This window comes from Asaia astilbis JCM 15831 (assembly GCF_000613845.1).
Classification (GTDB): Bacteria; Pseudomonadota; Alphaproteobacteria; order Acetobacterales; family Acetobacteraceae; genus Asaia; species Asaia astilbis.
In genome coordinates this window covers 1-57,009 of record NZ_BAJT01000016.1, presented here as the reverse complement: position 1 = coordinate 57,009, position 57,009 = coordinate 1, and the positions used below count along the sequence as shown (strand labels likewise).

Below are 57,009 nucleotides of genomic sequence, written 5' to 3'. Positions count from 1 at the left end.
CGATCCGACACGCGAAACGTGTGGAGGCCACAACGCGCCTCATCCGAAGTGTCTTGAGAGAATATCGCCTATGCCCTGCGGTGTCGTCGGCGCCGCCTTCGCTCTCCCGAGATGTTCGGCGAGATGAGCAATCGCGTTTTGATAACGATCAGAACTCCGGACAGCACCCCGGCGTGATCAGCTATCGCCACGCAGGCGCCTGATCAAAGGTCTCAGGTAGACGGCTGATACATGTCTCGCCACGATTTTCGTCTATAGAAAAATCGATATTCCATGTTTTCTGTAGCGGCATGGCTCGCAAGATGAAGATCAGGTGACGGTCATTTTTCGGCAAGCGCGAGGTCTACCTTCGGGCAAGCAAGATACCCAGCCCGGACATCAGTCTTGTCCAGATGTCACAGCGGCAAATCAGAATACAATACGGCCAGAAACGATGTTTCTGGCCGTAAAAGAGTCACAAGACGGAAGAGTAAAACCCAATTACTATTTAGTAGTCATTCGACTTGCTCAGCGTGAACTGCGCCACGCGTTCCCTCAGCACCGAAGCTGCCTTGTCGAGAGAGGCAATCGCCGCCGTATTTTCTTCAACCATAGCCGCGTTTTGCTGTGTCGATTTCGTCATCTCGCCGACCGCAAGATTGATCTCCTGCATCGCTGAGAACTGGCCGGTTGCAGACTGCGCAATCTCGGCAACAAGCTTATCGATTTCAGAAACCTGACCGAGGATCACGCCCAAAGCACCGCCAGCTTCGCGCACCTGGCGCACGCCGTCGGACACATAATCGCTGGAGCTTGAAACCATCTCCTTCACCCGACGCGCACCTTCGGTCGAACGCTGTGCAAGAGTGCGGACTTCAGTGGCAACCACAGCAAAGCCCCTACCAGCATCACCGGCACGAGCGGCCTCAATTCCGGCATTGAGGGCCAGAAGGTTGGTTTGAAAAGCAATCTCGTCAATGAGACCGATAACCTGGCTGATCTGCGTGAAGCTACTCTCGATCTGGCTCATGGCATTGACGGCGTTATGAACCATCGAGCCGGATTTTTCCGCACCGACACGAGTCTCGTCCGTGACCGTTGCCGCCTTTTTCGCGCTGTCGGCCGCATCGCTCAACATGCTCACCACACGCTCGATGCTGCGGATGATTGCTCGATGCTAGCTGCCTGCTGTTCGGTACGGCGGGCCATATCGTTGGAGGCGACAGAGATCTCGCCGGTCCCTGATCCGATCGCCATGACGCTCTGCTGGATGACACCAAAAGTCTGATTGAGACGCTCAAAGGAGTCGTTGAAGTCGGTCTTCATCACCTGAAGGCGCTGAGGAAGCGTTGCCTCAATGCGGTAGACCAGGTTGCCCTCAGAAGCAGCCGCGAGGCCCTTACGAATGGACTCAACCGCGCGCGATTCTTCTTCAAGCTCACGAGCGACCCGTTCGGCGTTCTCTGCACGTTCCTTGGCGATAATCTCGCGCTCGGCTGCCTGTTCTGCTGCGAGCGTCTTCGCCTGCTGCAATCCGCTCTGCATGGTTCGGAGCGCTTTCGCCATATCTCCGACTTCATCGCCCCGGTCCAGGCATGGCACAGGGCCGTCGAGCGAACCCTGAGCAATACCGAGCATGCGGTCACGCACCCAGAGGAGCGGGGTTACGATTGTTCTCTGGCTCATGATCAACGTGGCAACCAGGATCAGCAGCTGGATCACGACCAGGCCGATAACGCAGTTTCTCACTGATGCCGCCGCACTTGCAGCCAAGGTCTGTGAGTCAGCTTCAACCTGGGTGATACGACGCCCGGTCAGCGCGCCAAGATCGATCGCAATATGCACGCCGTCCTGATCGGATGCCTGCATGATGGTCCGCATACGAGCGACGTCACCCTTGTTTAGGGCTGCTACGAGGCTATTGAGTTGCTGCTCGAAGTCATCATAGCGGGCCATCAACGGAGCAAGCGTAGGGACAACTCTTGGGTCAACCTTCGTGACCTCATTGAAGAGATCCCGGGTTCCTCTCATGTCCTTCTGAAAGCGAGTCACCACCTCCCCAACGAAAGGGCTCTGAGCCTGATCGGTCAGAAGATGGGACGCGTAAAGGAGCGCATTAAGTTTATCTGAAATACGAGCAAGAATAATCGTGCCACGGTCATCCGAGCTGATAAAAGCCCGGTAACGGGTGTCCGTCATTCTCTGGTTCTGCACTAAAAATGCAGCCCCAATAAAAGTCACTAATGTCAAAATGATCGCCACAGCGGCAATTTTGGTTTTGAAACGAAGGGCGCTGAACATGGGAGGGAGAACCTTATCTCGGCGTGTTTCCAGATGTTCAACGACAAACATTAAAAAATCCTCTCCAAGAGTTAAGATGGGAGGGTCTCTCTGGACTCGCAAAAGACTTCAATATGGAAATTATGATTATTTAGACCGGCAGATTTCCAGCAATGAGATAATTATTTCAGATACCGAACAAATCGGTGTGAAATAACTCTTTCATCGCGAGATACTGCTATATTTTAGAGACCACACAGTTATGCATGCCCCAACAAAAGAACATAGCTTATTTAGAGTATCGTTTTTTAAGGAATTTTGTGAAATCGCGAGAATATTGTTTTTCTCAATGCCAGAATAAAGGCAATCATGAGCGATGAAATAACGCAAAATGCCGAAAACTCAGCAACCATTTCAAAAATAGCGACAAGTAGACCGAAGTCTTTGAAAACTATTCCCTGCTCAGCGAGCCAGTCACCCAACACGGTTAGACCATGAGCACATAGAGTCCCGATAAGACCAAAGACCGCCAAGACGAGCATAATTTTCGCCAGCATGACACTTACAAATCCCGTAATATAGAAACGAGACCCGATATTAGGAGCGAAACGTTAAGAGAAAATTCTTCGAACCTCTCCTGTCCAATGAAAACTCCCCTGTCCTGAACGCTTATTCAGGTCTTCGACGCCAGCATGGCGCTCCGAGTCATTCTGCCATCGCAAATCACCTCTGATTTTAGAGGATAGAAACAACTACAGAACGGACTGCTCGCGGAACGTGATTGACGCGTCGAGGCGCTGGGCAAGCGGTCATCGACGATATTAGACCCTGTTGGCTAATTTGCAGAGACTGCGTTGACCTCAGGCGACCATTAGAACGGTAGGACACTATCCATAATTTGCTGTCCGTAGCGTGCGGACTGTACTGTAGAGAGCTGTCCACGTCCGCCATAGGAGATACGTGCTTCGGCAATGCGATCATGCGTCACGATATTATCCTCGGTGATGTCCTGAGGGCGCACAACACCGCTTACCATCAACTGACGCAGCTCGCCATTCACACGCACTTCCTGCCTTGCAACGACGACAAAGTTACCGTTCGGCAGAACCTGCGTAATCGTCCCCGCAAGAGAAAGGGTGACTGTCTCGTTTCTTCGAATAACACCAACGCCGGTATTCGCACTCGCACTACTTGTATCGAGTGCACTTGCACTGGAGAGCACTTTACCCTGCGCTCCGAAGAAACTCGGAATACCGAACGTCTGGGATCCGCTCCCCGAGACGGTCGTGTTGTCGTTGACCGCAGCATTATCGGCGATATTGACGTTAATCGTGATCAAATCTCCGACCTGAGATGCGCGCTGATCTCTGAAGAACGCGCGGCTCCCTGGACGCCAAAGGCTCCCGACTTCTGTCGGCGGGGGCTGTAACGGCGGCATCGGCATCGTTACGGGGCGATAATCGGGGGCTTGAGTAGGATCCGAGGTGTGAGTCATCCGAGGCGGATGACCAAGTTCGGACAGGTTGGCTAACGAGGTACAGGCGCTCAACGACGTCAATGCGATCAAACCAACCATCGAGAAAGAGCGCTTCATAAGCATGACGTTCGATGTAATCCTGAAAAAGGTCATGGCAATGTATTCCGTGCCGACATCGCCAGTCGTCGAACCGTGTTAGGGTCGGAAGGTATCGGGTGGCTGCTAAGCTCGACTGATATATTGCCGCTGTCCGTTACCTGACCGCTTACGATCATGCCGCTCGATACATTGAGCGCTCTCACCTGCTGTTTCAGCCCGGCATCTTCCATCGCTCGACCGGCAATCGACAGGCGCAGGCCTTGAGCGAGATAGGAAATCAAAACGGGATCGCCTTTATGCATCACGACTGTGCGCTGCAAATCCTGCGCGACCACAGGAGCGCCAGCCACGACGCCACGGCTCACGCTCAATCCCTCAACTTCGGTCTCATTGGACACAGCTCTCAACGGAAGATGCCCAGAATAGGACTCATCCAACTTCACGTCTGCTGCCGTGATAGCACTCCCAGCAGGAAGTGACCTTGTATAGACAAGGACACGTTGCGTGGCGTGAATGACACCCGTCAGCATAAATGAGTCTGAAACAAGATCACCCGACGGGTGGGCACGGTAGACTGTAGACGAAAACCAGCCGCTTCGTTGATCCCATTTGACATCAGAGAGAATAACGGGATCTGCCTCGTCCGTAGACACTGTCATCGGATGAAAATCGTGGAAAGTAATCGATATCGGCCCGTTACCAAGATCAGGCAGGTTTTTGCGAACCAAGGCGTTAAAATAAGATTCGTCGAGGACCCGGCCCGACCGCATGATTGTCATGGACGCGTTTGCGGACTGATCTTCCCAGTCAATGCCGTACTGATCGGCAATGGCGATCAGCTGTTGGCCGCTCACCTCAATCGTTTTCCCCGGTGTCGGGCCTGGGCCGAGGACACGATCCTGCCCTTGCTCAAGCCCGGCAAAAATATCCGAGAGACGGACATTACCGGACGCTATCGTCGAAGCATGACGCAGGGTCGCACATTGACCCTCAGGAACTGATGCCGATAGGGCGAAGGCACCCAGCAACCCTAGAGAGAGCCAGCGCATCGCAGCTTTACCGTAGATTGGTAAGGGTCTGGAGCATTTCGTTAGAGGCTGTGATGACCTTACTATTCATCTCATAAGCGCGCTGCGCGGTAATGAGCGACGTAATTTCGGTAACAACGTTCACAGAAGATTCCTCAACAAAACCCTGACGCACCGAACCATAACCCTCGCTCTGGGGCGTGCTCAGATTAGCTGTGCCAGATGAGGTCGTCTCGGTAAACAGGTTTTGCCCCATCGCGGCAAGGCCGTTTTCGTTCTGAAATGTCGCGAGCTGGATCTGACCCGCTACTGCCGCTGTAGTCTGACCGGAGAGCGTATACTGAACCTGACCGGACTGATCGATCGTAATGTTTTCGGCATTATTCGGCACGGCGATATTCGGCGACAAGGGATAGCCGTCTGCCGACACAATCGTTCCGTCCTGCGAGAGCGAAAAGGTACCGTCTCGCGTGTAAGCGTACTCGCCTGAAGGCAGCGTCACACGGAAATAGCCACGCCCTTCAATAGCGAGATCGAGCGAATTTCCGGTCTGCTCAAGGGTGCCCTGCTCATTGATGCGATAAATACCTGCCGTTCGCACACCGAGACCAACCTGAGCACCTGCAGGAACCAGATCGCCCGTATCCGAACTCATCGTGCCGGCGCGACGTAGATCCTGATAAATCAAATCCTGGAATTCAGCGCGACGACGCTTGTAACCCGTCGTCGTCATATTCGCGATGTTGTTGGAGATCGTCTCAACATTCGTCGTTTGGGCCTGCATGCCCGTGTTCGCAATATCCAGCGATCGCATCATTGTCTGACGAGCTCCCGACGCCTCTCAATACGAGCGCCATTTCAAATTGATGTGACACGGTACAAATTACAAACGGCGACGCCGCCGTGTCTCACGTAAAATAGAATTAGTGAAAATTCCTTAGGGAATCGTAAATTGCTTGGCAGGCTAAAATGCCTCTGCAAGCAATCACGCAACACGAGCTCTTTACAACGTTCACTCACTCAATGCGAGCATTGAAGAGCAGCTTCTCGCTTTTTTCACGAAATCCGAGCTGTTGAGGCCAGATGCTCTGATGAGAAGCCTCGCAGCGCTCCCCCGATTCCTGTTAGCGGACCATTCCAATCCAACGGAGTGTTCTGCTGAAAAATCCGTAACGAGTCGTACCAGGGAGAGTCGGTTCGGCCGGAGAGCCACCGCCAGCATTGATCATATCGCGATAGCAACCATGTCGGCTTCCCAAGACCGGCCGCCACATGACAGGTCGAGGTATCAACGGCTATGACCAGGTCGAGCACGCTAACCAGAGCTGCGGTATCGCTGAAATCGCGCAGTTCTTTTGTATGATCGATGATGCGCATCAAGGGAGGAGGCGCGCTGGCCTGAGCGGATCTTTCTCCAACCTGAAGGCTGTAAAAGACAACCTCAGGAACGGTGGCCAAAGGCGCGAAAGTCGCCAAATCGGTTGAACGACGGTGATCGGCCAGAAAAGCGGCTTGAACCTCGGGATGGGGAGCGCCTGCCCAGACGAGGCCAATGCGCAACGCCCGCCCCTTCCCTTCGCCTGTTTCCTGTTCAACCTGTTTCTGCCAGTACCGTGCCTTGACAGGGTCAACCCGCAGATACCCCCCCGCACCCGGTATGGTGTCGAGGGTGATTTCCAATGCTCGCGGAAGGCTAAGGACCGGACATTCCAGGTCATGAAATGGAACCGGATCATCTTCGCTCAGGACGATCTCTTCCGGGAAGCTGTCTCGCATCAGAGACACCAGCTCACGTCTGACCCGGAGTAAGACTTTTCCTACCCGATCGGCGGCGAGCGGTAAGAAGCGGGAGAACTGGATAACGTCGCCGAAGCCGCCTTCGGTCGATATGAGCAGGACCTTATCCGGCGCTACTTCTCCTGCCCAGCGAGGCTTCTTGAGATCAAAGCTCTGACTGTCGTGCGCGCTCCACCGGAACTCGTACTCGCGGAAACCTTCCAGATACTGACCGTCCTGCAACAGAGAGACTGCATTATTGGTCCGGGTGTAGGCATTTTCGGGATCCAGCGCGATCGCAGCACGATGGAATTGCTGGGCCAGCGTGTGCGCGCCGCGGTGATCGAGAGCAACGCCCATATTGCTGAGAGCGAGCGCATGTCCTGGATCCAGCTGCAGGCTGTTACGGTAGCAGGCGATCGCGTTTTCGTACTGGCTCAAAAACAGGAAGCTGTTACCCAGATTAGACCAGGCGTCAGCCAGAGAAGAGTCAAGCGCAACTGCGCGGCCGAGCAGAGCTAACGCCTCGTCAAACCTGTTCAGGAGATTCATCAATCCCCCGTAATTACTCAGGCTCTTCGCGTCGTCGGGTGTCCTCTCCAGTCGGAGCTTGTAAGCATCCTCAGCCTCTGCGAGACGGCCAGCCAGCTGCAGTTGCTCGGCACTCCCTTCTGGGTGACTCACCTTACAGATAATCCGCCAGTGACATTTTCTGCATCTGCGAGATGAGCGTGTACGAGACGGTCAGACTTTCCTGAACACGGTTCGCGACAGTGGCCACTGTCGCCATGTCAGCGTCACGAGCATTCCCCAGCTGGGTCAGCAACATCGTGTTCACGCCCTTCAAAAGCGTCGATTGCGCCGTAAGGCTGTTTTGCGTTCCGCCAACTGCGCCCTGCTGCTCCGTCAACTGACTGATCGTCGTGCTGAGCGATGTGTAGATTTTCTTGGCCAGATCGGAATATCCAGGCGTCTCAGAGGACATGCCTTTCATTGCGGAGGCAGCCATTAGATCACGCATAAGATCGCGAATAGGAGAACCGGTCGAGGTCGTCGATGCCGAAGACGTCACCGAGCTCTGCGTCGCTACGATTCCGAGGCTGGTCGTGGAATCCGAGCCGCTTATCACTGAGCGTTGCTGAGACGCAGCCTGGGATGCCGACACCGAGAGCGCAGGCGAAAAGACAGACACCGATGAGTCATTCGATGCCGCGAGTGACGTTATCTGAGCAAAAACGTCGTCTGCGCTGCTGCTGGAAAGAGACTGGACGCTTGAGGCAATCTGCTGAGCGAGCGTGCTTGTTGAGAGCGACGTTTCGCCTTTGACCGGCGACGTCGTGACGTCCGTCCCGGCAAAAACATAATTGGTGCCATCGCTTGTATTAAGGACCGTCTTCATGCTTTCGAGCGTGCTCTGCGCAGCCGATGAAACAGCAGCAACCTGGCTCGTTGTCGCGGTTCCCGCGACCCCCAGCAGGCTCGCCGAGAGGGCTGTAGCTTGAGAAACCAGCTGGTTCAGCGCCGTGGCTGTCACGGACAATGTGGTTTGAGCGTTAGAAATATTCGACTGCCAGGACTGCACCTGACTGATTTTCGGAGTCAGATCGAGCACGGTGGCGCGAGATGATCCGAGGTCAGCGTAGGAAGATCCGATAATTCCGGTGCTGCTTTGATAAGTCGTCACCTGCTGCTGTGCAGTCAACTTAGCAACGCTGGCCGCCATCATGAGCGAAAGGGCCGAATTGCCGTACTGAGTAATAGAACTGCTCATCTTCCGCTCCGTCCCTTTTTATTGAATCGCATTGATCAATGCGCTGAACATTGTCTGCGCGATCGAAATAATCTTGGCGTTGGCCGAGTAGGCTGCTTGCAGCGTGACCGTCTTGGCGAGCTCATCATTCGGGACAACACCCGACGTCGACGCGATCTTGGTCTGGAGCGTCGTCAACACAGCTGTGCTCGATGTCAGGCCAGAACTGGCTGATGCAATGGTGGCGCCTTGATTGGAAGTCAATGCGCTGGAAAGAGCCAAAAGCCCCTGGCTGCCGCTATACCCCGTCGAAAGTGCGCCATTCGGGCCCAGTCCGCTCGTCGGTGCCAACAGGCTGCCGCTCACGTCGCTCGGGTCCGAGCCGAAAGAAACGGAGAGGACCTTGCTGATGACACTCGTGTCGTTCGAATTCGTCGTGCCATCACTATTGGTCGTGGTCACAAGCAAGGAGGGTGTCGCAGCATAAGTCGCATTGACACTCAAGGTCGACGAGAGACCGACAATCCCTTGCGGCGAGGGAAGGTTCAAATTGGTCGACTGCACTGTGCTCGACCCACCAGAACTCGTCGTGAACAAGGAGAGCCCAGCGCTATTAACGCGATTCATCATCGTGTACGAGAACGAATCAAGCTGTGCCTGCATCTGCGGATAGACTGAGTCACGCAGTGATACATTCGCCCCAAGCTCACCGCCCGTCAGGCTCGAGGTAATATCCTGCCCCTTGAGCATAATTCCTGCGGGAACCGAGTTCGGATCCTGAGCACTATAGTAATTACTGCTATCAATCGTGGCACTTGACGTCGTCAGGGGCCAGGTTGAGCTGGGCAGGGTCTGCGTATTGTTATCCTGGCCGATTTGGTCTGGACGCGTCGGCAACTGAACTCCGTTTTCGGTGCGAACAATCATGTCGCCGTTGCTAGTCGTCGAGAAAGTCACACTGAGGCTGGAAGAAAGATCGGACATCACGCCGAGACGCTGATTCTCCAGATCGGCTGTATCCTGCCCCTTGGCCTGAAACTTGATGATCTGCTGAGAAAGGGCGCCGATCTGAGTAAGATCGGAATTAACCGACGAGACGATCGAGACAACATTATCTGCCGCCGCCTGCCGCTGGGTCGTGTACGTCGATGCAAGCGTATGGATTGTATTCGTGAGCGCCGTTGCATTGTTGATGACGGCAGACTGCGCTGCGCTCTGGGAAGGGGTGGACGTCAACGATATTAGCGAGCTTTGCAGATTGCCAAGCTGGTCGCTAAGGGACGTCGTGCTTCCTGAGTCGGCGGAGGTCGAACCCTGTACGGCCGAGAGCGCGCTGAGCGAGCTGTTCAGAGTATCATAGGAAGAGGCCGTTGCATTCTGACGATAAAATGTCGACTGCAGCGCCTGATTGACCGCGAGCTGGGTATTGGCGAGACGTGAACCGACGCCAATTCCTCCAGCGACCTGAGCAACGGTCGCCACTGTCTCTCGCACGTAGCCCGTAGTGCTTGCATTGGACACATTATTCGACAGAAGAGCATACTGCGCTTCAATCGACTTCATGGTGCCTGTTGCCATCGAGATTGAAGACAGTAAGTTCATCTTTTTTCCATTCCTCATGAAAATCACGAATACTCACGGTCAACACGACCGATCGAAGCGCTTATTCAGACGGGAGAAGCAGTTCTGAACCTAGCATCTAGTGGCTAATAGTTTCTGAAAGGTTTCGGCTAAGGATCGGTCATACCTCAGATGCGCCAATAAATCGCTCCGAGGAATAGCGAGAAATGAGTCAATCTCTCACAACGGAGGGAGAGCCATCCCTAAAGTAAACCCGCCAACCAACCCCTTCAGCTTCCCCGATTCTTTTTCGAGCGTGGTCGCCGCAGCCGTTGCCTCCTCAACCATCGCCGCGTTCTGCTGCGTAACACGGTCGAGTTGACCTACGGCCTGATTGACCTGATCGAGCCCGGCAGCCTGCTCTTCCGAGCCCCTGGCGATCTCTGATAGAACGGTATCGACTTCCGCTATTTGTCGTACGATACCCCCCAAAGCGCTCCCCGCATTCACAATCAACTCGGCACCGCGGTCGACATGAACACCGCCTTTCTCAATCAGTTCGTGGATTTCCTTGGAGGCTCTCGAAGATCGCTCGGCTAGAGCTCGCACCTCTGTCGCCACCACAGAGAAACCAAGCCCCGCCTCACCGGCCCGAGCCGCCTCAACCGCAGCGTTCAAAGCGAGGAGATTAGTCTGAAACGCAATCTGCTCGATCATACCGGTGATCTGAGAAATGGATTTGGACGACTCCTTCATTCGGTCCATCACAACAACCGCTTCGTTGACAACCTGATTGGCCTTGAGCGCATCGATCCGCACCTGAGATGTCGAGAGAGCAGCACTCTTCGCGTTTTCTGCACCTCTGCCAACACGCGCCGTGATGTCGTCCAATGTCAGCGCGGCACGCTCAAGGCTTCCAGCCTGTGTCTCGGTGCGTTTTGCAAGGTCACTCGACGCAACAGCAATCTCATTTGCCCCAATCGCGACGGCGCCCACGGCAGACCAGACACCGCCAAGAGTGTTGTCGAGTTTTGAAATTGCGCTGTTGAAATCTTCACGAAGCTGAGCATAAGTCGGATCGATCACGCCATCCATACGAAAGCTCAGGATATTATCGGCAAGCTTCGCCAGTCCTTTGCCGATGTCGTTGATCGCCTGAACACGCCCCGTGATCAGGGTCGCGTATTTGACGACTTTTACGACACGACCGTTAATATCTAGTATCGGACTATAATACGCCTGTAACCAAACGGGACGACCATGCCTGTCTACGCGTCGGCATTCGAGCGGAATGTAATCACCACTGCGTAACTTTTGCCAGAACTCAGCATATTCTGCACTATTAGCGATCGCCGCCTCAACGAAGATGCGATGTTTTTTTCCGACAATTTCACCCAATTCGTAGGACATTGCCGTCAAAAAATTATCATTAGCTGTCAGGATCGTGCCGTCAGGAGTGAATTCGATGACCGCTTGCGCTCTGGAAATGGCGTCCAGCTTTCCCTGCGCGTCAGCCCGGAGCATTGCAGCCTCCGTCACGACAGAAGCAACCTTGACGACTTTGTAAATTCGACCCGCAACATCGAAAACCGGATTATAACTTGCCTGAAGCAATACTTCGTTACGATTTTTGGTAAAGCGAACACACTCCTGCGAATAGGAAGTCCCAGAAGCTAATTTACGCCAGAAATCTGCATACTCAGATGTCTTTGCATATGACGCATCGACAAAAAGAGAATGATGCCGACCAACGATCTCATCCAGCCTATAGCCCATCGCTGCGCAAAAATTAGCGTTTGCGCTGATGATTTTTCCAGTGAGCTCAAACTCGATGAAAGCGAGTGAGCGCTCGAGGGCCGCAAGCTTGGCCTTGGAGTCAGCCCAACCACCCGGCCATGACTTCAACATTCGATCTTATCTCCGACTTACAAAGATCGAAACAGCGATCTGTCTGGCGCAAAACGCGATACAATTAAAACGCTCAACCAAAGGATCTGGTTTCTGGTAAAAGACATGTCGGACTCGCAACGATCATGGTATCTCTTCGAATAATCAATCGATATAGCAGCGGCCTTCAATCTCGATTCAAAATTACTCAGCTGCGCTACGGGCCTGGAGCTTGGTTACAGAAATAGTTGACATCGAGGTGCCAATGCAGGCTCCGGAATTCAGAGGTTTGGCGATCCCACCGCACCTGTCCTCACTGAAGGAGAAGCATGGAAATGGTTAACAAAAAGTTTGCAATTCCACTGATTTGCAGCCTAGCCGTTAAAGGCCTCAGCGAAAACCTGGCAGCAGTGACTCCTGCCCCTGCCTTTTGCGGACAAAGATAGCGTAACAACGCTTGCTTTTCACGGCGCGCATGCTACCCATATGGCGAACTTGAGCGTCATGTCGCTAGGGAAATATTCTGCTCACGAGAGCTTGGTCGTTCCCAGATCCGATTTCCGCGCGTGCAGGCTAAATTTCCAAGTCATAAACTAATTTACCTTATACAGATTTCTAATTTCATCTCCTTCGGGCAGGCGGAGCAATCCGCGGCGCACCAGTCGAGGACAGGCAATGTCAGTATTTAACGCCCTCACCACTGCAGTCAGTGGCATTAACGCGCAATCAACAGCGTTTACGAATCTCAGTAATAACATCGCCAATAGCCAAACGGTTGGCTACAAGGCTAACACGACGTCTTTTCAAAATTTCGTGGCAGGCTCACTGATCGGGAGCACGGCATCGGCGGATATTTCAGACTCGGTTTCAGCTGTTACGGTGCAGCATGTTGACCAGCAGGGGACGCCGACAAGCAGCAGCAGCAGCCTCTCTGCAGCGATTTCAGGCAACGGCATGTTCGTCGTGTCCAAAGCCACTGGCGTTGGAAATACGGGAACCACTCAATTCCAGGACCGTGATTACTTCACTCGAAACGGCGAATTTTCTCAGAATAACCTTGGATATCTCGTCAATACCAGCGGATATTACCTCAACGGGTATATGGTCGACCCTTCGACCGGGCAGCTTGGCACTACACTGAGCGCAATCAATGTGAGCAATGTTACGTACCGCCAGCCCCAGACGAGCACGATCTCCCTGACAGCTACAGTCGGCACGATGCCGGCCGATACTTCAAAATACACCGCAGCAGACGCGCAGACCTACACAACAGCACCAACAACCGTTTACGATGCCAACGCAACAGCCCATCATGTCGCCCTTACCTGGAACCAGAGCACCACGAACCCCCTGGTCTGGACGGTGAGTGCTTACGACGCAGACGGCACAGGTGCGATCGATCAGGCCGCCAACACTTATAACGTGACGTTCAACAGCAACGGGACGCTCGCGAGTGTCACTGACTCGACTGGTGCGTCGGTGGGCTCGACGACCAGCGGCTCTGCCGTGAAACTGCCGATCACCGCGACGTATGGGTCCAACTCGACCCAGACGATGGATCTGTCTCTTGGGACCATCGGGGGCACGAGCGGCACGATCATGGCCTCCTCCACGGGAACTGCCAGCAAAAGCGCCGTGGGCAGCCTCACCCTCGACGCGACCACGTCGACGTTGACCCAAGGCAGCGCGCAGATCGGCACCAGCACAGGCTCCAATCAGAGCTACATGACATCACCTGTCACGGTTTCGGGCGTTCCGGTATCGATGCTCTGGTCGCAGACGTCAGCATCACCGCCGACCTGGAACGTTTCTGCTATCGACTCCTCGACCGGCGCTGCGCTGAGCGCGACCTCTTCGATCACGTTCAATGCAGACGGCACTGCCAACGCACCGCCGACATCGATTGCAGCGACGATCAACGGAACAGCGTACACGGTCAATCTGCCGACGATGACCAATGCTGCCAGCCCACTTCTCACTCCGTCGAGCACTCTTGGCACCGACACGACGGCCCTGACTTCTGATGCAGTCAGCGCAGGAAGTTATGAAGCGTTCAGCTTCTCAGCGACGGCTCGGTTACGGCGCAATTTAGCAACGGCGCTACGCAGCTTGTCGGCAAGGTCGCCCTCGCCAACTTTGCCAATGTCAACGGACTGAATGCCGTCGACGGACAGGCTTACACGGCCACGGCACAGTCTGGAAATCCGGTCATCGGGACGGTCGGAGCGAATGGAACAGGGACGCTTTCCGTCGGGTACACGGAATCGTCGACGACCAATCTGACGAGTGATCTTTCCGCGCTTATCGTCGCACAAGAGGCTTACTCTGCAAATACGAAGATCGTCACAACGGCCGATCAGCTTCTGCAGACCACAATTGCGATGAAGCAGTAAAACTACTTTCTGGCGAGGTTGGCGCTCTCGCCAGAAAACCTACATAAGTTTTGTTGTGCAGGGTCGACCCGCCCGTTTAGATGATGTTAGGTCGTTCTTCCCAGAGTGGGATGGCAGTCTAGGTCTGAACTTTCTGGGCAAAAATTTTAAATACCTCCGCATTCCCCGCCTCGTTAAACTAGGCGTTCACTGAGATGAGCAGGATAAGCCTCCTGCCCATCTCTTCTTGATTTTGAGCTTTAAACCCATGAGCGAATCACGTTTCGGCGACGATCTCGACGTCAACCCCGTTGACGATGATCGACTTGGTTTGGCGGCGCTCCCAAGAAAAAAAAAACGCCTCCTTCTCATCGTAGGCATCCTCGTTCTAGCTCTGCTGGGAGGGGGCGCGTATTTCGCGATCGAGAAAGGGTGGATTTTCGGTCACAAAAAGGCCCAGACGGCCAGTCAGACAGGCGACGCTCCGCCGGGAGAGACGTCCTTCTTGACAATCCCGGCGATTATATCGAGCCTGGATAACGGTGATGGTCGTCCGGTTTATGTCAAGATGACAACCAAGATTGAAGTCGCCGGGAAAGTTTCGGAACCTGAGCTACGGGGATATATCCCGGCAATTCAGGACATCTTCCAGACCTACCTGCACGAGACGCGGCCCCAGGAGATCCGGGGGAACGGCATCTATCGTCTGAGGGAGACCCTGCTCCGGCGCCTTCGTATCCAGATTGCCCCCCTCAAGGTTACAAACTTCTACATCACGGAATTTCTGATCCAGTAACTCGCAGTCGTTTGACAGATCGGAGCATTTTCAGTTTGATCGACAGGCAGAATGACAGACAATAACGATCAATCCCCCAATTCGAACGACCGCCATTTCAACGAAGAATTCCTTCGTTCTGAAGAGGCTGAAGCGGGCAATGATGAAAATGACCCCTTTCAGGGTGACACGCTGAACGACATGCTCGACCAATCGGAGATCGATAATCTCCTCGGCGGCTCATTCAGCGGCCTGCCGGAACGCACGGAAAGCGGGATGGAACGGATCATCCGGGCTGGCTTTGTCGCTTACGAGCGCATGCCGATGCTCGAAATTGTCCTGGATCGTCTCGTGCGCCTCCTGACGACCGGCCTGAGAAACTTCACGAATGACAACGTCGAAATCACCATGGAATACACTCGGTCGATGTGTTTCGGTGATTACGTCAACAGCGTTCCCTCATCCTCTCTCTTTGCCGTGTTCAAAGCTGTTCAGTGGGAGAATTACGGACTTGTCGTAATCGACTCGGCGCTCGCCTACTCGATCATCGATACTCTGATGGGCGGACCGCGAGGGAAAGGTCATTCAGGCATCGAGGGAAGACCGCACACTGCCATCGAGCGCGCATTACTTGAAAAGCTCATTGCTCTTGCGCTTCGTGAACTCTCGATTGCATTCAGCCCCGTGTGCGAGGTCGAGCTGCTCTTTGAGAGATTGGAAGTCAGCTCCCGTTTCGCCGCCATTGCCCGCGCGTCCAATGCGGTCGTCACGTCGAAAATGCATATCGACATGGAAGATCGCAACGGCAACATGGATCTCGTCATCCCCTATGCGACGCTAGAGCCGTGCGCGATTTGCTCTCCCAGCAGTTTATGGGAGAAAGATTCGGACGTGATTCCGTCTGGGAGAATCATCTGATTTCCGAGATCATGGAAACCGATGCTGAACTACAGGCGGTTCTGGAAGAACAGACGATCCCGCTGTCACAGCTTCTGAACATGAAACCGGGGATGCAGATCCTGTTCCCGCAGAAGACACAGGGCTCTTTGCCTGTGACACTACAGTCGAGCCAGACCCCACTTTTTGAAGGTCATCTGGGTCAATCTGGTGGAAAGGCTGCCGTGAAGATCGATCAGCGCCTGGTACCCGATGACAGCCCCCACACTCACAGTCCGAGCGAACCTCACGCCTATGATTAGGCCGCAGAAGAGTGCAACATACGCCCCTTTTCGGGTCCGATCATAAGAGGGACGATCTAGCATGCTAGCTCAAGTACAAATATTCATAGAGATCGCTCTATCTGTCCTTCTTCTTTTGGGGATTGCCTATAACTTCTACATAAGCAAGACCCTATCGGCTCTGAAGGCCGACCGGGCCAATCTTATCAAGCTTATCGAGAAACTCGAGACAAGCATCAAGAATGCTCATGATGGCGTCGAAAGGCTGCGCGTGGCGGGACAGGTCAGCGGACGCCCGCTCAGTCGTACAATCGAGCAGGCCAAGATTGTCGGTACGGAGCTAGACACCCTTGTCGATCGAGCCGACTCAAAAGCAGAGAAGCTTACCGAACTCACCTCCAAGGCAGCGACGCGTGAGCAGGCTCTCGGTAAACTTCTGGACGACGCCTCTGACCTCAAACTCGACATGCTGAGGAAGATCGAGACACCTCTCGTTCCCGATTCCGATGAGACCGAGCAAGAAGCGATCCAGAGCAAGCCTGCTGAACCGACGAAAAGCGCTCCCTCTTCCAAGACGGCACCGGAGCCAAAGCGCACTCCGCCGCCCGCCCCGAAGAATACGCCGACTAAAACGGTCAAACAGCGCTTTGAAAACACATTCCTGGGCGGCCCAAAAACCTGACACCACCTGGGTGCAGAACTAACCCAAGGGCTTTTACCAGGAGGCACCGCTCACATAGCGTGGCTGGGTGGCGCCTGGATCTGCAGTGCTCGCCCAGGCACTCCAGTCCCAGATGGCCCTGTCTCTCCGGTTTTCGGCAGCCATCTCTGAGATCGGAGGCACACCGCTGACAGGCGTGTGCCTACCCTTCACCACAGGTGTCGAGTTCACGAGATACGAATACGCCACCTCTGATCCCATATACACGCAGCCACAGCCGATCGGATCTGCATAGAGATAGATGAGACCGGACGGAGAGGCTCGATATGTCATCATGCCTGGCGGCAGGGTATTCATCATTGCATAACGGGCAGTCGTGTCGGCAGGTGGGCAATAAAGCCCGCCTCGGCAACGCGACGCCCCATAGCGAGGTAAGGCCTGGCCGGTGACTGACAGGCACTTAACACGCTTGCGACCACCATAAAGGAGCCCATAAGATGCGCGTTTCTAAGCACAACACCGGATATGGATCTCTGGAAAGGCCGGTCTCCGGCACCCGACATGGACATCAGACGTCGCTCCGGAGCGTGAGCGCCTCGCTGGACGGAGAAGAAGCTGCATAGCCGCCACTCGCGCTATACCCTCTCACGCCGTCTTCCTCCGGTTCGCTGAAGAGCAGTTTGAGGAAGAACATCTGCGCCTCGACGGAATGCTCGATCAAGGATTGGTTCTCACCGGCCTTCGCAACGAATTTCTCGAGCGGTTCACGCAGGGCCTTCTTATCCCCGCCCGCCTCGACAAAGGCGCGTAACGCCCGCTCGAGACCTTCGATCTGCTGTGCCTTATCTTCGAGAAGATCCGCCACAGCTTCGGCGCGCCCTTCCGTGAGCAGCGCATTTTCTTTTTTCAACGTGGCTGTGAGCTTGTCGATCGCTCTGAGAACATCGCGCTCGTATCGGGAGATGTCAGCACTCATGACGACGCCTTCTCCTGCATGACGAGGATCTGGCGATAGACGCTATCGGCGATACCGATACCGCCTCCTTTCGCGATTTCCTTACCCATTTCGAGCACTTGCAAAGAACGAAACTGCTTTTCCGCAGCCCCTCCGCCAAACGCGTTATCTGACGTGTCCACCGTGTCAAACATAGGCTGCAGCATTTCGCCGAGTGTCACGCCCTCAAAAGAGACCGCCGTTTCCCGTGCCTTGTCAGCCTTGGCTTGATTCGTCGTTTGCTGAGTGGCGCTTTGAGCTGCCACGCGCGCTGCAGTAAGAGCGCCAACTGGAAGTGAAGAATAGCTCATGGTCTTATCGAACCTCCAGATCGGCCTGCAAAGCGCCATCGGCCTTGATGGCCTGTAGAATACTGATCATATCGCGCGGTCCCATGCCAAGCGCATTAAGCCCTGACACAAGACTAGCGAGCGTCGGCCCCTCGCGGAGGATTCCTAACCGATGAGAGTCATCCGTTGACGCATTGATTTGCGTTCTCGGTACGATCGCCGTCGTCCCGTTCGAAAAAGGGGCAGGCTGCGCGACAAGCGGCGTTTCCGTTACCTGGATCGTCAGATTACCCTGTGCAATCGCGACCGTGCTGATCCGGACGTTATCACCCATGACAATCGTGCCGCTCGCCTCATCGACAATGACCTTGGCCATCGTGTCGGGCTCAACCATGAGATCACCAATCCGATACAGCAATGACGGCGCATCGCGCCCTGCCATCCTGACAGCAATCGTGCTGGGATCGTCTACGCGCGCAATTCCCCTGCCGAGCGCACGGTTGATGACTGCCACGATCCTGTTGGCTGTCGTGAAGTTCGGGTTTCGCAGGGAGAGATGGATCACACCGCCGGCACCGAGCACAACGGGCACTTCGCGTTCAACCACAGCACCATTCGCGATATGGCCTGTCGTCGGAATATTTCGGGAAGCAGCAGCCGCAGCGCCGCCCGCAGCGAAGGCGTTCGTGACAAGAGAGCCCTGAGCAACCGCATAGATCTCGCCATCTGCTGCTTGCAGAGGCGTAACGAGCAAGGTTCCACCCGCCAGATCCTGTGAGTCGCCGACGGCAGAGACCGTCACGTCAATTCGACCGCCACCATGGGAAAACGGTGGCAATGTCGCAGTCACCATCACGGCGGCGACGTCATGCGTCTGCAACTGCACCTGACGATCACGAATATTGACACCAAGACGATTGAGCATGCTGATCAACGTCTCACGCGTGAAAATCGTATTGGTCAGACGATCACCAGTCCCTCTGAGACCGACGACAAGGCCATATCCAACGAGTTGGTTGTCTCGCACGCCTTCGTAATCGACAATATCCTTGACCCTGACAGAGGTCGCATGTGCAGAAGGCGCAGAGCCAAGCAGCGGGGCTGCGATAGCAAGAAACAGCGCAAATCCGAGCCAGCGCTTTGCCAAATCGACCCCCATAGACTGTGTCTTTATTAAAATGGTCACCATATGAATAAGCGCCCCGGCGCCAACAGCGCCTTATGCCAATAAAATCTATACAATTTGATAATTTGAAATGCCGTCAGTTCACGATCTCTTTGAGGGCTGTTCGGGTATCAACCTACGTCACAGCTGATCAATTTACAACTCTTTCGGCTCATAACATCGCACAGCTCAAGAGGCTTTTTCTCGGAAGCACCGCGTCACGTACGATTATGATTGTAAAAATGGATCAGGATCCGCTAGCGATACGGAAAATCCCGATTTAAATCCTGAAATTCAGGCACGAAAACTTTTTCTTAAGAATATCTCTATACAGCTAATCAGAGCCGTGCGCTCATGCCAGATCGTCATCGGAATCATGAAATCCTTTTTTTTCACCAGCTCACTGAGCATGGCATTTCTGTCATCGGCCCTGTCCGCCCCGGCTATTGCACAAACGGCAGAGGCAGAACTATGCCACAGCGCGACAAGCCAGGCGGAACGCGCCCTGCACATCCCCGATGGCTTTCTTTATGCGATCAGTCGGGTCGAGAGCGGAAAAACAGACAGCAGCGGACATCTCTCTGCCTGGCCCTGGACAATCATGGCGAGTGGAGTGGGTCACTATTATCAGTCGAAAAGCGAAGCAGTCGCAGCCGCTGCCGAGTTTCGCGCGCAAGGCGTCACGTCGATCGATGTCGGTTGCATGCAGGTCAACCTTCAACAACACCCTGATGCTTTTTCGTCACTGGATCAGGCTTTCGACCCAACGGTGAACGCCCTCTATGCCGGGCGATTCCTCATCCAGATGCATGATAAAATGGGCAGCTGGCCGCGCGCTGCCGCGGCTTACCACTCTCAGACACCGGGAATTGGTGCGCCTTATCAATGGAAGGTACTGGAAACCTGGGCGATCCCTGAGGACGAGCGGGTTGCTCCCCCAAGCTCCACCAAACACCGTACTCTCGCGCAAATGCCTGCGACTGCCGCCACCCGTAACGTCATGATGGCCGAAGACGGTCCGACCTCCCCCCCACCGGTCGTCAAGAATTTTCATCCTTTTACCGGGTTTTCTCATTTCACACAGCCGCTCGCCCATCGGTCGGGAATGACAGGCATGAAAGGACGCAGCCTGGCGTCCTATCGTAGTATGCCCGTGCAGATCGCCCGGCCGACTGGCTGATCGATCTCACTGCGGTTGCCACATATCCACCCAAAGACGAAGCGCCTTACCCACTTCCTGCAACACCGAGGCAAATGACCGCTCACCTGAGCGGAAAACGCGCATTGTCGGATACCAGGGGCTACCCTGTCCCTCATCCCCCCAGCGCCAGCACGCGTCCCATCGGCTGATGAGCCACACAGCGTCCGAGTGCCCCCGCCAGATGAACGGGTGAGGTATCGACAGAGATGATAAGATCGAGCCCCTGCATGAGTGCAGCCGTGTCGGCCATGTCCTGGACAGCACCCATAGGGTCGCAAATTTCCTGACCCTGCCACTCCGCCAGAGACTTACGTTCAACACCGAATTGCAAATTGACCAAACTTGCCTCGACCGGAAGCAGAGCCTTGGTCATGTCCTCGAAGCTCACTGACCGACGCATATCTGCCAGAGCGAATTCCGAGCGCGAGCGCCGCTCGCCCGCCCAGACCAAGCCGATTCTCGGCTTTTTCTGCGGAAGCGATGCCTCAAAACGGGCTGTGTCCTCGGTCTTGGCAACCAGATAAGGCACCTTTGCCGGCACATCACCGATCGAGTGCACGTTTGTCAGATAGGGAAGATCCGGAATCGGTGCTACATAGTCGTAAAGATCCCCTTCCGAGATTGGATCAGGCTCCAAAACAGTTATCGCCGGGAAGGACATGCGCATGAGACGGACCAAACTCTTCGGCACATGCAAACTTATGTCTGCTCCACGAGCGAGCAGGACCGGCACATGGCGAATAAATTGTAGTGTGTCGCCCAGCCCTTGCTCCTGAAAAAGAAGGACACGCTTGCCACTCAGCTCGGTATCCGGGCGCAGGCGTGGCATCCCGCGAAGCCAATTTTGTATCTTGCTCAATTGTAGGGCGCGCTCGAAATAGACCGGCCAGCCTTTTTCGAATTGTCCGGCCTTGATCAAGGTGCAGGCATAACCAAAGACGATTTCAGGGCGCTCCGGGCTGAGTTGAAGCGCTTTTTCATACCAAGGCAGCGCCTCGGTAGAACGATTGAGGCGTTCCAAAGCGCATCCCAGATTATTCAAAAGAGATGCACTGACATTGCCCGCCCCTAACAGGTATTTGAGAATCTCCAGCGCCTCGCTTGGATATCCGACCTCAAGCAATGACATGGTGATGTATTCACCAATTTCGATCTTTTTCCCTGGATAGCGAGCGATCATTTCCGCAAAACGCGCACATCCCCCAGCGATATCGCCCCGAGCGATACTGAGATGAGCCGACGACGACTGCGCCTGAACATTGTCCGGCTGCAGTCTCAAGACGTTGCGTAACAAGACATCGACGATATCGTAACGTGTCGTATAACGCATTACGAGAGATGCCCCTGCAAGCGACAGCTGCCAATCGTTTCCGTGCACTGATAGCGTTTCCAGCACACGCTGCAGGGCTAATACGCCCTCGCCAGATTCGAAAAGGCTCTCGCAAGACTGAGCAAACCGGGTGGCTTCAGGAGGAGAAGCAGGATCTATCCACCACTTCTCCTCGTTAGCGGAAACCACACCAACTGCGATCGTCTGCTCTTCTTTCGGCCCACTCGGGCCGCCTGCGTCCTGACTCATCTTGTGATCCATATGCGTTGGAAAACCTCTGTCGCTCTGAGCACAGCAAGACATGCAGCTTGCGCTTAATATCTTGCTTCGCCCGAGAAGTCGGGATACCTCTCTGTTGAAATCCGCGCTTTGTCCAACGCGTAAACGGGCTCATCATTCATCAAATAATTTAGCCGACCGCGATCACGCCTAAATGTGACTCTGTGTCAGCGCGAAAAAATAAGGGAAATGGAAATCTTGGATACTGCGAAAGGCTCTCCCGGACCCGGCGCTCCCAAGCCATATCCCGGCAAAGCAGTCACGACCAAGCTTTTTTCCTCCCTCTCGAGCAATCTGACGCGTGCTACGGATTCCTACCGGTGCGGCAGTTACAAGACGTCCTGGCGCAAAGCCATTCCGGGCACTGACGTGGGTCTCGCCATCGGCGTACTCATGCTCCTGTCGATTCTCATCATTCCGCTCCCGACGTTCATTCTCGATCTCGGCCTGTCGCTCTCGATCACCTCGTCCGTGCTCGTCCTGATGGTCTCGCTGTTTCTTGAGCGCCCGATCGAGTTCACGTCGTTTCCGACACTTCTGCTGCTGACAACCTTGCTGCGCCTGTCACTCGAGATCGCAACCACGAGGCTCATCCTCAGCCATGGCAATGAGGGTGCTACCGCAGCGGGCCATGTGGTCGCAGCGTTTGGCGGCTTCCTCATGGGAGGCGATGTCGTCATCGGCGGCATCGTGTTCAGCATTCTGCTTGTGGTGAACTTCATGGTCATCACGAAAGGGTCTGGGCGTATCGCCGAAGTGGCAGCGCGCTTCTTTCTCGATGCGATGCCGGGAAAACAGATGGCGATCGATGCGGAACTGTCATCCGGTGCCATCAATGACCGTGTCGCCAGACAAAAGCGCAGAGAGCTGGAAGAAGAGAGTTCCTTCTACGGTGCCATGGATGGCGCCGCCAAGTTCGTGCGCGGAGACGCCATCGCGGCACTGATCATCACTGCGATTAATATCGTCGGCGGCCTCGCCATTGGCGTGCTGCGCTATGGCATGCCTATCTCGGACGCTGCGAGCACGTTCACCACGCTCACAGTCGGCGACGGATTGGTGTCACAGATCCCCGCTCTTCTTGTCTCGACAGCCTCGGGTATCGTGGTCACCAAAGGCAACACTGCCGGCTCGGCCGACGTGACCCTCGTGCGTCAGCTAGGCGGCAACCCCAAGCCTATGGCTCTGGCAGCCATTCTCTCGGGGTGCTTCGCGCTGATGCCAGGACTGCCGGCTCTGCCCTTTCTGACGATCGCGGGTCTGGCTGGCGCGGCCGCCTGGTGGCGCTGGAAAGCACCTGTGCAGGATCATGTCGAAGAGGAAGAGGCCGAAGCTGCCCCCCAAGCCAATGCCTCACCAATTTCGGAAGTTCTCAAACTCGACCTGTTGAGGCTCGAACTCGGCTTTGGCCTGCTGCCCATGACCAATGGTGAAAACGCGCAGCTTACCGAGCAAATCAAGACACTTCGTCGCACGGTTGCCGCCGAGATGGGTTTCATTACTCCGCCCATTCGGATCCAGGACAATATCCTCCTGCCGTCCGAACGCTATGTGATCAAGCTCAAGGAGATCACGATCGGGTCCGGCGATGTCAGACCAGGACGCCTGATGGCCATGACCCCGTCTGGTGGCATTCCCGATCTAGAAGGCGAGCGAACAACAGAGCCAGCCTTTGGACTGCCAGCCGTGTGGATCGCCCCGTCGCTCAAGCCGAGGGCGGTCGCCATGAAATGCACGGTCGTCGATCCAGCCAGCGTGCTCGTGACCCATCTCAGCGAATTGGTCAGACAGAATCTTCCTGATCTTCTGACTTATGTCGCGACACAGAGCCTGCTCGATGAGCTCCCTCGCGAGCAGCAGAAACTTGTTGGCGATCTGATCCCCTCGCAGGTTTCGCTCAGCACCGTGCAACGTGTCCTGCAGTCTCTGCTCGCAGAACGTGTTTCGATCCGCGACTTGCCAACCATCCTCGAAAGTATTCAGGAAGGAAGCGGTCTGGGCATGCGTGGCATTCAGGCGCTGACAGGCCATGTTCGCATCCGTCTCTCGAGGCAGATCTGCACCGGGCTCGAAGGACCGGGTGGCTACATCCCCATGATCACCCTCTCTCCGGAGTGGGAGAACGATTTCGCGACGCATATTGCAGGCCAAGGCGATGAACGGCGTCTGGCCATGCCCCCCTCAATGCTGAATCGGTTCGTCGGGAAGCTTCGAGATGCCTTCAACAATGTCTCTGCAAGCGGCGAAGTGCCTGTGATCGTCGTCTCATCGCCCGTGCGTGAGCCCATGCGCTCTATCGTCGAGCGTATCCGACCGTCTGTCCCTGTCCTATCCCAGACAGAAATCTATCCGCGCGCCCGGATCAAGACGATCGAGACGATCGCCTGATCCCGTCAGGGATCGGTTATCTGCGACACGTTATCGCCGAGGGTAAAAACCAGCTTCGGAAACTTATTGGTAACCTTAACATCCTATCCTGAGGAACTCACAGACGGTACTTTCGCACCAAAATTATGGGGCGAATGGAGCGGAGGTGGGCGTCTTATAACGCTGTCAGGACGCTCTTTCGATCCTCTCCCTCGCCAAGTCTGACAAGCGCAATCGCAGGTCGAAGCGGGCAAAAGTCGAGGATCATTCAAATGGCCGGAATCACTAATGTTTCCCCCGTTGCAAGCTATCTTTCAGCCCTGAAAGATGAAGACCTTGCGGCGTCCAACTACGTGAAATCCGACGTTGCGACGAAGCAGGCTATTGCGTCTTTCGAGAAAAAAGCACCTGCAATCACTTCGGCAGATGCTCTGCTCAAGGACTACTCTTCATTACAGGTGGTTCTGGGCGCCTTCGGCATGAGCTCATATAGCAACGCGACTGCGCTGCTGAAGCAATTGCTGACGCAAGACCCTACATCGAGCACTTCGCTCGCCAAGAAATCCCAGAACGCAACCTGGCTGGCCTTCGCCGATGCGTTCTCTGTTTGGGGCAAGAACAAGGGCTCAAGCTCGGAGACGACGTTCATCGCTGGGAGCGGCTCCACGGCACTGAGCACGACCTACACCCCGACCAAAACAATCACCGTGAGTGCGACGCTCCCTTCGTCAGGCTCGACCGGTCAGACTTACACATCTCCGTCGGTTACGGCTTACGACGATCTCTCGGCGGCTCATCAAGTTGCGCTCAAATGGACGCAAAGCAGTTCAGACCCCCTCAGCTGGAACGTTTCTGCCTATGATGCAGACGGCAATGCGCTGGTTGATAGCAACGCCTTTACCGTGAATTTCAATCAGGATGGCACGCTTGCGTCCGCAACGAACACGCTGACCGGCGCGTCGATTGCGTCTGGCACATCAGGTCAGGCCGTCGCTCTCCCGATCACTTTGAACGACGCAAGCGGCACGGGCCAATCCATTTCCATCTCGCTCGGGACAATCGGTGGCACCAGCGGTGTGGTGATGGCCGGTAACAGCTATCAAACGAGCAGCACCAGCCAGGCCGTCAGCCTGCAGAATACCGACTCCTCAAATAGCACCTCCCTCACGATGCCTTCCGCAACGATTGGGTCTCTCACCGGGACGGGACAGAGCTACATCACGGCGCCGTTCAATCCTAATCAGGCCGCTGACGACAAAAACAACATCACTTTGGGGCGAACCTATCTCTCCGTAAAATGGGCTCAGGACGCAGACTCACCCGATACATGGAACGCCTACGTCATCGATCCCTATGGCTCTAACGTCAGCAGCACGCTCATTTCGGTTGGCTTTGATGACTCCGGCAATCTGCTCAAGGTCAATGGGAACTACTCCCATGACCTGCCGCAGCTCAAGGCGACCGTAAACGGCGTCCAGTATTCGGTAACTCTTCAGCCACCGTCTCTCTCGACCAGCGCGCAGCCAGCTCAAAGCGTCATGACGACAGACAGCACCGTCTCGAGCACGGTCAATGGCGTTTCAGTCAATGAGATCGTCTCCGACTATGAGAAGCAACAGTTTGAAACGAACGACGACAACACCGATAGCGGAGTAGGCAACGCACTTTACTTCACCCGCAAGATGGCAAGCGTCACATCGATGAGCCAGCTGATGTCCGATAGTGCGCTTCTCAAAGTTGTTGAGACGGTTTCAGGGTTCGACCCCTCGACGTTTGGCGCACTCAGCTATGATCAGCAGGTTCGCATGCTCACGGGCAAGGTGGATTTCAGCAAGCTGAAGACTACCGAACAGATTCAGAAATATGCTGAACAATATCTCACGATGCTACAGATCAATCCGCAACCGGCTGACACACCGGCGAACATGCTCGACCTCTTCGGAGGTGACTCCTCCAAGGACGGTATTCTGGCACTGTTTGGCGGCACATCCAGTTCGTCGTCCAGCACCTACTCGGATCTGTTTTAATGCAGGATGAAACCGTTCGACCTGCGGTTTCGAACCAGAGTGATTTGCTAAGCAACGTTCAGGCAGGCTTGCGCGCAGTTCTGGAAGGCGCGCGTGTTCCGCTGGAAGATCTACCTGTCGCAACACTCGAAGGACGGGTTACCGGTGTTATCGGGCTATCCGTCACTCTCGAAGGAATGACCGATTTCACGGGGATCGGCGATCGCGTGACTTTGCTCGGTCTCGATGGGCGGAAAACCGAAGCCGAGATCATCGGGTTCCGCGGCGAACATGCCATCGCGATGCCATTCGGCGCTCTGGATGGTCTCGGTGCAGGGTGTCGCGCATTGTTCAAACTGCACGCGGCCAATCATCGCCAGCTCAAGACCGGGGCAACACTGACCCTCAATGACGGCCTGATCGGTCGCGTCATCGATCCGATGGGTTGCCCCATCGATGGTAAGGCACCGCTCTCCCCTAAGGGCGTCTCCTGCAATCTTCGCGCCAAGCCTCCTGAAGCAGCTCTGCGCGCGCGGCTTGGCCCACGCCTGACGCTCGGCGTAAGTGCGCTCGACCTCTTCACGACGTGCCGCGAGGGACAAAGGCTCGGGCTTTTTGCTGGCTCGGGCGTCGGAAAATCGACTCTCATGGGAATGCTCGCACGCGACAGTAATTGTGATGTCGCCGTCATTGCTCTCGTCGGCGAACGAGGCCGCGAAGTGAGGGAATTTCTTGAGGACGACCTGGGCCCCGAAGGCTTGGCCAAGGCCGTTGTCGTCATTGCGACCTCTGACTCACCGCCTCTGATGCGGCGCGAAGCAGCTTATACCGCGACCACAATTGCCGAATATTTTCGGGATCAGGGGAAATCCGTTCTGATCCTCATGGACAGCGTTACGCGCTTTTGCCACGCCCTGCGCGAAATCGGTCTTTCTTCAGGCGAGCCCCCTGCCACCCGAGGCTATCCGCCGAGCGTATTTGCCGAACTTCCTCGCCTCCTTGAGCGCGCGGGTCCGGGCTTGCCACTTGGCAACAAGCCCGCCGGCCAGATCACTGCGATTTACTCTGTTCTCGTGGAAGGCGACGACCATAACGAGCCGGTCGCAGATGCTGTCCGCGGTATTCTGGATGGCCACGTTGTGATGGACAGGCGCATTGCCGAAGCAGGACGCTATCCTGCCATTAATGTCCTGCGCTCCCTTTCACGAACCGCCTCGGGCTGCAACTCCGTAGAGGAGAACAGGCTCGTTCAGGAAGCACGCGCCATTCTCGCAACCTGGGAAGACATTCAGGATGTCGTCCAGTTGGGCGCGTATCGAGAGGGCAATGATGCGCGTTCCGATATGGCGCTGCGCGTCGCTCCGCAGCTCGAGGTCCTGCTCAGGCAATCCCGGTCTGAGCATCGCTCCCTGAAGGACAGCTTTCTGGCCCTGAGCAACGTGCTCGCTTCACAAGGTCTATCCTGATGACCAGACGCACACGCGCCCTTCTCTGTCTCATCAAGATCCAGGACACCGAAAAATCACGCGCTAAAAAAGAACTTTTCATGACGCGGGAAACCGAAGAAACCGCGCGAAATGTCTTAACGCACGCAGAAAATACAATGGTGCAGGAAAGGGAGATCGCTCAGCTCGGGCGCTCCGAGCTTGACGATTTCCGAACCTGGTTCCCGATCGGCCTCAATGGCATCGAGCAGGCACGCGAAGCTCACGATCGCACCCTTCAAGCCGTCGAACAGGCACGCATTGCTGCTTTACATGCAACAATGGTTCATAAAGCGACTCAAGATATCTTCCAGCGTCGAGAAAAAGAGCGTAATGATTTTCTCCTGCGCCGTGAGAGCAACGAGCTTGATGAACTTGCCCGCCGCAGATTGATCAACGAAACATTTACGTCTTCAAACTATTAAATATATCGGCCGTACAGGTCTGACTTTCTAAACAGTAATTTCTCAATTCCTTCTGTCGGTACGGCAGAGATTTCACACCATAAAATCAATCAGGATTATCATGCAGCCGCCAGAAAACCAGACCGCAAAGATTTTCATCGCCACTCCTTGCTTCGGTGGCTTGGTGACTCAAGAATATATGGAATCGGTTATTGCTTGCACCAGCATTATTCGCATTCCTATGACACTCTCTCTTCTTGGCGACGATGCGATGATTAGTCGCGCGCGCAATACACTTGTCCATCAATTCTACACACGCTCCGACGCAACCCATCTTCTTTTTGTCGATGCTGATATCGGCTTTCCTGCAGAGGCCCCTGCCCGACTCCTTGCGGCAGATAAGGACGTGATCGCGGGCATGTATCCGATCAAGGAACGCTTCTGGGATAAGGGTACTCAGGAGAACCTGAACCGTGGTGAGGCGATGGAAACTGCTTCGCTTCGATATGTGGGCGAAACCGATGCGATGCATTCGAGTTGGGAAAAGGGTCCTCTCTTTAGAACCCATTATGCCGGAACGGGCTTCATGATGATCAGCCGCAAGGCGATCGCCGCCATGATCAAGCACCATCCCGAGACCGCCTATCGTCGAATCGATGCGGCTGTTGGAGAACAGGACAGCGTCTCTCACGCCCTTTTCGATGGCAGTATCGACCAGGAAACGGGCACGTATCTCAGCGAAGACTTTACGTTCTGCAAGCGCTGGCGTGACCTTGGCGGCGAGGTCTGGCTCGACACCTCAATCTCGTTGACTCATGCTGGACGTGCCTCGTTCAGCGGCACACCCTCCTCGCGCGTAGGTATGACGCACCTCAAAGGCTCCTGATTGAGACGGTAAACGCTCATGGCGAAGAAGAACCGCCCTTCTGTCATCATCCGTCGTCAGGACGGAGGTGGCCACGCGGCCCATCACGGCGGTGCATGGAAGATCGCTTATGCGGATTTCATGACCGCGATGATGGCGTTTTTCCTCGTCATGTGGCTTTTAAATGCCACGACAGATGAGCAGCGTCGGGGTATTTCTCAGTACTTCAATCCTCTTGCTGATCAAAAATCTGCGGTGCCGCCGACAAAACCGATCGATAGCCCGCCTTCCCCCACCTCTGCGGGTAGTCGATTTGATCATCTGGAAGATGACGAGGACGATTCTGACACGACAGGGCCCGTTCCCGTGCCCGATAAGAGCCACAGCAGCACGTCTGCTTTGGAAGAGATGCCTGTTAACACTCTGGCAAAGCTCGACAAAAAAGGAACTCTGGCGGCTATCGTCCCCATCGGCGGTGCTGGAAGCTCTCCGACGGCCCCCCTCGGGTCGGGCAACTCAGACGTCGCCCTGACCGAGCAGGCCAATCTGAAAACAATGACCGAGAATCTGGAGAAATCCCTCAAGACCAACCCAGAGACGAAAGCCCAAATCGATAATTTTTCCGTTTCTTACGGTCGTAAGGAAATTCGGATCGAGCTGCATGATACCGAGAACGAACCGATGTTCGATCTCGCAGCGTCGTCGCCCAATAAAAGAGGCACGGCAATGCTAACAGAAATCGCAAAATGGCTCGCGCCAATGCCAGAGCGTGTCTCGATCGTGGGATATACGGATGCCGCGCCATTTCGTGGAAATTCCGCAGGGGCGATGTCGAACTGGACGCTCTCGGCGCTGCGTGCCGATCGTGCGCGTGAAGTTCTCGTCAAGGCTGGTTTTTCCGATGGGCGCATTCAGGATGTCGTTGGCGGGGCTGATCGCGAACTTGCCAAAGAGGCAGATCCGTCCGCCGCTGCGAACCGACGGGTTGTCATTGTTTTGCATCGTCAGCATCCGATCAAAGGCGATCCGGCTCAGCAGGTTGCCCCGGATACAGCACCGGCAGCCGCAGCATCATCGGAAAAAGAGACGACTTCCGAACCTAAAAAATGATAGGTTCATTATTACAGTTTAGAATACTTGAACGCCGCACTCAGACTTTAAATTTAATCGTCATACGCAATTTGAGATAGAAACGGACAGTACCAGATGCTTTTTATCGGAGGTCTCCTCTTTTCTTTCCTTTGCGTTTTTGGCTCGTTTGCCGCTTCTGGAGGCGTGCTCGGACCGCTTTTTGCATCGATGCCGTTCGAGCTACTCACCATTCTGGGGTCAGCAGTCGGCATCTTTGTGATGTCGAACCCGCTGAGCGCGATCAAAGAACTTCCCCATAATTTCAAATTGGTTCTCAAAGGGCCACAACATGACAAAGCGTCCTATATCGGGCTGCTCGTCATTCTATTTCGCCTCACACGTCTTGCTGGCACCAAAGGTGCCATGGCGCTGGAAGAGCATGTTGAAAACCCTCAGGAGAGCTCGATCTTCGCCCTCTCTCCTCAAATCAGAGACGATGAGGAAACACGCGATCTCATCTGCGATTACCTGCGTCTGGTCAGCCTGAGCCTCGAAGATGCGTATCAGCTGGACGAGGTAATGGGACGCGAGCTGAATAAAAACGAAGCCGAAAAACTCCATATCTCCGAAAGCCTGAGCGGCGTGGCGGATGCTCTTCCTGCCCTTGGCATTGTCGCTGCCGTGCTCGGCGTTATCAAGACGATGGCGTCGATCAGCAAGCCACCAGCGATTTTGGGTGAAATGATTTCCGGTGCGCTCGTCGGAACATTCCTCGGCGTGTTGCTCGCCTACGGGGTCGTTTCCCCACTGGCCTCACGCATGAAGTCCGTTATTTTGCAGGACGGTCGCTATCAGAACATCATTAAAACGGTACTCGTTGCTCATTTGCAGGGAAATCCGCCACAGGTCAGCGCGGAAATAGGAAGAAAAGACATTCCACCGCATTTTATGCCGACATTTTTCGAGCTGGATATGGCATTATCTGAATCGCAGGCGGCGAGCTGAGTATGAGCCTACAGTCGCACGCAGGGGATAAGTCATGAGAGTTCCGGTAAATCCGTCGGCCGCTGAGGGCTCCACCAGATTGGCCGGGCGAAAAGCGACATCGCTTCTTGACGCTCTGCAAGGCGGGTCAGTCAAAACCAATCAGGCGACGGTCGGAACGAGCTCGAGTGACAGCTTCAGCACACAGCTGCAAGCAGCGAATGCCGGTACGCAGCGCAATGACACGTCGTCGAGCCGTCAAAACACCATTCCTTCTGACAGTTCTTCAGACAACAGCGGTAGCAGCGTCGACGCAAATACCGATGCAAATGCCTCCCTGCCCTCCGAGCAGCCCACTTCGCCAGCACCTGCCCCGGCAAGTGCAGACGCGACGCTGGCAAATGTGACATCGTCTGGACACGCGACCTCCGGCAATGCCTCGGTAGATGATGAAGACACGAACCTGACGAGCGCCGCGGCAAGCCAGGCAACGACAACCCAGTTTGTCGATGCCCTTACCTTCGCTTCCCTGTTTATGGGGGCGTCTTTGCAGAGTTCCGCCCTTCCAGCTCAGCCAGCAGAAGCAACAACCAGTGGCATCATGTCGGCGTCCGTTGGAGCCAGTCTGGTCAGCGCCACGGGATCGGCAGATGCGTCCTGGGGCCTGTCGACGCTCAGCTCTGCCGTGACGTCCAACTTGGGCGACACGACGACGTCCTCACCACAGGCCTCCGTAGGCGTAATTCAGCTTCCCTCACAGAAAGCCGTTTTAGGTGCCGACTGGTCATTACCTTCGTCAGCAGCGCCGAAAGTCGTCGTTGCGAGCGCTGGCTCGGGTGCGACTCTCAGTTCTCTCGGCGCGATCTCAGGCGCTACGCCTTCTGCTGCTTTTTCAGTGGCACCTAATGGTGCGCAGATATCGAATGTGACCGTCAAGGCGGGATCGACCAGTCCAGATGTCTCAAACAAGGATTCGGCACCAGTAATCCAGTCGGTCTCGACAGCATTCATCTTGGATGAGAAGACCGATCAAGCAAAGCCTCCTGTCTCGGAGGAACTGACACAGAACAGTGTAGCGCCCTCTGATCAGACTATGAGCCTGACAAGTGGCGCATTTTCCGCCCAGGTACAGACGACGCCGTTCGCCCAGACAATCGGAAGTCAATCGACGCGCCTCCCGGTTTCAGGAGCAGAATCGACAGCGACCCCCCTTGCACGAACGACGACGAACCAGCCTGTGCAGGCCCAGGCGCCGGTCACGCTCAGTAGCGCGGATATGTCACACCATCAGTCCATGTCGGGCGACGACTCTTCCTCTTCCAAAGACGACGAGCCAAGCACCGAGAACGCAGCCAAAAGCCCGGTCTTGCAACTTGCGACGAACACGTCTCATCCTGTGACATTCCAGTCACTCGTGGCGAACACGACAAGCCAGACACAGACGCCCCAGCAGACGACTACTTTCGCTACGGCCGAAGCCGCCAAGACGAGCCTCTCCGACCAGGGCGCCTCGGGCGCAGACCTGTCGAGCTCTCTCTCAATGACGGTACAGACGGAAGATAACACGCCAGTCCGGCTTATTTTCGAGGGCGAAGGTGGCTTGGCAACGAGGATCGTTCTTCAGAGCGACGACACAAAAACAGCTGAGCATTTGGCCAATAACAAGAAGGATCTTCTCGCAGCCCTGAGCTCTGCTGGAATTGATACAAATGGAATGAAGCTCGATGTTGTGGCGGCTGCCGTTAACACGGGAGATTCGAAGCGCGGTGACGGACAGCAGGATTCGTCCAGCCGCCCCGATCTGTCCGGCAATTTCATGGGCAACACCCCACAACAGAACCAGCAGGGCGGCTCCAATACACGCCCCTGGATTCAGGGCACACTATCCAGCGAGACAGACACCTCCATTGTACCGCTGCGTGAGGCGTCGACAGCGGTCGAGGCAGGAGGTGGCGTCAATATTACGGCTTAAGTCATCTCCCTCGCGCGCCTCGCTTTCGGTGGACGGCGCCCTTTTAGAAGAACCTATTTCAAAGGAAGACATTTATGGATACGTCAACCGTCAGCAACGAAGCCAAACTCATCCAGGCAGCCGAAGCAACCGCGAAGGCGTCGGCCAACTCCACATCCAGCAGCTCCTCGAGTTCAAGCTCGTCGTCGAGCCTCGGGCTCTCGTCCCTCGCGAATAATTACACGACCTTCCTGACGCTCCTGACAACGCAGCTGCAGCATCAGGATCCGAGCAGCCCAATGAGCTCAGACTCCTTCACTTCTGAGCTGGTCCAATTTGCCGGAACGGAACAGCAGGTACAGACCAACACCAACCTCTCCACACTCATTTCTCTCAACGAAAGCAGCCAGCTCAGCTCGGGCAGCCAGTGGATTGGTCAGGTCGCAACAGCTACCTCTACGACCTTGCCGCTACAGAACAGCTCGGCATCTCTGAGCTTCTCCGCAACTCAGGGTCAAACCGTCGCGATCGCGGTCAGCGATTCGAGCGGTAAAATCGTCAAGACAGATACCGGCGCCGCCGCCTCCAGCACGAATACCTGGAAGTGGGACGGAACCGACAATTCCGGAAACAAGCTTGCCGACGGCGCTTACAGCGTTTCGGTCAAAACGATGGACTCCACCGGGACAACGTCGGATCTCCCGTTCAGCGTCTCTGGAACCGTCACCGGCGTAAGCAAGGGAAGCTCGGGTGTCGTTGTCGAAATGGGTCGCGCGTCGATCCCCGTTTCGAGCGTTACGAACTTCAGCAAGGCCTCGACAGCCGCTACCACCGAGAGCTGAGTGCGACAATCCCCGCTGTGCCTCACGCAGCGGGGAGCCCTCTTTGGGCTTTTTTGCCTTCCTATGCGTCGATCAACGGCGATGCCCTGGCGCAACAATCACCGAAATATTGACCTCGTTGAGGTTACAAGCTGCGATCTCCGCTCATCGCGGGCGTGATTCAGTCAGCTTTATGCGCCAAATCCGGTCCCTGGATCAGGAGCAGCGCTATTCAGTCAGCAACTGTTTTCCCTTTGACGGTGAACAACGCTTTGCTCCCGAAAAAACGGGTACCTTCGGGATTGCACAAACCCTGACGTCGATCACGCCGACGAACGGCTCGTCTTCCGATGATCTAGCAGAGCCGCGCTATCGAAGGTCAGCATCTCGTACGCAGTTGATCACACGAGTATGCCTTCCTTTTCGGCCGCAAGGGCACCGGGTCTGCCCGGACCGACATCTCACGCCGTTCGACTTTTGGTTATATGAGGGCAATGCGAGGCATGGCGCTGCCATGACTGCCTACGCGCAGGACAAACTTAGAGAGTCAAATAAGAAAAACCCCGCTGCGTTATCCGCAACGGGGAAAAAATTCCACGGCGTTTATTTTTGCTGGATGACCCGGATCAGGGGCGATTTGCTGGTGCTACAATCCCAAGAATATTGATGCCAGCAAGAACCGGCAGGCAGTTCTCTCTCACTGCTGGCCTGATACGATAATCCTCTTGAGGCAGAGTGACTGTCACTGGATTAAACGCACTCTCATTTAAGCGATAACCGATACCCCACTGAGTGGTGAAAGGCTCATCGATCCCGAAAGCTCGGATCTTCTTTCTGATCTTGCAGATCATGACGTCGATCACTTTACCAAACGGCTCGTCTTCACCGCTGTAGAGGCTATCGAGCAGAACTTCCTTGCTGAGAACCTGCGTCTTGCGCATCGCAAGCAAAACAAACAGATCATATTCCTTGCGTGTCAACGGAACGACCGCTGCATCGATATGTACCTCGCGGCGCTCGATGCCGACCGTCAAACGTCCGATATGGAGCGTCGCGCTGTCATGGCCGCCAGCGCGCCGGATAACGGCGCGGAGCCTGGCCAAAAGCACCGTGTGGTCTGCAGTTTCGGCAACGCAATCATCTGCACCGGCAGTGAGAAGTTCGACTTCTCCGGTCGCGGTTCCGTCACGTCGCACAACGACGATCGGCGCAGAAATCTTTCCTTTTCGGATCTGTCGCACGATGCGCACGTCCGAAGCAGATTGCTGTACGACGACTATATCGTAATGGGAGCGACGCAGCGTCTCGACGACACCCGACAATTCACTTGTCGCAAGGGACAATGAGCCCGCAACGGCAGCCTTAGAAAGGGCTTCGCTCGGACGACCATATAAAATATTTTCACCAACACACAAAACGCGCATTGTAATTCACCGCCTAATTTTTTTTGCGATACAAATAATTATATCTACGTTTATTTAACAAATTCTTATTGAGGAAAGATTTTAGAAAATTTTTCTGTGACTCGCGTCACATTGAATGAGCGCCACGAACTTCCATGTGTTGCGGCTAATTCGACGCATACATCAGTCATTCTCGAAGCACCACTCCTTTGTAGCAAAATGCGGCAAAATCTTTTCCCGTGTGAGCAAAAGAACGTTAAACCCCATTCGAAAGCGAAATAGCTGCGCCCGTGTAACTCCCAATAGGCGCCGAACGTTCGACAGTGCCCGAAAAAATAATTTTACGTAGCGAACTTCCATGCTAAGAATGTGGTGTTGGATTTAAATATGAAAAAGCGTTCTCGAACGCGAACCACTTTACAAAATGCGCTTAACAAAAAATTACCGCACACGGACTTCCATGTGTCGGCGTTAAGCCTTGCTCAATAATTACAAGTCTATTTCACAAGAGTGCGGAATATAACCGCGCAATCATTCGACGCCGAAGAGGGCAGCATGTCAGATATTTCCGCCGCATCGACTATTTCAAATTACCTGCGTCAATCGAGTGTCTCTGCGTCGCATGACGCCTATAACACTGCGCGGACGGGCCAAAATCAAATCGCAAAAGCTGTCGAGAAAACAGCTTCTACTTTGTCGAGCGATTTCGATTCCAATGGCGGTCTCTTGCGCTCCAGCGGATCGAAAAGCTCCTCAACGTTGAGCCAGGCGATCAATTTCCTCACTTGAGGAAAGTTAGAGGTCGCTCTCTTGTCTGAGCCCCCCAGTGCTCCTAATCCTAGAAGATACTCAATTTCAGCCTCATGGATCGGCAGTATAGAAGGTGGTTTTCAGCATAATTAAGTTCACGTCTCCCAGGCTCCGCTATAAATGCGGCGCCATCGTTTACGGCTGCCTTCTCGCTGCCCCGGTGCAGGGTGCGCCCCAAAAGCACTCTCCAGATCGCCAGCATAAGTCTTCGCCACCAGCCCCTGCACCGAAGGAGTCGGTGGCGACTGACCCATCCCACTTGACATCTGGTGATCTCGTTAACGGCCTCCCCCCATCTTGGCGTGCGAAAATTCTCGACGCACCGACGCAATCCGACGCGGCGAAAGGTCATGTCGGGAAAGGGACGTTTCCCGTTGCCCCGCCGAACAACGGTGCGCCAGCAGCGGCAGGCCCTGCGTTCGATGGAGCGGCTGTCGACCAGGTGTTGTTGCCCATACCGTCGCAAGCTGGAATAGCCGCTTTTGAGAGCGGCGATCGACTCATCATCGTCGTAGATAATGCCTTTCCGATGGATACTAGCACCATCCATGGAAGCGGTTTTTTTGCCTCATTAACGGTAAGTCTCCTTCCTGACGCGACGCTCATTCAGCTCAAACGGGACGATACCCGACAACTCTTTCTTTACCAGCGCGCCGAGGGATGGGTTCTTGGAGACAAAGCGCCACCCAACGTGAAAACGCACGAAAATCACGTCATTAACCCGTCTGCGGTCAATGAGGGCATATTGTATCCCATGCGTCGAAGTGGACGCGTTCTGACTGTGGCAGACCCCTCAACCAATGAGAGATTGCTTGTCGGCACGTCGCTTCTCGATGACGGGGGAATACTGGCGATGCGACACGCCCAGGGTTACGATGTCTGGCCAACCCTTGAGGGCGTGGTCATTGCAGCACGTGACCCAGACATTGCTCTGGTCGCCGTCCAATCGGGACTTCTCCTGAACAGAGACGGCCGTAAGTTCGAAGATGACGGACAATCCGTTTATGCGAATGATGTCGATCTCAAATGGCTGGGCCTTCAGGATCTTCCGGACGCCGAACTGCTCAAGCGCTATCACGACCGCCTTCTCAAAGCCGCCGATTCGCAACCGGCCGACCGCTTCGACAAGCGCATCGACGCGGCGCGCGTCGCATTCAGCATGGGCGCTTTTATGGAAGCCCGAGGCATTCTGACCGTCGCTCTTCGCGACGATCCCGAAGAAGTCGGACGGCCTGAAGTCCGTTTCCTTCTGGCTGCGACCGAATTGATGCTTGGTTTTCCGAAAAATGCGAGCGCCCTGGACGGTCCCTGGCCTGAGAAGCAACAGAGAGCGCTGCAACTCTGGCGCGCACTCTACCTCGAAGCCGCGGATCAAAGCGACAGTCGAAGCGTGCACCGTCTTGCCCTCGATCTCGACCGTGTGCGCGCTTACCCAACGAACCTGAGAGACCTGATTCTGCCTCTGGTAGCGGAGGCTATTGCACGTCATGGCGATCTTGCCGATCTTCCCGCACTCGATAGGCTTCCCGATCAACCTGCTTACCGTCTGGCAAGAGCGCTCGCCTCGCAGAGACAAAATAATAATGATCGGGCGTATGCTGAACTTTCTGCCCTCTCCACCGATCGGGATCTCAGCCTTTCAGAAAAGGCATCCGAGGCGAAAATCCTTCTCGATCACGACCGCGGCAAACTGACGACTGAGCAAACCGTCAAAGCACTCGACGATCTTATTCTTGACGCCCGACTAGCCGGACGCGAGAGAAATCTTCGTCTCACGCAAGCAGAAATCTACGCGAAAGCCAAACAGTGGCAGAACGCTGCTCAAATAATCGATCAAGGCGTACCGCATCGGGGGCCGTCGCACTACAGCACCCGCCGCAACGAGCTCCTGCTTCAGGCTTTGCAGGGTGTCGCTGCCGAGACGAATGACGCAATGAGTAAGGAAGAGCTGGTCAAAAACGCAGCTCTCTTGAAAGCTCATATGCCCGCGCTGCCACAAGGACCGGCTCGCGCATCACTTCTCGCGGCTTATGGACGAATTCTCCTTTCGCTAGGCTTGTCAGACGATGCGACTCAGGCGCTTTCCGAAGCGATCCCTGCCTTGGAAACGCCGGAGAGCAAGGCTGATGCGGGCGCGTCCCTCGCAGAAGCAGCATTAACGCATCAGCAGCCCGAGGCGGCTGCAGCCGCGCTCGACCGGACCGAAAGCACGTCGCTGCCTCAGCCCTTGCAGGCGCACCGTGACCTCATAAGGGCCAAGATCGCCTTGATGAAAGGCGACAAATCCAAAGGGTTAGGACTACTCAAAAACACATCAGGTCTGGATGCGCGCCTTCTAGGAGCGCAATTTCATGAAAATCAGGGCCAGTGGCTGGCTGCAGCGGCCGAATTGCGGGCGGCAGCGATGCTGCAGATACCCGCCCAGGGTGATCTGGACAAATCGCAGCAGGACCTCGCACTCAGACTTGCTTCAGATGCCTCTCGAGCGGGCGACAAGAATTCGCTGCAATGGATTTCGGATCGTATCGGCAAGCGGAGTCTGGACGATACGCATGCAAAGCTCTTCTCAGTACTTCGTCAAAGCGGAGCAGACGATGCGTCGCTTAACGATGATGAACGCGCGCCCTGAGGACATAATCGAGTTTTTTTGTTACAAGAGAGAGTTATGCTTCTCTTTGTCAGAGTTCCGCACTAAAGTGCTTTCATATTTAAAATATTTAGCGGCACATTTGAGGCCGCGCAAAGATTGGCAGGATTATCATGCTGCAAGCTGCTTCAGTGCAAATGGCTGCTTCCACCACCGGAACGGACGTTCTCGACCTCGCCACTCAACGCATGAAATGGCTGCAGTCGCGGGAATCCGTGCTTGCAGGCAACGTGGCGAATGCGAACACACCCGGCTACTCAGCTCGTGACGTGCCGCAGTTTCAGGGCGTGCTACAGAACCATCTCGCGGTTTCCCTGACACGCACTGACCCCGGTCATATCACCGCCGCATCCTTGCAAAGTTCGGCTGCCCATGTCGCTGGCAACACCTCGATCGATGGCAATCAGGTAAATGTGGAAAGCGAACTTGAAAAAATCGCTTCCACTAACGACCAGCAGCGCCTCGCGACCAATACCTACAGCACTTACATGTCGATGTTTTCTTTGGCCCTCGGCTCGTCGTCCTAACGCTGATCGGAAAGAGTAAACCATGAACTTCTCAGATACGATCGGGATTTCCGCAGCAGGAATGCAGGTGCAGGCGAAACGTCTGCAAGTGGCGGCCGAAAATCTCGCCAACGTCGAGACAACCGGCTCTACCCCTGGGTCTGATCCTTATCGCCGCAAAACCATTACCTTCAAGGAAATGCTCGATCGCAGCACGGCTCATCTTCTGTCGGTGTAAGGGAAATTGGCGAGGACCAGTCTGACTTCGAAACGCATTACGATCCTGGACATCCTGCAGCCGACGCCAAGGGAATGGTCAAGATGCCGAATGTCGACACGATGACCGAAATCCTCGACACACATGAAGCCCAGCATTCTTATGAAGCCAATCTGAACACGATGCAGATTACGCGCGCAATGCTGACGCGCACGATCAATTTAATGAAATAAGAAGCCCGATCTCCCGGCAATGTAATTAAAAGACGAGACGGATTGTAATGGACAGCACGGCCTATATTGCGCTTTCACGAATTGACGTGCTGAAGCGCAGCCTCGACATCACCGCCAATAATCTTGCGAACGAAAATACTGACGGGTTCAAAACCTCTCGTCAGTTATTCTCGCAATTTCTTGCGCATCAAAAAGGCGCAGGGCAAATTTCTGGCGACAAGGATCAAGCTATACTGAGGACAAGGCAACGTTCCGTGATTACGATCAGGGCCCGCTGAAAACTACGGGAAATTCTACAGACGTCGCCATTAACGGCGAGGGCTATTTCTCGGTGCGTACCACGCAGGGCGTAAGGCTGACCCGTAATGGACAGTTTACGCGTCGGCTCGACGGCACGCTTACCGACGGCTCCGGCAACCCTGTTCTGGATCGCAATGGCAGAAACATCGTTCTCAGACCTGAGATTGCGGATTTCTCAATTGCCAAGGATGGAACAATTTCGACACCGGACGGCGCCCTCGGTTCGATCGGAATTGTTTCAGTCCAGAACCAGCAGACGCTTCAGGCTGAAGGGCAATACCTGATGAAGCCAACGACTCAGACCCGCCCTGTGACGTCGCCCGAGCTCCATCAGGGAATGCTTGAGGGCAGCAATGTTAACGCTGTGTCTGAGACAACCCACCTGATTCAGATCCAGCGCGACTACGATCTCAATTTTCAGCTCATCCAGACCGAAGCCACGCGCACTCAAAGCGCGATCGACAAAATCACGGCGGAGCCCACAACCTGAGCCCCCTGTTACCGCTTAACGCCTCGGCTCTTTGTGCCTTTGGTGTTTCACCAAGATCTCACCCGATATCGACAATCGTCGGTGGCAAGGCTCCCCATGGGCTATTTTCAGGGCGTAGCACACCCAGCACAATTCTGTTTATCGCGGACGAGACGTAAAGCATGAAACCGAGCTATCGAATTTCACCGGCGACGTCGCCCCGCTTTGCCAGCCTCGCCGTGTTGAGTCTTCTCCTGAGCGGCTGCGCAGCAGACGATGTCGCCCGACATCTGACGGGACGCGATTGCAACGCCGGCTATATTCAGGAAGGCGAGGACTGGTGTGCCCCTCCCGAGCGCCCCCCTGCGCCACAGCCGTATTGCACGCAAAGCTGGAACGGCGTCGATTGCTGGAGCAGGCCCGATCTCATGCCCAACGTCGCACGACAGGTCGCTCAAGGCCCAACCGGGTTGACGCAGGAGCAAAATGCGAACCGTCTCAACCTTCCGCTCAAGCAGACGCCTCCGACCAACGCGTATCTACCGTGATCGCCTACCGGGAGGCGCCCTTGACCGAGCGACTTCTCTTAGGCACCCCTTTTCTCAGGTTTGCCATCCGGCTCTCGACTAATTTGACATTCCTTCCAGATGATTGCCACGGGAGCATTTCCATGACCGCCATTCGCAACCTCAACCCGGCCTGATACACTGAACTCCATGCAAAACCTGTTGGCATCACTCAAGGGATTGGGACGCACGCGTCTCGCCGCCCTCGGCTTCGCCGGAGCCCTGCTTTTCGGCCTGCTCGGCTATCTTGTCCTTGGCAAGGCGCAGCAGCCAACAGCCCTCCTCTACGGCAACCTCGATCTCAACGAGGCAGGCCGCATGGTTGAAGACCTGAACAAGGCGCATATCAACTCGTCCACATCGCCGGATGGTGGCAGCCTTTACGTTGCACCGGACCAGGTTGCGAAGGCACGTCTTCTTCTGGCGCAAGACGGCCTGCCGAATGGCGGAAGCGTTGGTTACGAGCTCTTCGACAAAAGCGCCACACTGACGAGCACCCAGTTCGAGCAGAACATCAACGAGACACGAGCGCTGGAGGGCGAACTCGAACGCTCGATCAGGCTTCTTCAGGGCGTGCGCAACGTGCGCGTTCACCTCGTATTGCCGCACAGAGACCTTTTCTCGGTTCAGACCAACCCCTCTCAGGCGAGTGTCGTGATCGATATCGGTCGCGCAGGACGTATTGCTCCCGACGGCATCCAGGCAATCCAGAACCTTGTCGCAGCCGCTGTGCCGGGCTTGAGACCTCAATCGATCTCCATCGTCGACACCCGGGGCGATGTTCTGGCCAAGCCAGGCGAGCCTAATAGTGAAGACGGTCAGGAAGCCGTGTTCGAGAAATTCCGTCATTCGGAAGAAACACGTCTTTCGCAGGCTGTAGAGGAAATGCTGATCCCGACGCTCGGGACTGCTCATATCCGCGCGCGCGCTGCTGTCGTCATCAATAATGACGAGGTTCACGAGACGGAAGAAAGCTTCGATCCGAACCAGCAGGTCTTGCGTTCACAGCAGACCAGCTCGGACAAGAGCGTCAATACTGAGTCGTCGCCGAACACCTCTGTGTCGAACAATCTACCGAACGCCAATGCCGGTCAGGGCAACAAGACTGGATCGAGCGACACACGCGACGAGGAGACAAACAACTACGAAATCGGCAAGCGGGTTAAGGTCACGTCGCAGATTCACCCGCGCGTTGCTCGTATCAGCGTCGCCGTGATGGTTGATGGCTCCTACGTTCAGGACAAGAAGGGCAATGCGACTTGGAAACCCCTCGAGCAGCCCGAGATCGACCGCATAACGACGCTCGTCAAAACAGCAGTAGGCTATGACAAGGCTCGCGGTGATCAGGTTGAAGTCGTTTCGATGCGCTTCATGCCTGATGGCGGTGTCGAACCGATCCCAGCGGCGCCGGGCTTCTTCTCGAAGGAAAACCTGCTTTATCTCGCCGAATGGATCGTGCCGATCCTGCTCGCGCTCGGAGCCGGGTTCTTTGCCCTGCGTCCCCTGCTGCGCCGCGGTCGCGGTGGTCTTCCTGCCCTCGCAGGGGCTGGGGCTACAGCGCTTGAAGCCTTCCAGAACTCTGCTCTCGGGTCCAATGGCGCTGGTCAGAACAGCCTCGAAGGCGGCCAGTCGAACAGCCTCACGCTGCATGATGGAAGTGAGACAGTGGCACTCGACGGCGTGGAGGGCAAAGCAAGGGCCGGTATCATCGCTAAAGTGGCCGATCGTATCGACCAGAATCCCGAGAGCAGCCTGAATGTCATCCGCAGCTGGCTTGAAGCGCCGGAACCCAAGCAAGGAGCCGCATCATGAGCGAAGCTGAAAAAATTGCGGGGCGCACCGAAGAAGGCCGCAGCGAAAGTGGCGTCCAGCTTACCGGCAAGCAGAAAGCTGCTGTTCTGTTCATGACTATCGGTCGCGAGCGCAGCGTGAACATGATGCAATCGCTTCATGAAGACGAAATTCGGGACATCTCGATTGCGATGGCCGGGCTCGGCGTCATCAAGGCCGAAATGGTTGAAGCGGTCTGCCGTGAATTCATCGAGAACTTTGAAACAGCGGACGGTCTCGTCGGGACATTCGAAACGACCGAGGCATTCCTGCGCAAGACACTTGGGGCCGACCAGGTCGAAAAGATCATGGACGAAATCCGTGGTCCGGCTGGTCGCAACATGTGGGACAAGCTCGGCAACGTGCAGGAGACCATCCTCGCAAACTACCTGCGCAGCGAATATCCTCAGACAGCAGCCGTCATTGTCAGCCGCCTGCAGCCCGCCCATGCTGCACGCGTTCTCGCACTGCTTCCGGAAGATTACGCGACAGACGTCATGATGCGCATTCTTCACATGGAAACAGTGCAGCGCGAGGTGATTGAGAGCGTCGAAGCGACACTGCGATCGGAATTCATTTCCTCTCTGGGGCGCTCTTCGAAGCGCGACAGCTACGAGTTGCTTGCTGAAGTCTTCAATAACTTCGACCGCAAAACCGAGTCTCGCTTCACTGAACTCATGGAGATGCAGAGCTCCGAGGACATGGAGAAGGTCAAGGCCCTCATGTTCACCTTCGAGGATATCAGCCGCCTCTCTCAGGAATCTCTCATGCGGGTTGTCAACGAGATTGACCGTGAGAAGCTTCCCGTCGCGCTCAAGGGGGCCTCGGACAGCGAAAGAAAGCTCTTCCTGCAATGCATGTCCAAACGTGCCGGCAACATTCTGCTCGAGGAAATCGCCTCTCTCGGCCCTGTGCGCGTGAGAGATGTCGAAGTAGCTCAGGCTGAAATCGTCATGACGATCAAGAACCTGGTGAACTCCGGCGAGATCGATATGAACGATGCCTCGGGAGGCGAAGAATTCATTTCATGAGCGCCGGCTTCGTTCCTTTTCGACAACAGGCAGCGCAAACACAACGTGATTTGCTGCAATCCGGGCGTCATGGCGGATCTGGTTCGGCCGGAGAGAGATCTCAGAGCATCTCTGCCGACCACGCCGAGACCGAGACGAAACGTGCACGTGTCCTTGCCCGGCATCTCGAGGATTTCAGAATCGCTCCCCCGAAGGCGGCGCCAGTTGCCGAGGTTCCGGAAGTCGTTCAGGACGAGCCCACGACCGCCGATGTCGCACCGCTGCTCTCGTTGACACTAGGCGACCTCGACGCCCTCTGCCGGACCGCGTTCGAGGGCGGGCGAGAGGAAGGGCGTGCATCTGCTACCAAGGCTCTCGAAGCAGAGTTCGCAACCCTCATCAGCAAGATCAGCGATGCCTTTGACGCAGAGAGCGCGCGTCGTATGAAGGCCGCGCAAGGCGCAGGCGAGACCATGGTGCAGACCGTACTCGATCTCATCGTCGCGCTGACGCGCCTTCCCGGGGAAACTCTTCAAGGTCTGAAACGTGACCTGCTACAGGATGCTGCTGATCTGGTGGCGGCATGCGAGGGCGACGTCAGCATCAAAACCAGCCCTGAGAACACGGAGGGCCTTCAAGCGCTTCTCGGGGAAAGAACGAATATCCGCTTTGACGCTTGTGCGGAGGGCGACGCATCCACTATCAGAATCGAGTCTGGAGCACGCACGATTCTTATCGATCCGAATGAGTGGCGGCAAAACGCGATCAACCGGATCATCACCTCTGTCAGCGCTTCGACTGACCGGGATATCGACACCTCCAGGACCACGGACAGGCATTGACCCATGAATAATGAGAGCGAAATGGTCGGACTCGAAGACTTTACTTCAGACTCCTTCGAAACATCAGACGCACCTCAAGATGCGCCGAACAAGGAAGACGCTTCCGGAAACCGATCAGAGGCGGTCTACGATATTCCCGTCAAGATCACAGCGGTGATCGGCACGACGTCGATGCCTGTCAGCCAGTTGCTGCGTCTGGGCCGCGGCGCCGTCGTCGAACTCAACAAGAAGCTCGGTGAAGCCGTCGATATCTACGCCAATAACAGGTTGATCGCACGCGGTGAGCTTGTGGTCGTAGACGATAACAATATCGGCGTGACGATGACCGAGATCCTCTCCTCGTCATCCAGCGCCGCCCATAAATAATATCGACCACAGCGCGTTAACGGAAACCGGCACATGTCGCATTTGTACCTGACCGCATGACCTTTCAGTCATGGGGTGCCTATGCCAGCTCCTTCGTTCTCGTGATCGCGCTTATCTTTCTTCTACGGTCTGCGATTGCCTATCTTCAGCCCAGGCTCTCTCGAAGAGGGAAAACCTCTCAGCTGAGCCTAGAAGAAACCCTGGTTTTGGACCCAAAGCGGCGTCTGACCCTTTTTCGGTGCGGAGAGCGGACGGGCCTGATGCTGACCGGAGGCGCGACAGATATCTTCATGGGCTGGGTTGATCCGAAAACCAGCCAGATGCGACGCAGTCAGCAGTGGCGCCCTTCTCGACCAATCAGGAGCCCGAACGGTGACGCATCTCTATCAGGATCATCACAGCGCCTCGACCGTTCCGACAGGCCATGTGGCTTCGCACCCGGCTGTTCCCGGCAGGAAATCAGGTCTGACCGAATTCCTTGTGCGCGCGCTGCCGATCATAGTGACCATCGCTGCCGTGACACTGCCGAACATCGCACAAGCACAGTCGCTTTCGCTGGATCTCGGGCATGACGGTAGCAGCGCGGGAACTACCAGCCGGCTGATTCAGCTGACCGCACTCATCACCCTGCTCTCGCTTGCACCCAGCTTGCTGGTTATGGTGACCGCGTTCACGCGAATCGTTATCGTTCTCTCCCTGTTGCGAGGCGCCATCGGTGCTCAGGGCTCGCCTCCAAACACCGTCATCATCGGGCTCTCCCTCTTTCTGACGTTTTTCGTCATGCAACCGACCTTCGAGCAGTCCTGGAATCGGGGCATAGCGCCCATGATCAGCGGCTCCGTCTCTGAAATCGATGGTATGAAAGCAGCTGCTGAGCCTTTCCGGGGTTTCATGCTTGCGCATGCACGACCGAACGATGTGGGGACGTTCTATCACCTCGCGAATATGACCCCGCCTGCCAATGCTGCGGAGACACCCTGGCGCGTCCTCATGCCTGCCTTCATGGTTGGAGAGCTCAGCCGTGGATTCGAGATGGGCTTCCTTCTGTATCTGCCGTTTCTGATTATCGACATCGTGACCGCAAGTGTTCTGATGAGCCTAGGCATGATGATGCTCCCTCCCGCCACGATCTCCCTCCCCTTCAAACTCATCTTTTTTGTGATGATCGACGGATGGCAGATGGTCGCAGGCGGTTTAGTGCGCAGCTTCGGATCGTAAGCTCTTCTTTCGCGGCCAAATCCATGAGACTGGACCTGTCGCATCCAGGCCCGCGCGACGTCCTCACTAACGATCCAGAGGTTTTTTCCTCTAAATGCCTCAGTATAAACATCTGAAACAAGGAGCTCCCTAATGCATTATCTCGGGCAGTTTCGGGTCTTTTTCATGACGCGCTCGCAACAGCGTTCTGCTTAACTTGTTTTTAATTGCTTCGTGTGACCTTCAGCATTGCAAGCCCATTTTGATTTCAGGGCAATCAGATCTTACGTTTTCACCTTAACAGAAAAACCATTGGCAATACGGCTTCTGGATTTACCAGTATTTAATTGATAATGCGAAGTAGAACACGATGAAAACCTGGCTATATCGAGAAGCTTCGTTTCGATCAAAGATCGGAACGAGCGTGTTGTTCGTCCAACTATTCCTGATCGCGCAGCTTCTGTGCGAAGCAGGTTTCCTCTACGGAGACCTGATCACATCGACCGGTTTCTACACGCTCTTCGTGCTCACGCTGCTCGCTCTTCTGGTCAGCGTCGCCGTGCGCGCCGTGCTTGTTCAGGCCATCGCGGAGCCGATCGAAGCGCTGGTTTCTTCAGGCAGCTCCCCTTCCCTGAGCGATGCACGCAGCCGTCTGTCTTCTTCAGACAATCGCGACGAAAGCGGTCAACTCACCGCCCTCATTTCGCGCCTGCAAACGTCAGGACAGAGCCAGAACGAAGGAAGCGCGCAGAGAGATGCGCTCGCCCGCGAACTGGAGGCGCTCAAAGTCAGCAGCAGCGCGCGCATCAAGGAAATGAGCACTGTTCTTACCGCAGTGGAAGAGGCCCTGACCGTCGCCGGCTCGGGCGACCTGAGCCATCGGATTCCAAACCATCTGGCTGACGGCGAATATGCCTCGCTGCGTGACAAGTGCAATGGCGCTGCCGAGTTCTGGAAAAACGTACTCGCCACCTTGGCCAAGAGCTCAGAGTTCATCACGACGGGTGCCAGCGAAATTTCAATGGCCTCAGACGACCTGGCGCGCCGCACCGAAATTCAGGCGGAAAATCTCGGCAAGGCCGCGAACTCGGTCAGAACAATCAGCACCGGTGTGCAGATGACGGCCGATGTCTGCTCCCAGTCCAGTGTTGAAGCGAAGAAGACGCTGGAGCAGGTCAAACTCGCGACCGAAGTCATGGACGAAGCCAATGCCGCTATGGGCGGCATTCAGAAATCGTCGAGCGCCATCGGCGAAATCATCTCGGTGATCGATGGCATCACCTTCCAGACAAACGTTCTTGCCCTCAATGCTGGTGTCGAAGCCGCTCGCGCAGGCGATGCCGGACGAGGCTTTGCTGTCGTCGCACAGGAAGTGCGCTCGCTCGCCGAAAAATCTGCCAAATCCGCCAATGAGATCAAGCGCCTGATCGCCGTCTCTGCCGAGCAGGTGAGCAAGGGCGTCGGCCTGGTCTCCCGGACGAGCCAGTACCTCGGAGATTTCTCCGAAAGCATCGCAGGTATTGCCGGTCGCATCGAAAACCTCACAGCGACGACGCGCGAACAGGCGCTCCAGCTCACCGAAATTACGCATTCGATCAACGACATGGATCAGGTCACGCAGCAGAATGCCGCGATGGTGGAAGAGGCGACAGCTGCCAGCCACAACCTGACCAGCGAGACCCGCAATCTTTCCCAGACCCTGGGTCAGTTCAACGTTGGAAAGCGTCAGGAAGCAAAGCCTCTCGAGCGCAAGGCGCCAGCGCCCAGCCCGAGACCCGTTGCCAAACCTGTTGCAAAGCCCGTCGCTCCCCCGCGCGCAGCACCACCAAAGCCTTCTGCGCCTGCAATCAAGAGCGCTCCAAAGCCAGCCTTGCAGGTCACGTCATCTGACCAGGGCTGGGAGGATTTCTAATGGAAAACGTGCTTCCCAACTCGGTCAGTGCACCCCCTCCGGTCATACTGCCTGCCAGGCTGGACTCTGCCGGCGCTCCGGCCCTCAAGGACAGCATTGCTGCCTCACCGGGCTCGGCTCTGGTCGGGTCTGACGTCACTTATCTCGGTGGGCTTTGCCTGCAGGTGATCCTCGCCAGTGCGCGTCCGATCGTCGACCCCTCCGAGAAATTGTCCGAGGCGCTCGCGCTTTTCGGTGCCTCCTCTCTTTTGCAGGAAACTGCTTCAACACCAGCGAGCCCATGACATGACGGATACCCAGACTTTGCGCGTCCTTACGATCGACGATTCCCGTACGATGCAGAGCATGCTTCGTACGGCGCTCGAAGGGGCGGGTTACGATGTTATACAGGGAAATGATGGCGTCGAGGGACTCAGCGTTCTCGAGGCGGCGGATCCCGCTCCGAATGTCATCATCACGGACATCAACATGCCACGGCTCGACGGGTTTGGCGTGATCGAAGCCGTCCGCAAGATGGACCGTTTCCGGCACCTGCCTGTCATCGTGCTGACGACAGAGAGCGATCAGGAAAAGAAAGCACGCGCCCGTGCAGCTGGCGCTACCGGATGGATCATCAAGCCTTTCAATTCCGAAAGCCTGGTTTCCGCCATCCGGCGCGTCACCCAATAAGAGAAGCAGGGTTACAATGAGCTCAGAGATGGACGAAATCCTGGAGATCTTCTTCCAGGAATGCGACGAGCAGCTGCAAGAGCTCGAGGCGGGCCTTTCCGCAATTGCGGCTGATCGCGCGGAGCCGGATACCGTGAACGCTGTCTTCCGCGCCGTGCACTCCATCAAGGGTGGCGCTGCGTCTTTCGGATTGCAGAATCTTGTGCGTTTTTCTCACGTCTATGAGAATTCGCTTGATGGTGTTCGTTCCGACCGGATCAGCCCGACCCGCGAGGTCATTGCTGCGTTCCTTAAAAGCATGGACGTCCTCAGCGATCTCGTCGTGGAAGCTCGGGGCGGAGAGACTGTCGACGCGCAGCGCGTCAACGAGGCACTGCACGAACTGAAGGTCGTGAATGGAGAGATCTCCGCCGACTCTGCTGGCGATCAGGATCACGCAACCGTCGACACTGTGGCAGATCAGTTTTGCCCGGTACCCTTCGAGTTCGAACCGGTCGCCTTCGACTTCGGCGACCCGATCGAAGCAACGACCGCAAAAACGCAAATCGTCACGTTCCATCCTCATGACGCGATGTATGGCTGCGGCGACGACGCCCGGAATATCCTTGTCGCCCTCTCGACACTGGCTCAGGAAAAGGGAGAGACAGCTCAGATCGAGTGCGTCACCGAGAAGCTTCCTGCACTGGAAGAACTCGCTCCTGAAACGTCCTATCTGAGCTGGCGTGTCACCCTTCCCGAAAGCGTTGGTGAAGCAGAAATCAGAGAAGCCTTCGATTGGGTCGTCGATAGCTGCGACTTCACCATCACTCAGTCTGACGCCAGCGAAACACCGCCATCGAGTGATGCAGCAGAAGCGGTCTCTGCCGACACCGCTTCTACTCCCTCTTCAATTGAGGACGTGCACGCAGGACAGGCGATTGCCTCTAATCAGGCGAGAGAAATCGCCTCGCGGGCAACGTCACTGGCAGCCGATGTACGCGCTTCGACCGAAAGAGCTCTGGAAGAGCTCGGCGTACCGACCTCTGCCTTCAAGGAAGATGAGCCAACAGTTCTCACCGGAGCGACAGTTGCGCGGAAGGCCGAAGCGGCATCCATCCGCGTCGACCTTTCTCGCGTTGACGATCTGATGGATCTCGTCGGCGAACTCGTGATTGCCCAGGCCGCCGTGCAGTCTCTGTGCCAGAAGACAGGCGTTTCGGGTCATCACGACCTGATGCAGAGCATCGAAGGCATGCAGACGCTGACCCGCGATATTCAGGATGCGGTGATGTCGGTCAGAGCCCAGCCTGTCCGAAGCGTTTTCCAACGCATGCAACGCGTCGTGCGCGAAGCCAGCTCGATGACCCAGAAGGCCGTCACGCTGGTGCTGGAAGGCGAGGATACGGAAGTCGATCGTACCCTGATCGAGAAACTGGCCGCGCCCCTTACCCACATGCTCCGTAATGCGGTCGATCATGGGATTGAGAAAACAGAGGCACGCCTCGCCGCAGGAAAGCCCGCCGAGGGCTGCATCACCCTGTCTGCCGAACATCGGTCAGGGCGCATCCTCATTACGATCAAGGACGATGGCGCAGGCGTCAACCACAAGCGTGTCTTCGAAACGGCAGTCAAACGCGGCATCATCGCCCCCGACGCTGTCCTGAGTGAAGATGAAATCAACAATCTCATCTTCACCGCAGGGTTCTCGACTGCATCGGAAGTCTCCGATCTGTCCGGGCGTGGCGTCGGCATGGACGTCGTCAAGCAGGCGATCATGAGCTGGGCGGTCGTATCGTCATCAGCAGTGTGCCTGGCCGGGGCAGCACTTTCAGCCTCAGCCTGCCACTGACCCTCGCCATTCTGGACGGGATGCTGATTTCTGCCGAAGAGACAACGATGGTCATCCCAATTTCGGCAGTGTCGGAAGCGATCATCGTAAGCGATGGCGATGTCTACGCGCTGCCGGATGGCACCAATATCATCTCCAAGCGCGGAGAGTGCATCCCGCTCCTCCCTCTCGCGTCGACGCTGAAGCTCGTCCCGCCCCGCCCGAAGGATCGCTCGAAGGCGCTGTGGTTCTCGTTGTCGAAAACGAGTCCGGTAGTCGTGCCGCTCTGATCGTCGATGAGATCCTCGGACAGACACAGGTTGTGATCAAAAGCATGGAGAAGAACTACCGGCACATCTTCGGCGTCTCCGCCGCGACGATCCTTGGCGATGGTAGCGTCGCCCTCATTCTGGATGTCTCGGCGCTTATTGCTGCAGCCCTTAGCCAGACCGAAAACAAAGCAGCGCTCGGCCTCTCCGAGCTCGTGAGTTAAGCCGCCATGAACATGCTCAGCACCAACCAGGAAACGAAGATGACCGACCAGCTGACGACCAGAGAGACTGCGGAAACAGCCACGATCAAGATGATCGTTTTCGCTGTCGGCGCGCAGGAATACTGCATTCCCATTCTTAGCGTTCGCGAAATCCGTGGTTTCGAGAAAACGACCACGCTTCCGTTCGCGCCAGCCTATGTCTGCGGCGCGATCAACCTGCGCGGCATCATCCTGACGGTCATCGACCTGGCTGCCTATCTCAACATCACGGCCGAGCTGGAAAACTCGCGACGCGTCGTGATCATCGTGGAATCCCGGGACGGCGTCGTGTACGGCCTGCTCGTCGATCGCGTGATCGATCTTGCCGATGTCAACACCGGCGACGTTCAGCCGACTTCGGACGAAGGGGCTTGCCTGCACGGGCTCGTTCTCGTCGATAACCGGATGATCGGCATTCTGAAGCTCGACACCGTTCTGAAACACCTCGTCGGCGACACGACCAAAGAATGACAAACAGCATCACCCTCTCGGCTCCCGAGTATACCGACTCTGATTTTCAGAGATTGCAGGCGATCGCCAGAGCGCAAGCCGGGATATGTCTGCCCGACACGAAGAAAGCGCTGGTCTATTCCCGCGTATCGCGTCGAGTGCGGGAGATGCAGCTCAGCAGATTCAAGGACTACCTTGATTTTGCGACGGGCTCATCGGGGGCGGCCGAACTTGAGAAGCTCATCTGCGCGCTCACCACGAACGTGACCGGCTTCTTTCGGGAAAAAAACCACTTCGATCACCTCAAAGCCGAGATGATGCCTGATCTGTCCGCTGCGCTGCGCAAGGGCAAGCGGGTCAGAATGTGGTCTGCCGCGTGTTCCACAGGGCAGGAACCCTGGAGCCTGGCGATGAGTGTCGCCACCAGTTTTCCTGAAATCGGGTCCTATGATTTCCGGGTCCTCGCGACGGATATCAACAGCGACGTTGTCGCCCGTGCGGAGAGTGCGACCTATGCTGCCGACGAGCTGGAAGGCATTCCTGAGAGAGAGCGTTCGCTTTTTCTGAAGGAGCACGATGGCGGATACAGATTTTCGGAAGCTCTGAGACGTCTGCCGACCTTCCGCGTTATGAACCTGAACGCCGGGTGGCCTTTCCGCGGGACGTTCTCGATCATTTTCTGCCGGAATGTGGTGATTTATTTCGACGATGAGACACGAGAAGCTCTTTGGCAGCGGCTTGCGGAACGACTTGAGCCGGGCGGCTTCCTTTACGTGGGCCATTCAGAGCGGGTCGCCAATGCAAAGCAATGCAAGTTGATCAATATCGCTCCTACGATTTACCAGAAGGAGGGCTGAGCCATGGCCTCACCTGTTAAAGTGCTTATCGTCGATGATTCGCGGACGGTGCGCGCCATGATCCGTCACGCTTTTCAGAGTCATCCGGATCTGGTCATCACGGGAGAAGCCGCGAACCCGATCGAAGCACGCGATATGATCATTCAGGACCAGCCTGACGTCATTACGCTGGATATCGAGATGCCCAACATCAACGGGCTCCAGTTTCTCGAGAAGATCATGCGTCTACGCCCGATTCCGGTAGTGATGGTCTCGAGCCTGACGGAACGTAACGCCGAGATTGCGCTAACGGCTCTCCAAATGGGCGCGTTCGACTGCTACCCGAAAGCAACCGCGACCGTCCCTGGCACCAATGCCTATGCGGGCCTTGCAGGGATCGTGCGTCAGGCCGCTCGCTCAAAGCCCGTTGTCAGAGGCGTCACATCGGCACCGGAGACGCTCGCGCCTTCGGAACGCAAGAACTGGGCTCAGTCCCATGATCTTATTGCAATCGGTTCTTCCACCGGTGGCGTGGAAGCCATCGAGGAAGTGCTGAGCGGTTTTCCCGCTAACAGCCCACCGATTGTCATCTGCCAGCATATGCCTGCGTTCTTTACGGCAAGCTTCGCAAACAGGCTGGACAAAAAACTTGCCTCGCTCTCGATCGCAGAGGCGCAGGATCGCGAGGTGCTCAAACCGGGCACGGTCCGTATTGCTCCCGGCGGCACACGGCATCTGACCGTGACCCGCGGCGATCAGGGCCTGACAACGCGTCTTTTGCCGGGGCCGCCTCTCAATGGTCATGTCCCTTCGGTGGATATGCTTTTTGACAGCGTCGCGGAACAGGTCGGCCCGAGGTCGCTGGGCATCATCCTGACTGGCATGGGTCAGGATGGGGCTGAGGGTCTTCTCGCGCTCAAGAAGTCCGGGGCCTGGACCATCGCCCAGGACAAGGCCTCGTGCGTTGTCTACGGCATGCCCAGAGTTGCTGCCGAACTCGGCGCCGCGTCACAGGTTGTCGCCCTCACCCAGATCAGCGCCGCAGCAATGAATGCGCGCACTCGATAAAACGCCACACTCGATAGCAGTCAATTAGCAGTAGATTTCGTGATAAGCTGGATCATCACGAAGACGTAAGGACAGGAAATGCCCGCAGCCTCTCAAATCCGAGCCCTGATCGTCGATGATCAGGCCTCCATCCGCCAGGTTCTCGCCAATAACATGGCTCAGTTGGGCTTCACCCAGGTCGCCCAGCGCAAGGACGGCAAGGAGGCTCTTGAATATCTGGGTCAGAATCCGACCCATCTCGTGATTTCCGATTTCAATATGCCCGTCATGGATGGCCTCGCCTTGCTGCGGGCCGTGAGAGAAAATCCGAAAACTCAGAAAACCGCTTTTGTTATCCTGACCAGTGAAGCCAGTCGCGATCTCGTCCAGGAAGCAATCAAGGCGGGCGTCAATAACTTTTTGGCCAAACCATACACTGTCGCCAAGCTACGCGAAGTGCTGGAGAAGGTCTTCGGACCAATAACCTGATGCAAACTCCTACGCAGACACATACCGTTATTCAGGGCGATGTCGTCATCTTGAGCAAAGCTGATGTCGTCCTCTCCACGCTTCTCGGATCATGCATCTCTGTCTGCATGTATGATTCGGTCGCAGGTATTGGCGGCATGAATCACTTCCTTCTCCCCAACGGAGAGGGCTGCGACAACAATACCGCGCTGCGTTTCGGAGTTAACGCCATGGAAAAGCTCATCAACGGAATCCTGAGCTCGGGTGGCCGGCGCGATCGTCTGCTTTGCAAGGCATTTGGCGGCGCAGCGATTATCCCGTCACTCGGCCATATCGGACAGGAAAACTCGGCCTTTGCGACACGCTATCTGGCCGACGAGCGTATCACCTGCGTCGCTCACAGCCTTGGCGGAACGCAGGCCAGACGCATCCGATTCTGGCCCACAACCGGCAGAGCACAACAAAATCTCGTCGAAGATAGCCGCGCTATCGGGATTCAAGAGCAGATGTACAACAAAAAAGAAGCGGACTTCGAAAACAAGTGGAAGCGCACAGAAGCTTCGAGCGTCGAGCTTTTCTGATTTCATACTAAAGCGCACCCCGCATCTTTTACAGGAGCTAAGCTGTTGAACACCCAGCCTCGCGAAGTACTCTCAAATATCGTTCAGCAGCTCACCGCCACTTACGGAGATCTGCTTTCTGTTCAGGCAGCCATTGAGCGTTCGGCGATTGGCAACGCGTTCCATGAGGACGAAATCGAAAACCTGCAGAAGCTGGACCACGCAACCCAGTTCGTTGATGCCATCACAACAATACTGCAGAATATCCTGACCGTACCTCTTTGGGACGAAAAGGCGGAGATCTCTCTTGATGCGGTCCTTCAGGGTGTTCGCCTCGGTAACGTTCGAAGCGTCTTCCTCGGCCGAGAGACCCAGAGCCACGAAGCCGCCGGCGAAATGGATTTCTTCTAGACCGACCCAAAGCCGTTAGCATCGGATCCAAAACTTCGCTTTTTTCGCTAACCGCCAGATACGAGAAAGGGGCGATGACCTGATAAGGTCATCGCCCCTTTCTCGTACGATCCATAAATATCCATAGTCCAGAGACAGCGTGAGCTGTCAGCTCGTTGCTTCTTCCAGCAATCCATCCAGAACATCCTGACAAATATCGACAAGCGGTAGCAGGGTCAGGGACGGATCAAGGATGGCTCGTATTCCGTAACGTTGAGCCTGATCGGCCAGATTAACGATGAGCGCGCGGTCGTCAGACCCGTTTTTTCCACCATCAAGGATGTTAGCCTTCATGATCAGTGACCAGAGTTTCTGGTGTCGGTCCAACGCCCTCAACCGCAAAACCTCGCCACCATTGCTTTCAGCACTGTTCAGCTCATCAATCATCATGATGAAGCACGCTGCCTCGGCTTCGCGGCCCGATAGGGAGGTGTCAGAGACTGCCTGATAGGCCTTCAGGGCTGGATGCATTTCTTGTTTACACCATTTCAAACACGGCGCTTCCAGCGCATATGCGCCTTGATCCGCCAGAAGCTAACCCAGACCGCCTGGGGGAGGTAAATTACGCCCGATCACAAATCCCGTACCGTCGCTAAGCGACGCCGCTCCACAGACGCTTCAGTCTCTGAGAGAAGGACCACGGTCTGAATCCGAACGCGGAAGCCATGACAGAACGCCGGCAGAGGGGCCACGTCCATTTGTACCATCCGCTGAGCGGGGTGACGACGAATGGAAATTACGAACACCTGCCAGATACTGAGACACCGTATTAACCCGCTCGGGGAACATGTAGCCCATGACTGCCGAGATTTTTCTTGGATTCATGTTATTGGCAATCGACACCAGCACATGAATATCCATGATGTTGAAGACGGCGGCTGCCTCACGCGGGGGCATCTCCTCGTAAATCTTCACAAGTCGAGTCGTTTCAGCAGCCATCGTTTCGCGATGACGGGCCTGCTTGTCGGCTAGCTCAGCCATAGAGTTATCAATCGCTTTCATACGCTCTTCGAGAACGATTCTCGCAGAGTCCAGAACGCGCTTTTGTTCCTCAAGCTTTTTTTCCTCGTCGTCGATCGAGCCCTGTTTCGCCAGAATATTTTTGACAATTTCGGACTGAGCCTGCTCGGTAGAAGAGGAAGCTCCCAATGCGGAGCTTCCATCCACTGAACATGGACCGACACCACATGGCGAGGAGCGGCCGTCATTTTTAAGGAATGCCGCTTCGACCGGCGTTGTCGCACCCACCGACTGTGCAGCGTCGCTCAGGCCAGGCACCGGCTGCCAGCCCTGCTTCTTGGCAACCTCTTGCCGCGTCATGCGACCTTCCGCTGAAGGTTTACTCTGGTCAGGCTGACCATTGTCGCCAGGCGGGACTGAATCGCCGCGACCATTCATCGAGCCACTCCGATCGTCCTGACCAATGTGTTTCGCCAATGCATGGACATTCATTGCCAGAGAGAGCGTCATGAGGATGGTCGAAATATTAAGCAATCGTCCAAGGGAAAGTCGCGGCATTGCCATTCAACCTAATTCATACTGAGTAAAACGCATATTAATTCGAATATTTAGTTAGAGACCTTATCTTCATCAAATTTTCTGCAAGTCATGCTCTCAACTGACATGACTGAATTAAATTAGTAATAGTTTCTTAATATATCGATAAGATCACCCTCACGTAATAGTTATGCCGTGAGAATTTAGCAAGCAGATTTTCGATCAGCGGGTTGGTTCCGTCACTCGCCCCCCCCTCTTAGCTATGCATGATCCGGGCGGTGCAATTCCTCGTGGCTACCCCTGGGGAAACTCTCCGCGACGAAAAAGCGCATAACCGCTTTTTACCGAGAA

General features: G+C 55.6%; 58 protein-coding genes and 2 pseudogenes. 41 read left to right on the top strand and 19 right to left on the bottom strand.

Features of this window, described 5'->3' with window-relative positions:
• Positions 1–487 precede the first annotated feature (487 nt).
• From JCM15831_RS18785 to JCM15831_RS12125, 10 genes are all read right to left on the bottom strand, one after another.
• A complete protein-coding gene (locus JCM15831_RS18785; protein WP_051528494.1) occupies positions 488–1,117 on the bottom strand; it encodes a methyl-accepting chemotaxis protein in 630 nt (209 codons plus the stop codon).
• A gap of 2 nt (positions 1,118–1,119) precedes the next feature.
• The gene (locus JCM15831_RS20415; protein WP_198024321.1) at positions 1,120–2,178 is read right to left on the bottom strand and encodes a HAMP domain-containing protein; all 1,059 of its coding nucleotides are present in this window, start codon (positions 2,176–2,178) and stop codon (positions 1,120–1,122) included.
• A 389-nt stretch (positions 2,179–2,567) separates the two neighbouring features.
• Positions 2,568–2,816 carry a hypothetical protein gene (locus JCM15831_RS12160; RefSeq protein WP_025824480.1) on the bottom strand — a complete coding sequence of 83 codons (249 nt, stop codon included), beginning with the start codon at positions 2,814–2,816 and terminating at the stop codon, positions 2,568–2,570.
• Between the two features lie 314 nt (positions 2,817–3,130).
• Positions 3,131–3,835 (bottom strand): flagellar basal body L-ring protein FlgH, encoded by a 705-nt coding sequence (gene flgH / locus JCM15831_RS12155; RefSeq protein WP_232228179.1) that lies wholly within the window; start codon positions 3,833–3,835, stop codon positions 3,131–3,133.
• 50 nt (positions 3,836–3,885) lie between these two features.
• Positions 3,886–4,884: a flagellar basal body P-ring formation chaperone FlgA gene (flgA, locus tag JCM15831_RS12150; protein ID WP_025824478.1), complete on the bottom strand. Its 999-nt coding sequence runs from the start codon at positions 4,882–4,884 to the stop codon at positions 3,886–3,888.
• 7 nt (positions 4,885–4,891) lie between these two features.
• Positions 4,892–5,677, bottom strand: a complete 786-nt coding sequence (gene flgG / locus JCM15831_RS12145; protein WP_025824477.1) for a flagellar basal-body rod protein FlgG — start codon at positions 5,675–5,677, stop codon at positions 4,892–4,894.
• 242 nt (positions 5,678–5,919) lie between these two features.
• The gene (locus JCM15831_RS12140; protein WP_025824476.1) at positions 5,920–7,323 is read right to left on the bottom strand and encodes a tetratricopeptide repeat protein; all 1,404 of its coding nucleotides are present in this window, start codon (positions 7,321–7,323) and stop codon (positions 5,920–5,922) included.
• 1 nt (position 7,324) lies between these two features.
• A complete protein-coding gene (locus JCM15831_RS12135; protein WP_025824475.1) occupies positions 7,325–8,410 on the bottom strand; it encodes a flagellin in 1,086 nt (361 codons plus the stop codon).
• Between the two features lie 18 nt (positions 8,411–8,428).
• Positions 8,429–9,991 carry a flagellar hook-associated protein FlgK gene (gene flgK / locus JCM15831_RS12130; RefSeq protein WP_025824474.1) on the bottom strand — a complete coding sequence of 521 codons (1,563 nt, stop codon included), beginning with the start codon at positions 9,989–9,991 and terminating at the stop codon, positions 8,429–8,431.
• Positions 9,992–10,189: 198 nt separating this feature from the next.
• Positions 10,190–11,857: a methyl-accepting chemotaxis protein gene (locus JCM15831_RS12125; RefSeq protein ID WP_025824473.1), complete on the bottom strand. Its 1,668-nt coding sequence runs from the start codon at positions 11,855–11,857 to the stop codon at positions 10,190–10,192.
• Between the two features lie 654 nt (positions 11,858–12,511).
• Between JCM15831_RS12125 and JCM15831_RS18780 the strand changes: the two genes are divergently transcribed.
• The 7 genes and pseudogenes from JCM15831_RS18780 to JCM15831_RS20405 all read left to right on the top strand — a co-directional run bounded on the left by JCM15831_RS18780 (position 12,512) and on the right by JCM15831_RS20405 (position 16,843).
• The gene (locus JCM15831_RS18780) at positions 12,512–13,993 is read left to right on the top strand and encodes a flagellar hook-basal body complex protein (protein ID WP_232228175.1); all 1,482 of its coding nucleotides are present in this window, start codon (positions 12,512–12,514) and stop codon (positions 13,991–13,993) included.
• Positions 13,948–14,109, top strand: a pseudogene (locus JCM15831_RS24035) (flagellar hook-basal body complex protein); the annotation flags it as partial. The gene JCM15831_RS18780 and the pseudogene JCM15831_RS24035, both read left to right, overlap by 46 nt.
• A gap of 6 nt (positions 14,110–14,115) precedes the next feature.
• A complete protein-coding gene (locus JCM15831_RS24030) occupies positions 14,116–14,229 on the top strand; it encodes a flagellar basal body rod C-terminal domain-containing protein (protein WP_373277647.1) in 114 nt (37 codons plus the stop codon).
• 247 nt (positions 14,230–14,476) lie between these two features.
• Positions 14,477–15,004, top strand: coding sequence for a flagellar basal body-associated FliL family protein (locus tag JCM15831_RS12115; protein WP_156938867.1), 528 nt, complete (start codon positions 14,477–14,479; stop codon positions 15,002–15,004).
• 51 nt (positions 15,005–15,055) lie between these two features.
• Positions 15,056–15,901, top strand: coding sequence for a flagellar motor switch protein FliM (locus JCM15831_RS18775; RefSeq protein WP_051528492.1), 846 nt, complete (start codon positions 15,056–15,058; stop codon positions 15,899–15,901).
• Between the two features lie 11 nt (positions 15,902–15,912).
• Positions 15,913–16,182, top strand: coding sequence for a FliM/FliN family flagellar motor switch protein (locus tag JCM15831_RS22925; protein WP_051528491.1), 270 nt, complete (start codon positions 15,913–15,915; stop codon positions 16,180–16,182).
• A 61-nt stretch (positions 16,183–16,243) separates the two neighbouring features.
• Positions 16,244–16,843 carry a DUF6468 domain-containing protein gene (locus JCM15831_RS20405; RefSeq protein WP_025824471.1) on the top strand — a complete coding sequence of 200 codons (600 nt, stop codon included), beginning with the start codon at positions 16,244–16,246 and terminating at the stop codon, positions 16,841–16,843.
• 33 nt (positions 16,844–16,876) lie between these two features.
• Here the strand turns inward: JCM15831_RS20405 and JCM15831_RS22920 are convergent, their stop codons facing one another.
• The 4 genes from JCM15831_RS22920 to JCM15831_RS12085 form a co-directional block, all read right to left on the bottom strand.
• On the bottom strand, positions 16,877–17,158 hold the full coding sequence (locus JCM15831_RS22920) for a hypothetical protein (RefSeq protein WP_051528489.1): 282 nt from the start codon (positions 17,156–17,158) through the stop codon (positions 16,877–16,879).
• Between the two features lie 232 nt (positions 17,159–17,390).
• On the bottom strand, positions 17,391–17,798 hold the full coding sequence (locus JCM15831_RS12095) for a hypothetical protein (protein WP_025824470.1): 408 nt from the start codon (positions 17,796–17,798) through the stop codon (positions 17,391–17,393).
• A complete protein-coding gene (locus JCM15831_RS12090) occupies positions 17,795–18,127 on the bottom strand; it encodes a rod-binding protein (RefSeq protein ID WP_025824469.1) in 333 nt (110 codons plus the stop codon). The genes JCM15831_RS12095 and JCM15831_RS12090 overlap by 4 nt, the downstream gene beginning before the upstream one ends.
• A 4-nt stretch (positions 18,128–18,131) precedes the next feature.
• Positions 18,132–19,265 carry a flagellar basal body P-ring protein FlgI gene (locus tag JCM15831_RS12085; RefSeq protein WP_025824468.1) on the bottom strand — a complete coding sequence of 378 codons (1,134 nt, stop codon included), beginning with the start codon at positions 19,263–19,265 and terminating at the stop codon, positions 18,132–18,134.
• A 382-nt stretch (positions 19,266–19,647) separates the two neighbouring features.
• On the opposite strand from JCM15831_RS12085, the gene JCM15831_RS12080 reads away from it, so the two are divergent.
• A complete protein-coding gene (locus JCM15831_RS12080; protein ID WP_156938866.1) occupies positions 19,648–20,451 on the top strand; it encodes a transglycosylase SLT domain-containing protein in 804 nt (267 codons plus the stop codon).
• A 133-nt stretch (positions 20,452–20,584) separates the two neighbouring features.
• On the opposite strand, the gene JCM15831_RS18760 is transcribed toward JCM15831_RS12080, so the two are convergent.
• On the bottom strand, positions 20,585–22,051 hold the full coding sequence (locus tag JCM15831_RS18760) for a tetratricopeptide repeat protein (protein WP_198024320.1): 1,467 nt from the start codon (positions 22,049–22,051) through the stop codon (positions 20,585–20,587).
• 219 nt (positions 22,052–22,270) lie between these two features.
• On the opposite strand from JCM15831_RS18760, the gene flhA reads away from it, so the two are divergent.
• The 10 genes from flhA (at position 22,271) to JCM15831_RS21590 (ending at position 34,701) form a co-directional block, all read left to right on the top strand.
• Complete coding sequence (flhA, locus tag JCM15831_RS12070) at positions 22,271–24,469, top strand: flagellar biosynthesis protein FlhA (RefSeq protein WP_025824466.1); 2,199 nt, start codon at positions 22,271–22,273, stop codon at positions 24,467–24,469.
• Positions 24,470–24,720: 251 nt separating this feature from the next.
• Positions 24,721–26,475 (top strand): DUF1217 domain-containing protein, encoded by a 1,755-nt coding sequence (locus tag JCM15831_RS20395; RefSeq protein ID WP_025824465.1) that lies wholly within the window; start codon positions 24,721–24,723, stop codon positions 26,473–26,475.
• A complete protein-coding gene (locus JCM15831_RS12060; RefSeq protein WP_025824464.1) occupies positions 26,475–27,920 on the top strand; it encodes a FliI/YscN family ATPase in 1,446 nt (481 codons plus the stop codon). Before JCM15831_RS20395 ends, JCM15831_RS12060 begins: the two co-directional genes overlap by 1 nt.
• Positions 27,920–28,363 carry a hypothetical protein gene (locus tag JCM15831_RS12055; RefSeq protein WP_025824463.1) on the top strand — a complete coding sequence of 148 codons (444 nt, stop codon included), beginning with the start codon at positions 27,920–27,922 and terminating at the stop codon, positions 28,361–28,363. The genes JCM15831_RS12060 and JCM15831_RS12055 overlap by 1 nt, the downstream gene beginning before the upstream one ends.
• A gap of 100 nt (positions 28,364–28,463) precedes the next feature.
• The gene (locus JCM15831_RS12050; RefSeq protein WP_025824462.1) at positions 28,464–29,228 is read left to right on the top strand and encodes a hypothetical protein; all 765 of its coding nucleotides are present in this window, start codon (positions 28,464–28,466) and stop codon (positions 29,226–29,228) included.
• An 18-nt stretch (positions 29,229–29,246) separates the two neighbouring features.
• Positions 29,247–30,317 (top strand): flagellar motor protein MotB, encoded by a 1,071-nt coding sequence (locus tag JCM15831_RS12045; RefSeq protein WP_025824461.1) that lies wholly within the window; start codon positions 29,247–29,249, stop codon positions 30,315–30,317.
• Positions 30,318–30,413: 96 nt separating this feature from the next.
• The gene (gene motA / locus JCM15831_RS12040; RefSeq protein WP_025824460.1) at positions 30,414–31,283 is read left to right on the top strand and encodes a flagellar motor stator protein MotA; all 870 of its coding nucleotides are present in this window, start codon (positions 30,414–30,416) and stop codon (positions 31,281–31,283) included.
• Positions 31,284–31,317: 34 nt separating this feature from the next.
• On the top strand, positions 31,318–33,234 hold the full coding sequence (locus JCM15831_RS12035; RefSeq protein ID WP_156938865.1) for a hypothetical protein: 1,917 nt from the start codon (positions 31,318–31,320) through the stop codon (positions 33,232–33,234).
• Positions 33,235–33,308: 74 nt separating this feature from the next.
• Positions 33,309–34,055: a flagellar hook assembly protein FlgD gene (locus JCM15831_RS12030; RefSeq protein ID WP_025824458.1), complete on the top strand. Its 747-nt coding sequence runs from the start codon at positions 33,309–33,311 to the stop codon at positions 34,053–34,055.
• A gap of 43 nt (positions 34,056–34,098) precedes the next feature.
• Entirely contained in the window at positions 34,099–34,701 is a 603-nt protein-coding gene (locus JCM15831_RS21590) for a hypothetical protein (RefSeq protein WP_156938864.1), read from the top strand.
• Here JCM15831_RS21590 and JCM15831_RS12025 read toward each other — a convergent pair.
• Entirely contained in the window at positions 34,661–35,458 is a 798-nt protein-coding gene (locus tag JCM15831_RS12025; protein WP_025824457.1) for a response regulator transcription factor, read from the bottom strand. The genes JCM15831_RS21590 and JCM15831_RS12025 overlap by 41 nt on opposite strands.
• Before the next feature lie 884 nt (positions 35,459–36,342).
• On the bottom strand, positions 36,343–36,513 hold the full coding sequence (locus JCM15831_RS21585) for a hypothetical protein (RefSeq protein WP_156938863.1): 171 nt from the start codon (positions 36,511–36,513) through the stop codon (positions 36,343–36,345).
• Here JCM15831_RS21585 and JCM15831_RS12015 point away from each other — a divergent pair.
• The 23 genes and pseudogenes from JCM15831_RS12015 (at position 36,507) to JCM15831_RS11920 (ending at position 55,122) form a co-directional block, all read left to right on the top strand.
• On the top strand, positions 36,507–38,876 hold the full coding sequence (locus JCM15831_RS12015; protein ID WP_025824456.1) for a hypothetical protein: 2,370 nt from the start codon (positions 36,507–36,509) through the stop codon (positions 38,874–38,876). The genes JCM15831_RS21585 and JCM15831_RS12015 overlap by 7 nt on opposite strands.
• A 131-nt stretch (positions 38,877–39,007) precedes the next feature.
• Entirely contained in the window at positions 39,008–39,421 is a 414-nt protein-coding gene (locus JCM15831_RS12010; protein WP_025824455.1) for a flagellar basal body rod protein FlgB, read from the top strand.
• Positions 39,422–39,443: 22 nt separating this feature from the next.
• Positions 39,444–39,850: pseudogene (gene flgC, locus JCM15831_RS18750) on the top strand (flagellar basal body rod protein FlgC).
• Between the two features lie 47 nt (positions 39,851–39,897).
• Positions 39,898–40,128, top strand: a complete 231-nt coding sequence (locus JCM15831_RS22915; RefSeq protein WP_232228174.1) for a flagellar basal body protein — start codon at positions 39,898–39,900, stop codon at positions 40,126–40,128.
• The gene (locus tag JCM15831_RS18745) at positions 40,017–40,640 is read left to right on the top strand and encodes a flagellar hook-basal body protein (protein WP_306301850.1); all 624 of its coding nucleotides are present in this window, start codon (positions 40,017–40,019) and stop codon (positions 40,638–40,640) included. Before JCM15831_RS22915 ends, JCM15831_RS18745 begins: the two co-directional genes overlap by 112 nt.
• 161 nt (positions 40,641–40,801) lie before the next feature.
• Entirely contained in the window at positions 40,802–41,167 is a 366-nt protein-coding gene (locus tag JCM15831_RS11995; RefSeq protein ID WP_025824454.1) for a hypothetical protein, read from the top strand.
• A gap of 168 nt (positions 41,168–41,335) precedes the next feature.
• Positions 41,336–42,997, top strand: a complete 1,662-nt coding sequence (fliF, locus tag JCM15831_RS11990; RefSeq protein WP_025824453.1) for a flagellar basal-body MS-ring/collar protein FliF — start codon at positions 41,336–41,338, stop codon at positions 42,995–42,997.
• Positions 42,994–44,046: a flagellar motor switch protein FliG gene (gene fliG, locus JCM15831_RS11985; protein WP_025824452.1), complete on the top strand. Its 1,053-nt coding sequence runs from the start codon at positions 42,994–42,996 to the stop codon at positions 44,044–44,046. Before fliF ends, fliG begins: the two co-directional genes overlap by 4 nt.
• The gene (locus JCM15831_RS11980; RefSeq protein ID WP_025824451.1) at positions 44,043–44,867 is read left to right on the top strand and encodes a FliH/SctL family protein; all 825 of its coding nucleotides are present in this window, start codon (positions 44,043–44,045) and stop codon (positions 44,865–44,867) included. The genes fliG and JCM15831_RS11980 overlap by 4 nt, the downstream gene beginning before the upstream one ends.
• Before the next feature lie 3 nt (positions 44,868–44,870).
• Complete coding sequence (fliN, locus tag JCM15831_RS11975) at positions 44,871–45,233, top strand: flagellar motor switch protein FliN (RefSeq protein WP_025824450.1); 363 nt, start codon at positions 44,871–44,873, stop codon at positions 45,231–45,233.
• Between the two features lie 480 nt (positions 45,234–45,713).
• A complete protein-coding gene (gene fliP / locus JCM15831_RS11970) occupies positions 45,714–46,451 on the top strand; it encodes a flagellar type III secretion system pore protein FliP (protein ID WP_051528497.1) in 738 nt (245 codons plus the stop codon).
• Positions 46,452–46,854: 403 nt separating this feature from the next.
• Positions 46,855–48,342, top strand: coding sequence for a methyl-accepting chemotaxis protein (locus JCM15831_RS11965; RefSeq protein ID WP_198024319.1), 1,488 nt, complete (start codon positions 46,855–46,857; stop codon positions 48,340–48,342).
• Complete coding sequence (locus JCM15831_RS18740; protein WP_025824447.1) at positions 48,342–48,626, top strand: STAS domain-containing protein; 285 nt, start codon at positions 48,342–48,344, stop codon at positions 48,624–48,626. The genes JCM15831_RS11965 and JCM15831_RS18740 overlap by 1 nt, the downstream gene beginning before the upstream one ends.
• Position 48,627: 1 nt before the next feature.
• Positions 48,628–49,011, top strand: a complete 384-nt coding sequence (locus JCM15831_RS11955; protein ID WP_025824446.1) for a response regulator — start codon at positions 48,628–48,630, stop codon at positions 49,009–49,011.
• Between the two features lie 28 nt (positions 49,012–49,039).
• Entirely contained in the window at positions 49,040–50,839 is a 1,800-nt protein-coding gene (locus JCM15831_RS18735) for a chemotaxis protein CheA (protein WP_232228173.1), read from the top strand.
• A 47-nt stretch (positions 50,840–50,886) separates the two neighbouring features.
• A complete protein-coding gene (locus tag JCM15831_RS22910; RefSeq protein ID WP_232228172.1) occupies positions 50,887–51,108 on the top strand; it encodes a hypothetical protein in 222 nt (73 codons plus the stop codon).
• Positions 51,063–51,311: a chemotaxis protein CheW gene (locus JCM15831_RS22905; RefSeq protein WP_232228171.1), complete on the top strand. Its 249-nt coding sequence runs from the start codon at positions 51,063–51,065 to the stop codon at positions 51,309–51,311. Before JCM15831_RS22910 ends, JCM15831_RS22905 begins: the two co-directional genes overlap by 46 nt.
• A 39-nt stretch (positions 51,312–51,350) precedes the next feature.
• Positions 51,351–51,821: a chemotaxis protein CheW gene (locus JCM15831_RS11945; RefSeq protein ID WP_025824445.1), complete on the top strand. Its 471-nt coding sequence runs from the start codon at positions 51,351–51,353 to the stop codon at positions 51,819–51,821.
• Entirely contained in the window at positions 51,818–52,657 is an 840-nt protein-coding gene (locus tag JCM15831_RS11940) for a CheR family methyltransferase (protein ID WP_025824444.1), read from the top strand. Before JCM15831_RS11945 ends, JCM15831_RS11940 begins: the two co-directional genes overlap by 4 nt.
• A 3-nt stretch (positions 52,658–52,660) precedes the next feature.
• Positions 52,661–53,704, top strand: coding sequence for a protein-glutamate methylesterase/protein-glutamine glutaminase (locus tag JCM15831_RS11935; RefSeq protein WP_025824443.1), 1,044 nt, complete (start codon positions 52,661–52,663; stop codon positions 53,702–53,704).
• 78 nt (positions 53,705–53,782) lie between these two features.
• Positions 53,783–54,172 (top strand): response regulator, encoded by a 390-nt coding sequence (locus JCM15831_RS11930; RefSeq protein ID WP_025824442.1) that lies wholly within the window; start codon positions 53,783–53,785, stop codon positions 54,170–54,172.
• The gene (locus JCM15831_RS18730) at positions 54,172–54,732 is read left to right on the top strand and encodes a chemotaxis protein CheD (protein WP_084490682.1); all 561 of its coding nucleotides are present in this window, start codon (positions 54,172–54,174) and stop codon (positions 54,730–54,732) included. The genes JCM15831_RS11930 and JCM15831_RS18730 overlap by 1 nt, the downstream gene beginning before the upstream one ends.
• A 45-nt stretch (positions 54,733–54,777) precedes the next feature.
• Complete coding sequence (locus JCM15831_RS11920) at positions 54,778–55,122, top strand: hypothetical protein (RefSeq protein WP_025824440.1); 345 nt, start codon at positions 54,778–54,780, stop codon at positions 55,120–55,122.
• Between the two features lie 147 nt (positions 55,123–55,269).
• Here the strand turns inward: JCM15831_RS11920 and JCM15831_RS11915 are convergent, their stop codons facing one another.
• Complete coding sequence (locus JCM15831_RS11915) at positions 55,270–55,632, bottom strand: flagellar biosynthesis regulator FlaF (protein ID WP_025824439.1); 363 nt, start codon at positions 55,630–55,632, stop codon at positions 55,270–55,272.
• 147 nt (positions 55,633–55,779) lie between these two features.
• Positions 55,780–56,679: a MotE family protein gene (locus tag JCM15831_RS11910; RefSeq protein WP_156938862.1), complete on the bottom strand. Its 900-nt coding sequence runs from the start codon at positions 56,677–56,679 to the stop codon at positions 55,780–55,782.
• Positions 56,680–57,009: the final 330 nt, after the last annotated feature.

What these genes read in the sequence shown, in the direction of transcription:
- flgK (WP_025824474.1), bottom strand. Translation starts at nt 9,991, where the DNA reads ATGAACTTACTGTCTTCAATCTCGATGGCAACAGGCACCATGAAGTCG.
- JCM15831_RS20405 (WP_025824471.1), top strand. Translation starts at nt 16,244, where the DNA reads ATGCTAGCTCAAGTACAAATATTCATAGAGATCGCTCTATCTGTCCTT.
- JCM15831_RS11955 (WP_025824446.1), top strand. Translation starts at nt 48,628, where the DNA reads ATGACGGATACCCAGACTTTGCGCGTCCTTACGATCGACGATTCCCGT.
- JCM15831_RS12035 (WP_156938865.1), top strand. Translation starts at nt 31,318, where the DNA reads ATGAGAGTTCCGGTAAATCCGTCGGCCGCTGAGGGCTCCACCAGATTG.
- JCM15831_RS22910 (WP_232228172.1), top strand. Translation starts at nt 50,887, where the DNA reads ATGGTCATCCCAATTTCGGCAGTGTCGGAAGCGATCATCGTAAGCGAT.
- JCM15831_RS12025 (WP_025824457.1), bottom strand. Translation starts at nt 35,458, where the DNA reads ATGCGCGTTTTGTGTGTTGGTGAAAATATTTTATATGGTCGTCCGAGC.
- JCM15831_RS18740 (WP_025824447.1), top strand. Translation starts at nt 48,342, where the DNA reads ATGGAAAACGTGCTTCCCAACTCGGTCAGTGCACCCCCTCCGGTCATA.
- JCM15831_RS12050 (WP_025824462.1), top strand. Translation starts at nt 28,464, where the DNA reads ATGCAGCCGCCAGAAAACCAGACCGCAAAGATTTTCATCGCCACTCCT.
- flgA (WP_025824478.1), bottom strand. Translation starts at nt 4,884, where the DNA reads ATGCGCTGGCTCTCTCTAGGGTTGCTGGGTGCCTTCGCCCTATCGGCA.
- JCM15831_RS11930 (WP_025824442.1), top strand. Translation starts at nt 53,783, where the DNA reads ATGCCCGCAGCCTCTCAAATCCGAGCCCTGATCGTCGATGATCAGGCC.
- JCM15831_RS18785 (WP_051528494.1), bottom strand. Translation starts at nt 1,117, where the DNA reads ATGTTGAGCGATGCGGCCGACAGCGCGAAAAAGGCGGCAACGGTCACG.
- JCM15831_RS18760 (WP_198024320.1), bottom strand. Translation starts at nt 22,051, where the DNA reads ATGAGTCAGGACGCAGGCGGCCCGAGTGGGCCGAAAGAAGAGCAGACG.
- fliF (WP_025824453.1), top strand. Translation starts at nt 41,336, where the DNA reads ATGCAAAACCTGTTGGCATCACTCAAGGGATTGGGACGCACGCGTCTC.
- JCM15831_RS22925 (WP_051528491.1), top strand. Translation starts at nt 15,913, where the DNA reads ATGGAAACCGATGCTGAACTACAGGCGGTTCTGGAAGAACAGACGATC.
- JCM15831_RS20395 (WP_025824465.1), top strand. Translation starts at nt 24,721, where the DNA reads ATGGCCGGAATCACTAATGTTTCCCCCGTTGCAAGCTATCTTTCAGCC.
- flgH (WP_232228179.1), bottom strand. Translation starts at nt 3,835, where the DNA reads ATGGTTGGTTTGATCGCATTGACGTCGTTGAGCGCCTGTACCTCGTTA.
- JCM15831_RS21585 (WP_156938863.1), bottom strand. Translation starts at nt 36,513, where the DNA reads ATGTCAAGTGGGATGGGTCAGTCGCCACCGACTCCTTCGGTGCAGGGG.
- JCM15831_RS12080 (WP_156938866.1), top strand. Translation starts at nt 19,648, where the DNA reads ATGAAATCCTTTTTTTTCACCAGCTCACTGAGCATGGCATTTCTGTCA.
- JCM15831_RS12115 (WP_156938867.1), top strand. Translation starts at nt 14,477, where the DNA reads ATGAGCGAATCACGTTTCGGCGACGATCTCGACGTCAACCCCGTTGAC.
- JCM15831_RS12095 (WP_025824470.1), bottom strand. Translation starts at nt 17,798, where the DNA reads ATGAGTGCTGACATCTCCCGATACGAGCGCGATGTTCTCAGAGCGATC.
- JCM15831_RS12060 (WP_025824464.1), top strand. Translation starts at nt 26,475, where the DNA reads ATGCAGGATGAAACCGTTCGACCTGCGGTTTCGAACCAGAGTGATTTG.
- JCM15831_RS12010 (WP_025824455.1), top strand. Translation starts at nt 39,008, where the DNA reads ATGCTGCAAGCTGCTTCAGTGCAAATGGCTGCTTCCACCACCGGAACG.
- JCM15831_RS12090 (WP_025824469.1), bottom strand. Translation starts at nt 18,127, where the DNA reads ATGAGCTATTCTTCACTTCCAGTTGGCGCTCTTACTGCAGCGCGCGTG.
- fliN (WP_025824450.1), top strand. Translation starts at nt 44,871, where the DNA reads ATGAATAATGAGAGCGAAATGGTCGGACTCGAAGACTTTACTTCAGAC.
- JCM15831_RS18730 (WP_084490682.1), top strand. Translation starts at nt 54,172, where the DNA reads ATGCAAACTCCTACGCAGACACATACCGTTATTCAGGGCGATGTCGTC.
- JCM15831_RS18780 (WP_232228175.1), top strand. Translation starts at nt 12,512, where the DNA reads ATGTCAGTATTTAACGCCCTCACCACTGCAGTCAGTGGCATTAACGCG.
- JCM15831_RS22915 (WP_232228174.1), top strand. Translation starts at nt 39,898, where the DNA reads ATGGACAGCACGGCCTATATTGCGCTTTCACGAATTGACGTGCTGAAG.
- JCM15831_RS20415 (WP_198024321.1), bottom strand. Translation starts at nt 2,178, where the DNA reads ATGACGGACACCCGTTACCGGGCTTTTATCAGCTCGGATGACCGTGGC.
- JCM15831_RS12135 (WP_025824475.1), bottom strand. Translation starts at nt 8,410, where the DNA reads ATGAGCAGTTCTATTACTCAGTACGGCAATTCGGCCCTTTCGCTCATG.
- JCM15831_RS11915 (WP_025824439.1), bottom strand. Translation starts at nt 55,632, where the DNA reads ATGCATCCAGCCCTGAAGGCCTATCAGGCAGTCTCTGACACCTCCCTA.
- JCM15831_RS18775 (WP_051528492.1), top strand. Translation starts at nt 15,056, where the DNA reads ATGACAGACAATAACGATCAATCCCCCAATTCGAACGACCGCCATTTC.
- JCM15831_RS18735 (WP_232228173.1), top strand. Translation starts at nt 49,040, where the DNA reads ATGGACGAAATCCTGGAGATCTTCTTCCAGGAATGCGACGAGCAGCTG.
- JCM15831_RS12045 (WP_025824461.1), top strand. Translation starts at nt 29,247, where the DNA reads ATGGCGAAGAAGAACCGCCCTTCTGTCATCATCCGTCGTCAGGACGGA.
- motA (WP_025824460.1), top strand. Translation starts at nt 30,414, where the DNA reads ATGCTTTTTATCGGAGGTCTCCTCTTTTCTTTCCTTTGCGTTTTTGGC.
- JCM15831_RS11945 (WP_025824445.1), top strand. Translation starts at nt 51,351, where the DNA reads ATGACCGACCAGCTGACGACCAGAGAGACTGCGGAAACAGCCACGATC.
- flgG (WP_025824477.1), bottom strand. Translation starts at nt 5,677, where the DNA reads ATGCGATCGCTGGATATTGCGAACACGGGCATGCAGGCCCAAACGACG.
- JCM15831_RS12085 (WP_025824468.1), bottom strand. Translation starts at nt 19,265, where the DNA reads ATGGGGGTCGATTTGGCAAAGCGCTGGCTCGGATTTGCGCTGTTTCTT.
- JCM15831_RS12055 (WP_025824463.1), top strand. Translation starts at nt 27,920, where the DNA reads ATGACCAGACGCACACGCGCCCTTCTCTGTCTCATCAAGATCCAGGAC.
- fliG (WP_025824452.1), top strand. Translation starts at nt 42,994, where the DNA reads ATGAGCGAAGCTGAAAAAATTGCGGGGCGCACCGAAGAAGGCCGCAGC.
- JCM15831_RS12160 (WP_025824480.1), bottom strand. Translation starts at nt 2,816, where the DNA reads ATGCTGGCGAAAATTATGCTCGTCTTGGCGGTCTTTGGTCTTATCGGG.
- JCM15831_RS22920 (WP_051528489.1), bottom strand. Translation starts at nt 17,158, where the DNA reads ATGATGACATATCGAGCCTCTCCGTCCGGTCTCATCTATCTCTATGCA.
- JCM15831_RS12125 (WP_025824473.1), bottom strand. Translation starts at nt 11,857, where the DNA reads ATGTTGAAGTCATGGCCGGGTGGTTGGGCTGACTCCAAGGCCAAGCTT.
- JCM15831_RS11995 (WP_025824454.1), top strand. Translation starts at nt 40,802, where the DNA reads ATGAAACCGAGCTATCGAATTTCACCGGCGACGTCGCCCCGCTTTGCC.
- JCM15831_RS11935 (WP_025824443.1), top strand. Translation starts at nt 52,661, where the DNA reads ATGGCCTCACCTGTTAAAGTGCTTATCGTCGATGATTCGCGGACGGTG.
- JCM15831_RS11980 (WP_025824451.1), top strand. Translation starts at nt 44,043, where the DNA reads ATGAGCGCCGGCTTCGTTCCTTTTCGACAACAGGCAGCGCAAACACAA.
- JCM15831_RS11910 (WP_156938862.1), bottom strand. Translation starts at nt 56,679, where the DNA reads ATGCCGCGACTTTCCCTTGGACGATTGCTTAATATTTCGACCATCCTC.
- flhA (WP_025824466.1), top strand. Translation starts at nt 22,271, where the DNA reads ATGGAAATCTTGGATACTGCGAAAGGCTCTCCCGGACCCGGCGCTCCC.
- JCM15831_RS12030 (WP_025824458.1), top strand. Translation starts at nt 33,309, where the DNA reads ATGGATACGTCAACCGTCAGCAACGAAGCCAAACTCATCCAGGCAGCC.
- JCM15831_RS11940 (WP_025824444.1), top strand. Translation starts at nt 51,818, where the DNA reads ATGACAAACAGCATCACCCTCTCGGCTCCCGAGTATACCGACTCTGAT.